50 protein-coding genes, 1 pseudogene and 2 other annotated features (1 of these 53 running past the window's edge) are annotated in these 57,671 nt (G+C 44.0%); of the genes and pseudogenes, 12 read left to right on the forward strand and 39 right to left on the reverse strand.

Annotated features, from left to right (window positions below):
• Positions 1-219: 219 nt before the first annotated feature.
• From SPSYN_RS05495 to SPSYN_RS05515, 5 genes and pseudogenes are all read right to left on the reverse strand, one after another.
• Positions 220-1,995 (reverse strand): DUF262 domain-containing protein, encoded by a 1,776-nt coding sequence (locus SPSYN_RS05495; RefSeq protein WP_161821509.1) that lies wholly within the window; start codon positions 1,993-1,995, stop codon positions 220-222.
• A gap of 105 nt (positions 1,996-2,100) precedes the next feature.
• Positions 2,101-2,319: a hypothetical protein gene (locus SPSYN_RS05500; RefSeq protein ID WP_161821510.1), complete on the reverse strand. Its 219-nt coding sequence runs from the start codon at positions 2,317-2,319 to the stop codon at positions 2,101-2,103.
• Between the two features lie 426 nt (positions 2,320-2,745).
• Entirely contained in the window at positions 2,746-3,780 is a 1,035-nt protein-coding gene (gene mcrC, locus SPSYN_RS05505; protein WP_161821511.1) for a 5-methylcytosine-specific restriction endonuclease system specificity protein McrC, read from the reverse strand.
• Positions 3,773-6,391 carry an AAA family ATPase gene (locus tag SPSYN_RS05510; RefSeq protein ID WP_161821512.1) on the reverse strand — a complete coding sequence of 873 codons (2,619 nt, stop codon included), beginning with the start codon at positions 6,389-6,391 and terminating at the stop codon, positions 3,773-3,775. The genes mcrC and SPSYN_RS05510 overlap by 8 nt, the downstream gene beginning before the upstream one ends.
• An 871-nt stretch (positions 6,392-7,262) precedes the next feature.
• Positions 7,263-7,409 (reverse strand): annotated as a pseudogene (locus SPSYN_RS05515) (recombinase family protein); the annotation flags it as partial.
• A gap of 298 nt (positions 7,410-7,707) precedes the next feature.
• On the opposite strand from SPSYN_RS05515, the gene SPSYN_RS05520 reads away from it, so the two are divergent.
• The 3 genes from SPSYN_RS05520 to SPSYN_RS05530 all read left to right on the forward strand — a co-directional run bounded on the left by SPSYN_RS05520 (position 7,708) and on the right by SPSYN_RS05530 (position 9,680).
• Positions 7,708-8,415 carry an MFS transporter gene (locus tag SPSYN_RS05520; RefSeq protein ID WP_161821513.1) on the forward strand — a complete coding sequence of 236 codons (708 nt, stop codon included), beginning with the start codon at positions 7,708-7,710 and terminating at the stop codon, positions 8,413-8,415.
• 331 nt (positions 8,416-8,746) lie between these two features.
• Positions 8,747-9,493 (forward strand): M15 family metallopeptidase, encoded by a 747-nt coding sequence (locus SPSYN_RS05525; RefSeq protein WP_243152928.1) that lies wholly within the window; start codon positions 8,747-8,749, stop codon positions 9,491-9,493.
• Positions 9,494-9,509: 16 nt separating this feature from the next.
• Positions 9,510-9,680, forward strand: a complete 171-nt coding sequence (locus tag SPSYN_RS05530) for a hypothetical protein (RefSeq protein WP_161821514.1) — start codon at positions 9,510-9,512, stop codon at positions 9,678-9,680.
• A 134-nt stretch (positions 9,681-9,814) separates the two neighbouring features.
• On the opposite strand, the gene SPSYN_RS05535 is transcribed toward SPSYN_RS05530, so the two are convergent.
• From SPSYN_RS05535 to SPSYN_RS05580, 10 genes are all read right to left on the reverse strand, one after another.
• A complete protein-coding gene (locus SPSYN_RS05535; RefSeq protein WP_161821515.1) occupies positions 9,815-11,161 on the reverse strand; it encodes a hypothetical protein in 1,347 nt (448 codons plus the stop codon).
• Positions 11,154-11,699: a sigma-70 family RNA polymerase sigma factor gene (locus tag SPSYN_RS05540; protein ID WP_161821516.1), complete on the reverse strand. Its 546-nt coding sequence runs from the start codon at positions 11,697-11,699 to the stop codon at positions 11,154-11,156. The genes SPSYN_RS05535 and SPSYN_RS05540 overlap by 8 nt, the downstream gene beginning before the upstream one ends.
• A gap of 147 nt (positions 11,700-11,846) precedes the next feature.
• Positions 11,847-12,560 (reverse strand): zinc-ribbon domain-containing protein, encoded by a 714-nt coding sequence (locus SPSYN_RS05545; protein ID WP_161821517.1) that lies wholly within the window; start codon positions 12,558-12,560, stop codon positions 11,847-11,849.
• Between the two features lie 66 nt (positions 12,561-12,626).
• On the reverse strand, positions 12,627-14,528 hold the full coding sequence (locus tag SPSYN_RS05550) for a DUF2207 domain-containing protein (protein WP_161821518.1): 1,902 nt from the start codon (positions 14,526-14,528) through the stop codon (positions 12,627-12,629).
• A 15-nt stretch (positions 14,529-14,543) separates the two neighbouring features.
• Positions 14,544-15,101, reverse strand: a complete 558-nt coding sequence (locus tag SPSYN_RS05555) for a LemA family protein (protein WP_161821519.1) — start codon at positions 15,099-15,101, stop codon at positions 14,544-14,546.
• A gap of 28 nt (positions 15,102-15,129) precedes the next feature.
• The gene (locus SPSYN_RS05560; protein ID WP_161821520.1) at positions 15,130-16,389 is read right to left on the reverse strand and encodes a hypothetical protein; all 1,260 of its coding nucleotides are present in this window, start codon (positions 16,387-16,389) and stop codon (positions 15,130-15,132) included.
• A gap of 125 nt (positions 16,390-16,514) precedes the next feature.
• Positions 16,515-17,210 carry a hypothetical protein gene (locus SPSYN_RS05565; RefSeq protein ID WP_161821521.1) on the reverse strand — a complete coding sequence of 232 codons (696 nt, stop codon included), beginning with the start codon at positions 17,208-17,210 and terminating at the stop codon, positions 16,515-16,517.
• A gap of 16 nt (positions 17,211-17,226) precedes the next feature.
• Positions 17,227-22,533 (reverse strand): zinc-ribbon domain-containing protein, encoded by a 5,307-nt coding sequence (locus SPSYN_RS05570; RefSeq protein ID WP_161821522.1) that lies wholly within the window; start codon positions 22,531-22,533, stop codon positions 17,227-17,229.
• Positions 22,491-23,156, reverse strand: a complete 666-nt coding sequence (locus tag SPSYN_RS05575) for a hypothetical protein (RefSeq protein WP_161821523.1) — start codon at positions 23,154-23,156, stop codon at positions 22,491-22,493. Before SPSYN_RS05575 ends, SPSYN_RS05570 begins: the two co-directional genes overlap by 43 nt.
• A gap of 25 nt (positions 23,157-23,181) precedes the next feature.
• Entirely contained in the window at positions 23,182-23,472 is a 291-nt protein-coding gene (locus SPSYN_RS05580) for a hypothetical protein (RefSeq protein ID WP_161821524.1), read from the reverse strand.
• 435 nt (positions 23,473-23,907) lie between these two features.
• On the opposite strand from SPSYN_RS05580, the gene SPSYN_RS05585 reads away from it, so the two are divergent.
• From SPSYN_RS05585 to arr, 5 genes are all read left to right on the forward strand, one after another.
• Complete coding sequence (locus tag SPSYN_RS05585) at positions 23,908-24,726, forward strand: MerR family transcriptional regulator (RefSeq protein ID WP_161821525.1); 819 nt, start codon at positions 23,908-23,910, stop codon at positions 24,724-24,726.
• Between the two features lie 38 nt (positions 24,727-24,764).
• Positions 24,765-25,361, forward strand: coding sequence for a methyltransferase family protein (locus tag SPSYN_RS05590; RefSeq protein WP_243152929.1), 597 nt, complete (start codon positions 24,765-24,767; stop codon positions 25,359-25,361).
• Between the two features lie 85 nt (positions 25,362-25,446).
• A complete protein-coding gene (locus SPSYN_RS05595) occupies positions 25,447-25,584 on the forward strand; it encodes a DnaJ family domain-containing protein (protein ID WP_161822204.1) in 138 nt (45 codons plus the stop codon).
• A 214-nt stretch (positions 25,585-25,798) separates the two neighbouring features.
• Positions 25,799-26,713, forward strand: coding sequence for an alpha/beta fold hydrolase (locus SPSYN_RS05600; protein ID WP_161821526.1), 915 nt, complete (start codon positions 25,799-25,801; stop codon positions 26,711-26,713).
• A 144-nt stretch (positions 26,714-26,857) separates the two neighbouring features.
• On the forward strand, positions 26,858-27,607 hold the full coding sequence (gene arr, locus SPSYN_RS16440; protein ID WP_161821527.1) for an NAD(+)--rifampin ADP-ribosyltransferase: 750 nt from the start codon (positions 26,858-26,860) through the stop codon (positions 27,605-27,607).
• Positions 27,608-27,912: 305 nt separating this feature from the next.
• Here arr and SPSYN_RS05610 read toward each other — a convergent pair whose 3' ends face one another.
• The 6 genes from SPSYN_RS05610 to SPSYN_RS16450 all read right to left on the reverse strand — a co-directional run bounded on the left by SPSYN_RS05610 (position 27,913) and on the right by SPSYN_RS16450 (position 31,900).
• Entirely contained in the window at positions 27,913-28,311 is a 399-nt protein-coding gene (locus SPSYN_RS05610; RefSeq protein ID WP_161821528.1) for a PepSY-associated TM helix domain-containing protein, read from the reverse strand.
• Between the two features lie 575 nt (positions 28,312-28,886).
• Positions 28,887-29,159 carry a YciI family protein gene (locus SPSYN_RS05615; RefSeq protein WP_202623737.1) on the reverse strand — a complete coding sequence of 91 codons (273 nt, stop codon included), beginning with the start codon at positions 29,157-29,159 and terminating at the stop codon, positions 28,887-28,889.
• 273 nt (positions 29,160-29,432) lie between these two features.
• On the reverse strand, positions 29,433-30,683 hold the full coding sequence (locus SPSYN_RS05620) for a multidrug effflux MFS transporter (protein WP_161822206.1): 1,251 nt from the start codon (positions 30,681-30,683) through the stop codon (positions 29,433-29,435).
• Between the two features lie 141 nt (positions 30,684-30,824).
• A complete protein-coding gene (locus tag SPSYN_RS05625) occupies positions 30,825-31,247 on the reverse strand; it encodes a MarR family winged helix-turn-helix transcriptional regulator (protein WP_161821529.1) in 423 nt (140 codons plus the stop codon).
• Positions 31,247-31,549: a 4Fe-4S dicluster domain-containing protein gene (locus SPSYN_RS16445; RefSeq protein ID WP_161821530.1), complete on the reverse strand. Its 303-nt coding sequence runs from the start codon at positions 31,547-31,549 to the stop codon at positions 31,247-31,249. The genes SPSYN_RS05625 and SPSYN_RS16445 overlap by 1 nt, the downstream gene beginning before the upstream one ends.
• A 78-nt stretch (positions 31,550-31,627) precedes the next feature.
• Positions 31,628-31,900, reverse strand: a complete 273-nt coding sequence (locus SPSYN_RS16450; RefSeq protein WP_423828282.1) for a fibronectin type III domain-containing protein — start codon at positions 31,898-31,900, stop codon at positions 31,628-31,630.
• Positions 31,901-32,283: 383 nt separating this feature from the next.
• Between SPSYN_RS16450 and SPSYN_RS16455 the strand changes: the two genes are divergently transcribed.
• Both SPSYN_RS16455 and SPSYN_RS05640 read left to right on the forward strand, forming a co-directional pair.
• Positions 32,284-32,418: a type IV toxin-antitoxin system AbiEi family antitoxin domain-containing protein gene (locus tag SPSYN_RS16455; protein ID WP_423828283.1), complete on the forward strand. Its 135-nt coding sequence runs from the start codon at positions 32,284-32,286 to the stop codon at positions 32,416-32,418.
• Between the two features lie 201 nt (positions 32,419-32,619).
• A complete protein-coding gene (locus SPSYN_RS05640) occupies positions 32,620-33,111 on the forward strand; it encodes a hypothetical protein (RefSeq protein WP_161821531.1) in 492 nt (163 codons plus the stop codon).
• Between the two features lie 102 nt (positions 33,112-33,213).
• On the opposite strand, the gene SPSYN_RS05645 is transcribed toward SPSYN_RS05640, so the two are convergent.
• A complete protein-coding gene (locus SPSYN_RS05645) occupies positions 33,214-33,627 on the reverse strand; it encodes a hypothetical protein (RefSeq protein WP_161821532.1) in 414 nt (137 codons plus the stop codon).
• A 366-nt stretch (positions 33,628-33,993) separates the two neighbouring features.
• Here SPSYN_RS05645 and SPSYN_RS15930 point away from each other — a divergent pair, with 366 nt between their 5' ends.
• A complete protein-coding gene (locus SPSYN_RS15930; protein WP_243152931.1) occupies positions 33,994-34,377 on the forward strand; it encodes a HipA domain-containing protein in 384 nt (127 codons plus the stop codon).
• A gap of 499 nt (positions 34,378-34,876) precedes the next feature.
• Entirely contained in the window at positions 34,877-35,566 is a 690-nt protein-coding gene (locus SPSYN_RS05655) for an HIRAN domain-containing protein (protein WP_161821533.1), read from the forward strand.
• Positions 35,567-36,248: 682 nt separating this feature from the next.
• On the opposite strand, the gene SPSYN_RS05660 is transcribed toward SPSYN_RS05655, so the two are convergent.
• The 17 genes from SPSYN_RS05660 to SPSYN_RS05740 all read right to left on the reverse strand — a co-directional run bounded on the left by SPSYN_RS05660 (position 36,249) and on the right by SPSYN_RS05740 (position 57,400).
• A complete protein-coding gene (locus SPSYN_RS05660; RefSeq protein ID WP_161821534.1) occupies positions 36,249-37,136 on the reverse strand; it encodes a GIY-YIG nuclease family protein in 888 nt (295 codons plus the stop codon).
• Positions 37,137-37,244: 108 nt separating this feature from the next.
• Positions 37,245-38,909, reverse strand: coding sequence for a DUF4825 domain-containing protein (locus tag SPSYN_RS05665; protein WP_161821535.1), 1,665 nt, complete (start codon positions 38,907-38,909; stop codon positions 37,245-37,247).
• 184 nt (positions 38,910-39,093) lie between these two features.
• Positions 39,094-40,404, reverse strand: a complete 1,311-nt coding sequence (locus SPSYN_RS05670; protein ID WP_161822207.1) for a phenylacetate--CoA ligase family protein — start codon at positions 40,402-40,404, stop codon at positions 39,094-39,096.
• A gap of 197 nt (positions 40,405-40,601) precedes the next feature.
• Positions 40,602-40,859, reverse strand: a binding site (T-box leader).
• Between the two features lie 95 nt (positions 40,860-40,954).
• The gene (locus tag SPSYN_RS05675; RefSeq protein ID WP_202623739.1) at positions 40,955-43,024 is read right to left on the reverse strand and encodes an ATP-dependent DNA helicase; all 2,070 of its coding nucleotides are present in this window, start codon (positions 43,022-43,024) and stop codon (positions 40,955-40,957) included.
• A 761-nt stretch (positions 43,025-43,785) separates the two neighbouring features.
• Positions 43,786-45,036, reverse strand: a complete 1,251-nt coding sequence (locus SPSYN_RS05680) for a serpin family protein (protein ID WP_161821537.1) — start codon at positions 45,034-45,036, stop codon at positions 43,786-43,788.
• A gap of 248 nt (positions 45,037-45,284) precedes the next feature.
• Positions 45,285-45,527 (reverse strand): hypothetical protein, encoded by a 243-nt coding sequence (locus SPSYN_RS05685; protein WP_161821538.1) that lies wholly within the window; start codon positions 45,525-45,527, stop codon positions 45,285-45,287.
• Positions 45,528-45,773: 246 nt separating this feature from the next.
• Positions 45,774-46,598, reverse strand: a complete 825-nt coding sequence (locus tag SPSYN_RS05690; RefSeq protein ID WP_161821539.1) for a copper amine oxidase N-terminal domain-containing protein — start codon at positions 46,596-46,598, stop codon at positions 45,774-45,776.
• A gap of 952 nt (positions 46,599-47,550) precedes the next feature.
• Positions 47,551-48,114: a uracil-DNA glycosylase gene (locus SPSYN_RS05695; RefSeq protein ID WP_161821540.1), complete on the reverse strand. Its 564-nt coding sequence runs from the start codon at positions 48,112-48,114 to the stop codon at positions 47,551-47,553.
• Positions 48,115-48,230: 116 nt separating this feature from the next.
• Positions 48,231-48,932 carry a hypothetical protein gene (locus tag SPSYN_RS05700; protein ID WP_207708549.1) on the reverse strand — a complete coding sequence of 234 codons (702 nt, stop codon included), beginning with the start codon at positions 48,930-48,932 and terminating at the stop codon, positions 48,231-48,233.
• A 2-nt stretch (positions 48,933-48,934) separates the two neighbouring features.
• A complete protein-coding gene (locus SPSYN_RS05705) occupies positions 48,935-49,684 on the reverse strand; it encodes a hypothetical protein (RefSeq protein WP_161821542.1) in 750 nt (249 codons plus the stop codon).
• Positions 49,662-50,564, reverse strand: coding sequence for an ABC transporter ATP-binding protein (locus SPSYN_RS05710; protein WP_161821543.1), 903 nt, complete (start codon positions 50,562-50,564; stop codon positions 49,662-49,664). The genes SPSYN_RS05705 and SPSYN_RS05710 overlap by 23 nt, the downstream gene beginning before the upstream one ends.
• A complete protein-coding gene (locus SPSYN_RS05715) occupies positions 50,561-50,953 on the reverse strand; it encodes a GntR family transcriptional regulator (protein WP_243152932.1) in 393 nt (130 codons plus the stop codon). Before SPSYN_RS05715 ends, SPSYN_RS05710 begins: the two co-directional genes overlap by 4 nt.
• A gap of 527 nt (positions 50,954-51,480) precedes the next feature.
• Entirely contained in the window at positions 51,481-51,978 is a 498-nt protein-coding gene (locus tag SPSYN_RS05720) for an RNA polymerase sigma factor (RefSeq protein WP_161821545.1), read from the reverse strand.
• Positions 51,979-52,196: 218 nt separating this feature from the next.
• A complete protein-coding gene (locus tag SPSYN_RS05725) occupies positions 52,197-54,275 on the reverse strand; it encodes a DUF6449 domain-containing protein (protein WP_161821546.1) in 2,079 nt (692 codons plus the stop codon).
• Positions 54,250-55,149, reverse strand: a complete 900-nt coding sequence (locus SPSYN_RS05730; RefSeq protein WP_161821547.1) for an ABC transporter ATP-binding protein — start codon at positions 55,147-55,149, stop codon at positions 54,250-54,252. The genes SPSYN_RS05725 and SPSYN_RS05730 overlap by 26 nt, the downstream gene beginning before the upstream one ends.
• Complete coding sequence (locus SPSYN_RS05735) at positions 55,136-55,531, reverse strand: GntR family transcriptional regulator (protein ID WP_161821548.1); 396 nt, start codon at positions 55,529-55,531, stop codon at positions 55,136-55,138. Before SPSYN_RS05735 ends, SPSYN_RS05730 begins: the two co-directional genes overlap by 14 nt.
• A gap of 300 nt (positions 55,532-55,831) precedes the next feature.
• Entirely contained in the window at positions 55,832-57,400 is a 1,569-nt protein-coding gene (locus SPSYN_RS05740) for a 2-isopropylmalate synthase (RefSeq protein ID WP_161821549.1), read from the reverse strand.
• Between the two features lie 113 nt (positions 57,401-57,513).
• Positions 57,514-57,671, reverse strand: a binding site (T-box leader); it runs 98 nt beyond the window's last position.

The raw sequence follows: 57,671 nt of genomic DNA on the forward strand, positions 1-57,671 counted from the left end.
GGGCTAAGATCGAGGGTATGAAAAATCTTTTCTAACCGGGTTTCCGGTTGCAGTTTCATAATTTCGTCAAAGGAAAACAGGCACTGTTGTTGAATATACAAGTAACTTCACCTCTGGTTTTTGTCGTTTGTTATTAGGTGCTACTTGTAATATTCGGCAAAACAAGGGGTGAAGTCCTTTTTTGTGGCCTTGAAACCCTTGATTCTATTGGCTTATGGATTATGCAAAACACTTAATTAAGTCTCTTTCCATTGCCCACGGTGAATTCCGATACACCTTTTCATTTGGCGAAGCATTAGGAATTCCTTTTTTATCATCGAAACCCTTGTTTTGGTAATGACTATTCCAATCCGTCAGGCATAGGTTTCCCAAACGGTTGCGGTTAGCCAAAAACTGGTCGTAATTAAAACGCTGGGACCAATAAGGCACAGCTAAGGTGTTATCACCCTTGGGTAATATGTGTTCTATCGTTGATGTCTTTTTACGGGCATAAAATTGATTCCAATCAATAGATAGTGGTTGTTTGGCTAAATAACGTTCGTATTCATATAAGAAGTATTTAATTCCATCCCAATCATAAAAATCACGGTCTCTGTCTGATATAACTGTATTAAGTTGCTTATCAGTGCAGTAATACTGAATCATTTCTTTAAGTTCATTTATACAATCATTGGAACTGCAGGTGTTATTCATTACTTGTGCCGCGATTCTATACGCCCAGCTAAGACCAGTATTGGCGTATTTCTCCAATACAATCAAACGAAATACGAAAACCTCAGCAAGTCGAAGAATTTCACATAATTCGTCAGGTCTATTCCCAAATTGTTGGTACGCAGCCATTAGCAAGGGCATTACAGTAGCAGAACGCCCTATACGCCGTAGGTTTAGCGTTTTCTCTAACAATTCGTCATAATGTGTGGGTGCAAACTGAAAAGCATGAGTGTTTTGAGGGTTTAAAAGATCACGGTAAGCTCTTACAGAATTGCGCAGACTTTCAAGATAATTTTCGACCCCATTAAAAATTTCGATTGACGATTTACCGTTTCTAAGGTTAAGGGTTTTCTTTACCGCCTTATGTATGTCAAATGTTCTGTCTGGTCGATTTTCCTGGTACCATTCGGCGCCAGGATAAATTGCCCAATGGTAACGTAAAAATTGGTCCTCGTCAGCATCCGTCCCTGCATCTACCATAGCCTGCAAGACTTGATGCCAGGTGTCATTAATTTCTCTTGTTAATGTTCTGAGAGCCCGCTCATCATCGCTTACCTTACCACCAATATACATTAAATAGTTCTTAACTTTTTCTAATTGCGTTAGCTGCTTTCCACGTGCATTCATAACTTCGAACATAATACCTACATCTGCCTCATTTTCAACTTCATAATAGACAAAACCTAGTTGACTAGTAATTAGTCCAACTAAATAAAGTAAATGATCAAACCATTGCTGGTTATCCTGTATTTTACTTTTCCTGCTGTTAAGATACTTACGAAACTCCTCTTTAGCGTTTAGTAAATTCCTATGTGCTGGGAGTTCAGGATCAGGGTTTGGTTGATCACAAATAATATGATCAATAAAAAAACGATTAATGCTACTGTTTAGAGAAAGTTTTTGCAAACGTTCGTCGCCAATATACTCCTTTTGTAGGTTGTTCGATGTCTCTTTTGCATCAGGGATGTCTAGTTCGGCTAGTTGCTTAAGTTCCTTTACAATGCAGTTCAGCAAAATAATAAGAGTTGTTAATCGCTGCTGACCATCAACTATGTCGAGAATGTTTATCTTTTGCCCAAGCACATTTGCTGGCTCATGCTGCCCTTTGTGCAGTACAAGTGTTCCCGTATAATGCTTTTTATCTGGTCCCAATCTTTCAAGGTCTTCAATATCGTTCAATAAATCTTGTATTTGTTCTGTTTCCCACGCATATCCTCGCTGATAATCTGGTATCTGAAAGGCTTTATTTTTAAAAATATCTTGAAGGGTTTCTAATATAACCAAACCTTTACCTCCTTTTGTTTAATATTAGCGGCTGTTGACCTAGAACTGTGACTCCTCTTTGGAAAATTGTAAAATTTTATATATATAAATTTTCCGTATAAAATCTTATTTTCCTTTAGTTGCAGCGATTAATTTTGCCATAGCACTCTTACGGAAAACAAGAATGTTTTGACGTTGGGAGCAGGCAGCAGCGCGTCCATCGGCAGTTGCCAGTTGCCCTTCGATTGCCTGGTCAGGAGGTATCGCTGAGCAGGTTGGGTACGAACTAACGCGGTAGGAGCGAGCCGCTTCATGATCACCGGTACAGCCACATCTTACCGGCATTTAAAATGGAACTAGCGTTACAGCCTTTTTGAGGGGGCTAAGTGCTTTTATGCAATGCTTTTTCTGTCGGCAGCTAGTGTTAGAAAAAAGAAGGAAGCCACATATTACCGGTCCCAGCTTTAGGATAGTTCACTAGGGTCGGGCCTGGTAATGTGTGGCTTGATTTACTGTGAGGGGCTGAAAAAGCTATAAACAAAGGGTTTCCCGACATTGGGCTTTTCTCTAGGCTACTTTGCCGGAGGTGAGAATGTTGGGTACCCCTTATTTTTATTGTTTGCGGTAACATATCAACTGCCCTGAAGGTTATATATTTGAGTTAACAGATTAGATAATGGCCATTTTTGAGGGGGTTGAGGAGACAGGATAGATGTATAATTTCTGTTTATTATCCTTTATGTGATAAAACACATGATAAAAATATGATAATTATAATAATAACTTTTCCACTATTACATTCAACTGATTGGATATGTTGGAAAAGTCAGCATTCAAGTCCAAAGTTTTAACGCTAATACGACTGCCACCAATAATATAATCGTTGTCTGGTACAATATCTTCATCAGTTTTGGCATAAAGCAAAAGGCCGCTTACATTTCCCGAATGAGCAAAATCCATGTTTTTTACATAAGTAAATATCTGATACATATTGTGAGAATGGAGTGTCCGGCTGTTGAACAGGCTGTTTGTCTGCATGGTGTGCTCATAGTATTTTGTATCTATAATGAGGGTTTTGCCCTGATATCGAAGAGTTATATCTGATTTCATAGCAGGTAAATATTCAATTTCCCCACCGTCGACATCCCAGTCAATAAGGGCGGCTGAAGCATTAAACTGGGGATAATGCCTGCGGTAATACTCCAACACGAATTTTTCGTAAAGCCTGTGCATACGCTGGTCGTCTACGTAGCGCGCCAGCTTTCGGGAGCCGTCCTGCTCGGTCATGAGCATGCCTTCATTCACCAGATAGCAGATATTTAGCAGCATCTTGTAAGTAGTGTTATTCCTGTGGTATCTGATACCCGACCATTGAATTCTGCTGGGGTCTACTTCATCAACATTGCTAAAATAAAGCATTGCTTTCCTTAAGGCTTTTTTATGCTGCGCTGATACTTCAGGGCAGCGTATCAAAAGCATGGCAGTAGTTTTGAGAATTTTATTCATGTAGCTGTTTTCTGTAAACTCATCATAATCACAGACCAGTTTCTTTTTAAGTAAAGAATTTTGTACAATGGAGGCAGAGACATTGATTTTACCTGCAGGTGAAATAATGGCTTCTGTTTTGTTGATATACTCCCTGCTCAAGCCTCTTTTAATTTGGTTGGCGATACCTTTGGCAAGGATTGCCGCAAATAAATCGGAGGCATATTCGAAATCTTCGGTTGTTACCCGCTTATAGCCCTCTTCATTTAAAACATGAAAAGCATAAGCAAGCATGTAGTATATATTCTGAATTCTAATCATACAAAGCCTCACTCAGCCTTTTTGCCCACTGTTCTATTTTGGATGGTTCATCAAACCAATATTCGCCTAAAAGAGGCAACAATTCATACTTAACAACGGCTTCCAGCCATTCGTCGGTTACCTCACTATTTGTGCACAGATAACCGTGACCAATTCTGAACCCACTGCCAAGGGATTCATCCTTGCTGATAAAGTCATTCAAAGCCTTAATATGCTCAACCAGGACATTAAGCTTGGGATTGTTTGCTTGTTGAATAATTGTTTTAAACCCTTCAGAGTCAAAAGCAGGCTCAAGTTCAAAGAAAGCGAATCTTCTTCTCAAAGCATAATCGATTATGGCAAGGCTGCGGTCGGCAGTATTCATCATGCCGATAATATAAACATTCTTGGGAACGGAAAATAACTCGTTGGAATAAAGCAGGCGCAGTTTTTCACCGCGTTTTTCCTTTTCTATAAGCATCATCAGCTCACCAAAAATCTTGCTTACATTACCGCGGTTGATTTCGTCAATGATAAAGAAATAATCCCGTTCATCGTCATCCTGGGCTATTTTGCAGAACTGGTAAAAAGGCCCGGGTGTAAGCTCAAAACCGTCTTTGGATGGACGGAAGCCCATAATAAAGTCTTCATAACTGTAACTTTGATGAAATTGAACCATCATAACCCGGCTTGTGTCTTTTTGCCCCATTATGGAAAAAGCCAGTCTTTTGGCAGCAAAAGTCTTTCCAACGCCGGGTGCTCCTTGCAGGATAATGTTTTTCTTGGTTTTTAAGAGGTTAACCAATATACTGTAACGTTCGGTATTCATGAAAACTTCACTGAGGAAGTCATCTTCGGTGTAGGGATCGTACACAATTTCTTTTTCTTCGATAAGATCTGCGGAGTCGTCATCAATGAAGAAAGCTTCCAATTTTTGCACATATTCGGTATAAGGAGTAATGTCAGTAAGGGTTTTCATAACGGCTTGCCCAGGATGTTCCCATTCGCCGTTATGAGTCCATTTGATTTTGCGAATATGTCTATACTCATCGCGCCCGGCATCAAAAATATAGTCGGATTCAACTATGCCGCGGCCAATAACTTTACGCATACCTTTTTTGGCATAAACAATGTCGCCAGCTTTAATCTCGTTGGCAAACTGCCATGTGGCAAGGGCTGAGTTCGTATACGAGTATTCCGCACCGTACAGTTCCTTCATTTTGGTTTTCATGGCATCCTTGCTGGGGTATTGTTTCAGGTCTCCCATTTCATCCCATCCAATGCCCATGATTCCTTGAGAATAAAACTCTTCCCATTTGGAAGAATTGCTGCCGGGGGCATAAATCCAGTATCGCCTTGGTGAAGCAGATGGCGTGGCTTCTTCTGTATTCTTTGGTTCCACACGCTTATAGGTGCCATTGATAATGCTATCTATGGTATCAGCCTGTTCGGTAGTTAATTTAAAGTTTGTAGCATTGGGGAAATTAATTATACTTACATTCTTCAGCCGTTCATCTGCCAATAAATCTTCTCTCTTAATAATAGCATCCGTTATTTTATGCGTCAGTTCAATATCCACGACAGGACTTTCTCCTGTATTTATTTTGTCGGAAACAGCATAGGGGTCAGGCTCATCGTTTTCTCTGATTTCCGGGTCACAGAGGATAACTCCTGAAGCAACAATGCCACCCTCAGGGCCTGAAACCCATATATAAGCGCGATCGCCTTTTTTGATCTGGTTTTGGTATTGTTTTACGCTCCATATTATAATATCAAGATCTTTAACGGCACCGATAACATCATAGTATTTGGGATTACCCTGAAAAATCCAACCCAATGTGCCTTTGCTGGCTGAAATGTGATTTTTGTTCTGCTCTTTCAAAGTAGTTATAGTCCACGCTGCGTGGGACAGTTCGGGAAAACTGTGATGCGGGCTGTCGTTCTTTGCAAAAACTTTTTTGCATACAGAAATGAGCTCCAAATAGATTTTTGCGCTTGGAAGCTGCTTCAAGTTAGAAATTTTGGTAATACTCGCGGAATAAGGAGAACCGTCTTGTGTCAGATAACTCCTGTTACGTTCATCAAGGTTTAAGTAGGAAAAGGGTCGTATCCAATATAGTCCCATAGTCAAATTCCACTTAATTCCAAGCTGTCTTCTTACCTTATCATAACAAACTATAAATGTTGACTTGGAGACTTCTGACGGATTGTCTGCATAGTTTATTCCGGCTTCAAACACGTCCCATAGGTTGGAAATATCATCTTCTTTTCGTTCACTTTTATAGGCGAAAAACCAGGCTTTCATATTATTTATTACCGGAATGCCGTCAAATTCTGTCGGCACTGAAGCTTTAACACCAAGTTTACTGCCGATGCCTTTCATCAAGGCAATGCGGTTGTCATTGGATATTCCTTTATTGAAACAGCCAAATACGGTAAACGGGCAAATATCGTCAATCGACATACCGTCCTTTTCTGTAAACGGATATCGCAAACTTAAATCTTCATAAACGCCTTTTAGCAACTCAAGAAGTTGAGGACGATTACTTTTATATGGCAACAGTTTGTCAGCAAACTCCATATAATAAGAAGTCCAGGCAAATTGATATTTTATTTGAATATTTGAATCCATAATCCTTGCACCTCTATTTTATCTATTTACAGGCAATCCGTATTTATGAAACGTCCAATCAATTTTTTCCCGGCTTCGCCCGCGGCCATGTCAGCGCAATAGTTGTATCGTCCGCATACACGCCCTGCGCTAGACTAGTATACGCGCATGGACTTGTGCCACCAGATGGGCGGCGTTGCCGCCCCGGGGAAATGGGCTGCGGCTGCAGCCCCACTACGCTAAAGCGCGCCCTTCCGTTGGGTTGCCGTAGCTTATTGAATTTATTAATGAAAATTAATAATTTTATTTAATTATTATATATTTGAGGTAATGATGCCGGTTATTGAAGATAAAGTATTTACTTTAATATTGAATAATTATATCATTCATGAGGTAGATGGGGTATATATTTGGTTACCTTAAGGTACGGCACGCCTCCACCATTGGAAACCAAAGACACCTTGAAAGCAATTTCAATGGTGTCTTTTTTTACTTTAACACTTTTTCTACAAATTCCTCCACTACTCGTTTACATACAATTGGTCGCCAACCAACAAATCTTTTTGATAATGGAACAAATAATTTATTATCTTATCTTCTGTCAGTGTATCCTGCTTTTTCCTTAAATTTAATTCACGGAGCCTTGCTTCCAACCGCTGCTTTTTTAATTTCCAGGGATTTTATTTTCTCTACAATCGGGCGAACGGTCCCCCCGCCCTCAGCTATAGCTTGGAGTAGGTTTGAGATTTGCGTATCGATATGATTTTTTTCCTTGTTCAAGGATTGAGTTTCATCTTGGTTTCTACTAAGGTTGTCAATGTAATAATCATATACTTTCCATGCCAGTAGAGGAATAATCTCCTCATTAAGCAGTTGCTCATGGAGTTCCTTTAAAGGCTTCGTTGATATAAATAACTACAACGATATAGCCTCTTTTTTCTGCATAATCTTTACAGGCTCTTATCTGAGCGATAATTGATTCGTGACGTTGGTTATCACTTGAGTATCTAGCGTAAATAACTATACGAATAATTTTCATAGCTACCTCCGCCGCTACGCTACTCTTAATGTAAAAGTAACTTTAGCTATACTACCGTGATCTTTGTTACACTGGCATCCAGGATTTTGTCCGCACCCCCTCTGGCCTAATCTTAGGGTAGTATTAACATTGGGTATCCAGAAGTAAGGGAGAATTATGTATTTCTCCTTTGTTATGTAAGTGAACGTCCTAAAATCAAGCAACACATAACGTAATTCAAGTTTTTCTAGTGGCTGATGTGTTAAAAATGTACTCAAAAATGAGCCCTTTTGTGTTAATATCAATAGGGGAAAATAATATGATGAGTAACAGCAAACCTGAAAAATTATGGGGTAAAGATTATATTATCGTTATGATTGCATCTGCCGGAATCAGCTTTTGCAATTATTTTTTCTTTTCCACACTGCCGATCTATGCGCAAAAAATTAGCGGAACTGTCGTTTATGCCGGCCTGATGACCGGCGTTTATACTTTGGCTGCTTTGGCTACACGCCCATTTTCCGGAAATCTTTCCGATAAATTTGGACGAACTAAGTTATTAATATTGGGTGCATTTTTATGTACAATAGCCTGCACCTTATATAACTTTGCAACCATTATCAGCTTACTAATATTCATAAGAATTCTGCATGGTATTGGTTTCGGTATCCATTCAACTTCCGGTGGAGCCGTTGCAGCTGATGTTATTCCAAAATCCCGCATGGCAGAAGGAATTGGGTATTTCGGACTTTATGGTACGATTGCGGCGGCTGTGGCGCCTGGAATTGCCCTTTCTATAATAGAAAACGGAGAAATACAGAAATTTAGAAATCTATTTATTCTTGCAGCGGTGGTCTCTTTTATAAGTTTAATATTTGATTGTTGTATTACATATGAACGCAAAAATAAAAACGCTTTAAACAATGAAATCTTGTCGCCAACTGAGACTGAAAGCTATAATGAAAACCTTCCCAAAACATTTCTTGGCTTTACGTCTATTTTGGGTCTACGATTTTTACTACTATAGCCCTGATCGTTTATTTATCAGATGTTGTTAAAAGAAGCCGGCAAAAATGCACCCCCATTCATTACGTATCGGGAAGATAGCCTTTTAGAGTAAATAGCTATCTAATGCCGGGGTTGACCGACTCTGGTACTGCTGGCCAGAAGTATATTTTCCATGGTTTTAAAGAGTATCTGGCCGTTTTGCGGCTAAGCCAAGAGCTTTGTCACTAAGCCTTTAACTGCTTAATCAAACTCTGAAGTCTTTGGATGGTCGAGTTGATCCTATAGATAATGCCGTTTAAGTAATTCGATAATCGCCTATGATGAAAGTGAAGAATCCGGGTGGTATATGTATGTTTATGATTTCAGATAATAAACACAAGATTTGCTTTAATAAAGGGCAAGTGTTGATTCTTGTGCTTATTACCATAGTTTCCATGTCTCTTGCCGGCTGTAGAGCTAATAATAGTGAAGAAATTTCTCCCAAAGAAAGCCAATATGAGGAGTCCGAAGTACCGATAACGCAGAACAGCCCACCTTTAATTGAGCCGGTAGAACAGGCTAATACTGAACCAAGAGATGAGGATTTGGTCAGAATACTTGATTACATTCCGTCTGTATACATTGAACTGAAGTATGCTACAACCGATAACTTTACAGGTAAGATCATATACGATTTTACTGATGCTTCTCTGCGTTATGGAACAATAAAAAAACTCAAAGCCGTTCAGGAAGAACTGGCTGAGCAAGGATACAGCTTAAAGATATGGGACGCATACCGACCAGTCAGTGCTCAGTTTACATTGTGGGATGTCTGCCCCAATCCTGTATATGTTGCGAATCCCAACACCGGTTATTCAAGTCACAGCAAAGGGAACACGATAGATGTTACTCTGGTGTTATCTGATGGAACAGAAATTATGATGCCTTCATGTTTCGATGACTTTTCCGAAAAGGCAGACAGAGATTACAGCGACGTTTCCGATGAAGCTGCCGCCAATGCGGCATTACTTGAAAATACGATGTCTGCTCATGGTTTTAACTGCTATTCCGGTGAATGGTGGCATTTTTCAGACAGTACAGCGTACACGGTACTATGATTTCAAGGATGGTCGCATGAAAAAGAAAAGTGTCTTTATGATTTCTGGTCTGATCGTTTGTGTTTGCCTTCTTGCGGGTGCAATATATCTGTTTAGCAGAATATTTCCGAAGGCTGAGCCAATTGGATATCCCGATGTCCAGGACATTGTTTCTGTTGCGTTAGGCTCCGGCAAACAGGAAGTGTGAAAAGGTCAAGAAAAGCGCAATATTTTGCCGGAATAACCGGGCCTTTATCAGTTATTTTGCCGCCGGCTCGATATGCGCAGAAGGAGGTTCCCGCATGAGCGGCAACCTCCTTCTTGGCGTCCGTTTGTTTGATGCTATTTTAGGTTGATGGTCCAATTTCCGTTTATTTCGAAATTCGGCCAGGAGACTTCCAAATCCGCCGCATCTATCTGCTTATTGAACTCAAGCGTCATAATAGCGGTGTCACCGTTAAATTCCGAGTCAATCTTCTTGACATCGCTGTTATAAACCTTGAAGGATTTGGTCTTAACGAACTCTTGATTCCCCGTGTTAAGTTTAAAAGTGAGCCTTGCCGAAGTCGGGGAAAGCCGTTCAACACTCTGGACTACTGCCTTCTGAGCAATTAAATCAACTTCGCGGTTGAGGGTTTCCATACCGTTCTTGGGGATATTGATGCTAAGGCTATCCACTTTTTTTTGATAACAGGCCTGAAGAGCAGGTAGATTGACGGCAAGGCTGGTGCCTTGGGGTGCTTCGGTTACAAAAGTAGTAATAGGCATGGTTTTAGCATCCTGGGGTTTTTCAAGTTTATAATTGCTGCCTTTTTCATCCGTCGCATAAATGTCCCCCACCTTTAGCCCCGTACCGGTACTGGTTAAGCGGTTCTTGCCCAAATTCTCCATGGTTAACCTGGATATTTTATTCTTTGATTCCCCAAAGGCCTCGAGCTTCATGTCCTGGTCTTTAAAAGATGCTATCAACTGGACGGCCAGTTTGCCGTCCCGCTCAATGCTGCTGGCCCCAACTGTGACCAAATCAATCTTATTTGCGTTAGGTGCGCTCTCCGTCAACTTTTGGGTTCCATCCAGGCTTTTGGCTTCCTCCAAAGCTATGGTAAAGGTTTTGCCGCCGAGCAGCAGGTTATATTCCTTGGCCGGTATGAAATTGTAGTTCTTTTCTTTATCGTTCAAAAGCAGCAAGAAGTATTTGTTATCCCCCTCCATGGAGTTTCCGCCTGAGGTATATTCGACACCAGAGTTATTTTTGGGTACAACTTTTATACTGTAAATAGCTTCCTCACTCAGGTCCGAGGTCAATTCCATCTCCATCCGGTCGGAGGCCACCATAAAGCTGTCCACTGTCGTTTGGTCATCCAGTTTCAGGCGCTCGGGAAGATAATAGGCCTTGCCGTCAACCATGGTTGAATATACCGGGGTTTTGTTGAAAAATAATTTTATGGCCTGCGATATCTCATCGGCATATACCACATTGACGCAAACAAAACAGGCGCATACCGCCGCTGCGTAAGTCAGACATTTTCTGAGACGTGATTTTTTATTATGCCGGGCAAGTTTCTGAACTGCTTTTCTTTTAATCGATTCCATATCGAAGTCAACTCCTTCCATAAGTTTGTCTATCTCTTTTTCCGCCCGATCATCGTCGAGCCGGTTCAACATCCAGATAATCTTGTCTTCATTCATATTTCAAGCCCTCCTTTATGGCTTTTCTTCCCCTTAAGAGCCTGTTGTCTACGGCCGCTCTGGACAGATTTAAGAACCGGGCAAGGTCATTGATCTTTTCACCTTTAATAAACCTTCTGATAAATATCTCCCGGTCAGGTTCCGCAAAGGTGTTAATTATATTCATCACCTGTTCCAGATCCTGCCTAAGCATTACCTGTTTTTCCAAGTTTACATCATCCTCCATCTGGACATTCGCGATGTCTACAAGGCTGTTGCTGCGTTTCCTGCGTTTATAGGAAAGCGCTTTGTACTTGGTTAGAATAAGCAGCCAGGTTCTGAAGCTGCCTATTTCTTTATCAAATTCGGTAATCTTGATCCAGGCATCAAAAAATACATCGGCAACGCATTCTTCAATATCCTCTTTGCTATGCGATACTGCCAGGATGTTCCAGGCAAGGCAGTATACCATTTTTGTATATTTGCTGATCATGTATTCATAAACTGCTGTATCCCGGTTTTCTATCCCCCGTACAAGCTCAGCCTCCGAGTATTCCAAATATCCCACCTCCTCAAAATCTTTTCATATACTACTACGTGTGAAATATGGAATATCTCTTAAAAAATATTAAAGCAGGTTCGCAAACTAATGAGAACCTGCCCAGGACGATGACAAAAGCCCGCTAAAATAAACAATGGATTAAAATCATTTGTTTAATAGCGGGCAGGAGCAGCGGTAGCATTTGTCATCATTGATGTCGTTTAGAGTGGAGCAGGCATTGCAGAATATGATGTCGTCTTTGGATTTATCGTATTTTTCCAGAGTGCCCAACCCTTTGTGATGACGCACCTGATCACCGATCTCAAAATAATTGAAAATGGTATCGTCATCTTCCTCAAATTTGTTTATGATCTTGCCCCGGTCGGTTTTGAAAACGATCGTGTACAAAGTATATCTCTCTGTGTAGTACTGACCGTTGCTATCTTTGTTGCGCCGGGTCTTTTTCTCGATTTTCTTATCAATGACCACTCCATCCCACTGCTTGATCCTCATTCGACTGATAGTCGCCAATAAAGCGATGGTCAGAAACATGCCCCCAATGCCCAGTCCGATATAAAGGGCCTGAGGATTGTCCATTTCAGAACTTGTTTCTCCATAGATGAAAAAACCAACTATTACAATAACGGCTAAAATTCCGGCAAAGATGAAGGACCAGGCGGTGGCTTGGCGCCGGTAACTGGCAAAAGCCGGGTCATTGATCCGCTCTGAATAGCCAATCCGGTTCTGATTCCCTTCGGTTTGTTCTATACGTGTTTCGTGATCCGTTTGGCTTTCTACTGTCTGGGTTAAAGGATTACCACAGTTAGTACAGAATCTGACGCTTTTGTCAGAATCAGCGCCACATTTCGAACAAATCACATTTTTCCTCCCTATCTCCCTGGTTCCCATTATTTATGGGCTCGTACTCGCCCGCCAGGTGCGGACCTACCGGCCTCCGTAGCTGCCGCCTCCGCCGCCGCCACCTCCGCCGCCGGAGAATCCACCCCCGCCGCCGGAACCGGATGAAGACTTGCTGACTGCCTTTTCAGCAGATTTCAGAGCTCTTTCGAAAGATTCGCCTATCCCATCGAAGGAATTGGTCAGGGCATTCATGCCGGTATGATGGGTTCCATACATCATCCATCCTTGACCGAAGCGATAATCTCCCTCCTGCATATTGGGGAAAACTACTTCCAACTGCTTGATGACTTCTTTGGCTATGCCCAGTGTGACCGCAAAAACCAGATAATGCTCCCAGATGATAAGGCTGGGTATCTCATAGCGCTGCATCTCTGAAAAATGTTCCAGGAATCTTTTGAATGCTGCCCAGCGCACATAGTCTTCCTGACCGGTCACGGAACGTCGTTTGAAAAAGAGTGGCACCACAAAAATAATAATGCCGGCAATCATCATCGCCCAGCCGATGGTTCCTATCCTGGCTGCCAGGACAAAACCAAGCACAAAGAGCGCCACCCCACCCAACACAGTGAAAAGCGTAATATTACCCAAGCTGTCAAAGAAATTGTACTCTTCGCATTTAGCTATAATGTCGGAAGTCCAGCCACTCCACCAGAGATGAAATTTTTTGCCATTCTTTTTAGCGTATTCTTCAATATCGGTCAAATATATATAGTCCTTACCGCCGCCGATATCGTTTTTGAGATAATCGATAAGTTCTGCTTCATGAGGCCTAAGTACTGCTTCTTCCGGTTTTCTTAAGCTGGCTGGTTCCGGTGCCGGCAGAAAACTGAGCAGGAAGGTAGTGACTTCTTTGCTGCCCAGAAGCTTGCGCTGCTGTACGGTGTCCTCCTCGAGAAAGAGGAACTTCCGACGGGCTAAGTCCATGATGGTAGCCGTGATATCATTGGACTTCATGGTTTTGAAATTCCACAGTACACTGAGCTCCGCCGGGCTGTATGATGCGGGCAGATCCCGATAATAATCGCCGTCAAAAACTGTGGGGTGTTTTCGCCCGTATCTGCGCCATAACATAAATACACTGGCTAAAGCCGCTAATATAATGCCAGCGCCAACACCCATTTCCACCCGGGCCATGGCCCGTTCCTTATTGGCCTGCTCAGCCCAGCCCTTTTCCTCGGATAAGATCCTGACCAGAGCCGGTTGAACGTCATAGGCTTCCGCCGGCGCCCCGGCAAACAGACTGACGGGCATGAGAACCCGTCCTTCCATAAATGTATATGGAGGCAGATCATTGACTTGTAACACGACTTCATTGGGGCCGGAAAATTCCACTTCCCCATTTAAGGGTCCGTGCCCCCAGATGCGGATATCTTCCCCTTGCTTGAATTGTTCTGCACCCGGCGGTAAAGTCAGGTTCACCTGTACATAGGAAATCTTATTGCCGTTGGCTTCCCCGATGAATTTGCGATAGAGTTCTGCCGTATCCTGATAGATTTTAACCGCATTGATCACCCGGTAAGAAACGTCGAAGGTGCGGACCTGATCATTTGCGTCGATGCTCCAGTCAATGAGAATGTCCCCGCCTTCTGATTTGGTCAGGTAGGTTCCCGGGGGTCCGTATTCGGTGCCGGGATTAAATTTATATGGCTGGCCGTTTTCACTGACCTGTACTTCGACAATGGGGGTGTTCCCCTGGGGGATCTTCACATAAAAACCGTTCCAATGTCCGGAAAAATCAACCGTGATCCTTTCGGTGACCTGCATGGATGCATCGGGCAGCACCTGGGCATCCACAATGATCTGATCCATGGTCAAGGAGCGATCCGCCAAGGCCGGAGTCGTCATAACGGCCAGGACCAGGAACAAGCCCATTAAGAGGCCGGAAACCGTGGTTGGGAAATGGCGGGGAGACATTTTTCGTATCATACTAGCATCTCCTCTTTAAAACTCCACTTTCACAGCCTGACGCGCATTAGGTTCTCCCTGCAGGTTGAAGTAATCCACCATGGCAAATCCCAGCAGACCTGCTACCAAGTTAGTGGGGAATAACTCGAGCATGGTGTTGAACTTCTGCACGGTGTCATTATAGAATTGGCGGGCAAAAGCGATTTTGCTTTCGGTATCAGTTAGTTCGGCCTGCAGTTGCATGAAATTAGCATTGGCTTTTAGCTCCGGATAAGCCTCAGCTACGGCAAACAAGGAGCGCAGAGCACCGGTCAGCATATTCTCCGCTTGCATCTGCTCTTGGATGTTTTTTGCATTCATAGCCATGTTCCGGGCTTGAGTTACACTTTCCAAAGTCGACTTCTCGTGCTGGGCATATCCTTTGACAGCGCCGACCAGATTGGGAATCAGGTCATAGCGCCGCTTCAACTGTACATCCACCTGAGCCCAGGAATTTTGCACCCTCTGCCTCAGTTGCACCAGTTTGTTATAGACACTGATCAGGAATACGGCTAATAAGATTACGATAACACCCAGAATTGTTAATCCAATCATTTTCCCTTACCTCCTTTTGGCGTTTCGCCTACATAAACATGGAAAAACCCTCGATCTCTCTCGGTTCCTTATTAAACGGCACCCCGGCAGCCTCAATGGCTTCCGTCACCCGGTCAAAATTGTTGATGATCACGCCGCCCATTTGATCCGAAAACCAGATATAGATTGGTTTGCTAACGCTGCGCCCTGTAATCCTTAACCCTCCATAGGAAGCGGTATCTGCCAGTAAAGCTGAGCCTGCTGGCTGGGTCGAAGATGCGCGTCCGCTAATCAAGGATAGAAACGCCAGGGCCAGGAAAAGTCTTCGAAACCATCTCGGGTTTCTCAAGACCACCAGATCAACACCAGTCATCTGGTCAAAGCACATTTCTCTTACACCCTTAAAAGTAATCAGGTACAGGGCCTGCGGTGTAAACTCGATACGGTAGGAAGCATACCAGGCATTGATGTAGAATAGGTAGATAGCAAAGCAAGACATAAGCCACATAAAGAGGGTTATCGGCCACAGACCTGTGACAGCCTGAACTGTTCCGCCATTGATCAAGAAGGGCAGTCCGTAAAAAGGAGTAAAGAGTATCACCCCGGCCAGGTCTCCTGCTACCATACTGCCGGCCGAATAGCCGATGTCATCAGCTTGATTTTTCCGGCGGGGCAGCAATATATAAAGCAGCAAACCTAATACCATGACTATGATGCCAACGGTACGATAAGGATGGTAAAGCCACCCCGGAGCAGTACGGTACGGGCTGTACATAGCTCCCACACTGGCCTGGTAATCATGGTATTTTAAGCGCAGATAAATAGTGCCACTGCCGTTATTGGTACTGATATAGGCTGTTTGGCCGTCACCTTCCTGCAGCCCCCATTGTAGATAAGGGAGCTCATCCGGTTTGAAAAAGACCGGGACCGGTCCCGTCGGCTTCCAGAAGTCATCCTTGTCTTCTTCACTGACGCGGTCACCATAGAGGGAGAGGCCATAGTTCCCTTCGCTGGCCAACTGTACTTGGGCAAAAAAATCAGACCACTGAACGCTATCTACGGCCACCACTTTTCCACCGGTCTTAGCCTGGATATACTCTTCCAGGGGCAAGGCACTGAGTCGTTTCTTCTCCTGGGTGGCCAGACTTCTGACAGAACCCAATTCACCGGCCTGCTCCTGTTCCCAATCTATAGCTGTTGCGCTGATCACAGCCGGTGCCACATAGAAAAACAGGGCCACCCCGACCAGTATGCCTAATACCAGGGCTAATCGCCTCCAAAGTTCCATCGCACTTGCGGTGGCCGTCATGTTTAACTCCTCTCCCCTGCTAATAACTCTGGGTACGGTCATCTTTGATATCCTTATAATTCGGGCACCATTTTATAATAGTGCTGGCTGCTTCAGCTGGATCTATTTTAGTCATAGCAGTCATTTTATACCAAACCATATTCCTCTCCCATATCGATGCCCACTTCCACATCTGTGACCCGAACCGATTCGTTAGGAACGGCCCGCCCGCTGATTCGATCTACTATCCCTGACATTCCATCGGGATAATTAACATAGAAAGTACACTTTAATCCTGGTTCGGACAAATAAGTTGCTGCCCGGGACAAATCAGCCTTAGGCGTACCCTGGGCAGGCACGCCGGGTGCATTCTGTCCGCCGGCATTAGCGGCCGGGCTGCCGTTTTGCTGGGTCACTGGTTGCCCAGGTATGGCATTACCACCCGGATCATCCTTGGAAAGCCACCAATAGACACCTCCGCCAGCCAGGAATAACACCACCAGCACCGAAATCATGATGACCAGTGCATTTTTGCTCCCGGATGGATTAGTTCCCGGAGGAGCATAGCTTCTGCCAGGCATGGGCCCGGGGCCTCCTGCTGGCGGTGCTGATGGAGTATAGGGCGGAGCCGAATTCTGGGGCGGTTGATAGCTCTGCTGCCGGGGCTGTTGATAAGCTGGTGCTGCAGGAGGTGGCGCCACAGGCTGGCTTGGCTTGATCGGCACAGCAGATGCCGCAGGCTTTTCTGTCATGGAATTGATATCAAAGCCGCAATCACCGCAAAACCTGTCTCCTGGTGCAAGCGACGCCCCGCAGCCGGGGCAGAATTTTAATTCACTCATATCGGTTCACTTCCTTTTATATTGCCGTTCCACAGCTGGTACAGAATTTTTTGCCGGGTTTCAATTCCGCCCCGCACTGCCCGCAGAATTTCATGACCGGGGCTTGCCTGGGCGCTGCTTGGACGGGGGCTGTTCCACCGATGGCTTTTTGCAGAGCCTCGATCCATTTCATCAATGTCTGGACCAGTTTTGGCAAAGTAATGGCCTGATGCCTAAAGCGTGCATCTCCTCCTGCCCCGATCTCAAAGGAGAAGAGATGATTGGCAAATGCCGTAGGGGTCATAAACATCCGGGAAAGGCTTTTTTCCTGTCCATTGACCAATGCAGAGGCCTGACAGCTAATGGATCCCAACCAGCTGGTAATAATCTCGGTACCCATGAGACGCGAACGCTCTCCTAAAGTCAGGACATTCTCATCACTGGTCAAAAACCCCAGTTCCTCTACTTTCTTAATGTGCTCGGGTTTCAGGGCGATATTGATCCCCTTGAGTCCGGCGGTGATCTCAAACATGGTGGGCAAAAGCCAGCGTTTGTCCCGACTGGCCAGAGAACGTCTCAGCAATTGTACAAAATCCTGGGTACTGATGGCCAAATCCAAACCACCTCGATAATCCAGCATGCTCTCCAGGTAGGATCGCCGGTAAATGTCAATGCAGTGCAAGGCACAAACCAGGACTTCCATGGGGAGAACCTCAGGGAACACCGGCTGATAGTTGCCGGCAGCTTTGGAGGCATAGATATCTGACCACCACTGTATAAACGATTCTTCATTGTCAAACAGCATCAGCAGAATATTACCGTCACTACCCTTAAAATGGGCCAAAACATCATTATCGTCCAGGGAAAGAAAAGCATGATAGGTTTCTTCAGCCGAATCGGCTCCCCCACTGACATTCTGCTGCACGGTTCTTTCCGCCCGGTTCAGGGCTGCCGGATCTGCCAGGACTTCATCCGGAGTCCTGCCACCACGATTCAGGGGCATATGATCCGGTTCACCCGGCATATCGTCTCTGCCACCCGGCGGTCTTCCACCTGGTGGTTCACCCGGTCCATCTCCGCCTCCGGGTGGTCTTCCCGGTGGTTCACCCGGGACATCTCCGCCAGCTGCGGATTTCGCCGATGCGTCACTGATATCATCTCCAGCCTTTCTGGGCACCTGCACTCCATCGACATCAGCCTGAGGGCCGGCTTTACCAGTTCCCGGAACCCCATCCGCATCAGCCTGAGAAGCGACCTTGCCTCCGCCGCCCTTGGCTATATCGTCACTGCTAGAAGTGGCAGCCTTGCCCCCGCCCCTGGCCATGTCATCAGTGCTGGAAGTGGCTGCTTTGCCGCCGCTTTCGCCCACATCTGTCCAACCTTCAGCCGAAGATTTGGAAACCCTGCCGGCCATATCTCCCGTACTATCACCGACGGTTTTCCCGGCGCCTTTGGTGACATCATCGAATGAATCCGCCACTGATTTCAGACCATAATCCATTCTGGCGCTTTCCACAATCTCCTTGGCCGCCTTATCACTGCCTATATCCACCAATCGCTTGTTAATCTGATCCAGGGATTCCTCGGCCGATTCTTTGCTGATCATACCAAGTGCCTTGCTATACATCTGATTCTTAGCATTGACTTTCAGAATGGCAGTTTCAACAAAATCAGCTGCCTTATTAGTAAAGGCCGGGTATCTTTCCATCATCTCTCCCATAACCTTACTGCCGGCTTCACCGGCCAGCCATCCCATTTCCTCTCCCAGGACATATAATCCAACTGCTTTGGAAACTGCTCGGAAATCTGATTCTCCTTTATCGATCTCATCCTTGATACGATACATCGCTTCTGCTACATTCATAGCTCCATCCAATACAACCCCGGCACCGCCTCCAGTAGCAGTCGTGATCATAATTCTAGCTCCCATGCCCAGCCAGGATGTACTGCCATCCGCCTTTTCGCCGGTTATTACTTCCTTGGCGGTTGCTGCATTGGCTTCTAAAGCCCAGCCCAGGTTTTTAAACCAATCTTCTTCCCAGCGTTGTCCAGTATCGGCAACAGTCTTGCCCAGAATGCGATTATCAATGACCCGGCGGATCTTATCCATTTTCTCCTGATCCAGTTCTTTGCCGGCCAGCATATCATCTTTCAAGCTTTGGATCGCCTTGTCAACATCCCCGGGCCCTCCGGGTTCACCGATGTCATATTTATCTGCTACTTTTTGCATTTGCTCCAGCTTGCGCCAATCTTCCAGGTTCTTGTCTATGGCTTTGCTGGTCGCATCCTCGCGTCTGGCCATCTTCTCCAGCTCAGCAGCCGACAATTTCTTATCATCAGCTACTTGATCCTGCCATTTATTAAAGTCATTGATATAGGAATCCAGATCTTCATTGCGGATCTTGCCGCCGGTCAAGATATTCTCCCATTCCCCGGTTTCAGCATTGTAATCTAAAACGTAATCACGGCCGTCTTTACCGGGCAGGGTGATGGTATCGCCATGCTGTGGTCCTGAAACCGGCGGCATGTCAGGAATCGTGTCCTGTGGAATCTCCCCTTCTCCGGGGTATGTGTCCGGGGGTACATTCCCTGCATCGGGAATATCTTCCTCGGGTATGGGCAATCCTGAACCCGTCTGTCCTTCCGGTGCTGCCGGAGTATCCTGATCTATCCCATGATTCTTCAAGGTATTCATGGGATCTTCCGGCCCAATTACACCGGTGTCCTCAGTAACCGGAATACTCGGTTTTTCCGTCTCCGGTTTGGGGATCTCATCGGTCCATGGCTTGGCTCCGTATTTTTCCACAGTCCGATAATACGGTTCTCCCAAAGGCGGTTTGGTCGGTTTCCAGGTATCGGCCAGATTTCTCCCCCCGATTATGTTACCATACTCATCCATTTCTACTTCAACACTGACTATAACTTCACTATCCGAAGTAAAGGGATTTTTATGTTCTACGGAAGTGACATCAAAAGGACTATCCTTATATGGATTCTCTGACCAGTGTCTCCCGCTCTTATTATATCCATCAGCATTATAGCCGCTCCAGTGATAACCGTCCTTGTCATATCCCTGTTTGTCGTAGCCCCAGGGATCGCGGCCGCTGCGGTTATATCCTTCGAAATCAAAGCCGTCCCTATCATAGCCGTCCCGGTCATAACCGTGCTCATTAAAGCCATTTTTGTCATAGCCGTCTGCATCATAACCTTCTTTGGACTGGCCTTCCCGGTTATAACCGTCCCGATTATAGCCCTCGGCATCGTAACCGTTCTTATCGAAACCTTCACGATCCCAGCCGTTCTCATCAAAACCGTTCCGGTCATAACCTTCCCGATCCCAACCATCTTTGTTGAACCCTTCTTTGTCAAAGCCCTGTTTGTCAAAGCCTTTAGCATCAAAACCCTGGCGGTTATAGCCGTTTATATCATAGCCTTCCGGGTCGAAACCATTGCGCCCGTAACCCTCCCGGTCATAGCCTTCTGTATCGAATCCGGCTTTGTTGAAGCCTTCCCGGTCCAGTCCTACCCTATCAAAGCCCTGACGATCGAATCCTTCCTGGTCAAATCCAGCCTTGTCAAATCCTTCTCTATCAAAACCTTGTGCATTAAACCCGGCTTTATCGAATCCTTCTTTGTTGAACCCTTCGCGATCATAACCAGTTTTATCAAAGCCGGCCTTGTCGAAACCTTCCCGATCATAACCTTCGGCATTGAATCCGTTTTTGTCAAAGCCCTCCTGGTCAAAACCTGCTTTATTAAAGCCCTCCCGGTTGAAGCCTGCTTTGTCATAGCCCTCTTTGTTGAAACCTTCTTTGTCATAACCTGACTGGTTAAAGCCCTGCCGGTCATAACCTTCAGCATCGAACCCGGCTTTATTGAATCCTTCACGGTCAAAGCCTTGCTGGTTATAGCCCTGCCGGTTAAAGCCTTCGGCATCATAACCGGCCTTATCAAATCCTTCTTTATCAAAACCTTGCGCATTGAAACCGGCCTTATCGAAGCCCTCCTTATCAAAACCAGCTTTGTCGAAACCTTCTGCATCAAAGCCATTGGCATCAAAACCATCTCGATCAAAACCTTGGGCGTTAAATCCATCCCGGTTGAAACCATCTTTGTCAAAGCCTTCAGCATCAAAGCCTTCAGCATTGTAGCCCGCCTCATTGAAACCGTCATGGTTATAGCCGTCACGATCATATCCTGCCTGATTAAACCCTTCCCGGTCATAACCATCAGCATCAAATCCGTTTTGGTCATAGATTCCATCAGCCTCGGCTGCGGTGGCCGGTTCTGCACCTGGTACCTCTGCTTCTCCTTCTCTGGCATCGATAGCCTGCGACTTAATTTGATCAGCTTTTATCTCCAGATCAGCATGGGCCTCCAGGGAACTGGCGTCACGAAGAACTTCTGAGTCTTCAATGTCCGTATACAGGCGTTCAGTTTGGTCAGCAATTGGAGCTCCTTCACTACCTCCCGAAGCGGCAAAGTGCTCTCCCCCTGCTTCTCCTTCCCGGGCACTAAAAGCCTGCGGTTTCATTTGTCCGGCTTCCATCTCCCGGTCGGCATTGCCTTTCACAAACAGGGCTGCTTCGTCTTCCGTTTCAATGAATACCCCTTTATCACCACTTGCTCCTGTAGCGGGACTTTCAAACATATCATCGGTATCAATACGGATAACCGGTTCTCCTCCTGCTTCCCGGATATCGATAGCTTGTTCATTCATATCTATAGTGTCGATAAATATCTCCGGTTCAGGATCACTGATCAGGGGTTCAGGCTGCACGAACGGGCCGGCCGCTGCCTCGTTCTCAATAAATATCCCCGGTTCGCCGGATGCGCCTGCAGCAGGGCTTTCAAACATAGCGTCGGTGTCGATATGGATGACCGGTTCTCCTCCTGCTTCCCTGACATCAATGGCCTGCTGCTTCATGTCAGCGGTATCAATAAATATCTCCGGTCCCGGCTCACTGATGGAAGGCTCCGGCTGCACGAAAAGTTCAGCTTCGCGCTCTGTCTCGATATAGGTGCCCTGATCAGCCGGAGCTCCCTGTATCGCGCTGCCATGGTACATATCCGCAGTATCGGTCAGGATCTCTTCTCTGCGCCGGCGTCCAAACTGGCTGGTAGCCTGGGCCATCCCCGGTGCTCCTGAGCCGGTTCCAGGGCTCCCGCCAGCTCCGGGCGAAGATCCTCCGCCAGTGGGATACATGGGCGTTCCACCCGCGGGCGGGATAAACCCTCCGCCGCCCAGGCCGCCTAAAGCACCTAAGACTGTCGCGATCAACCCGGGTACGACCACACCTGTCACCGCTTCAGTGGTATTGGATGGTCCGGGGATATTACCCACTGAACCGACTCCGGCCGGACTGTCACTGTGCCCAATCGGATAAGATCCAGGCGTCCCTGCATCTCCGGGAGCAGTTCCTCCCAGCCAATAAGGAGTATGGCTCCGCAGAGGGTAGTCATGGCAATACTGAAGGCTAATCGTTCCCCTGACATCTGCTTGATGGTATATACGGTAGGTCTGAGTGCCCATAGGACACCGGTAACACCAAAGGCTACCGCGGTCTTCCAGCCAAAAGCCAGGGAAAAGATCAGTCCGCTCAGGGCATAGACGAAGGTAGCTGAATACCCCAGGGCAAAGGTAGATATGGCCCATTCCAGGGTGTAACCCCGCTGTCCCGCCTGGGATAAGGCCCAGACCATAACCGCCAGCAAAGCTATGCCGACTGTGCCGTAGAGAAGTCCCAGCATGGTGATAAGGATAACGGTACTTGCTCCGATCTGGCCGGTTTTCAACATATCCAGACCAGTCTGCAGGAAAAACAGTGTAAATGACAATCCGGATACCATTACTGAATAAGGCCAGGGTATTTTAGTCATTTGGGTTTTTATTACTTCCCCGGGGTTGATCATCATGTTGAGTGCTGTTTTCCAGCGAGGTATATCCATAGGTGCCGCTGTGTTCATGGCGTATTTATCCCTCCGTTATTATTTATGGTAATTCGAACTGAACGCTAAATTTTTCACCTAATTCCATGGCTAGCAGGCAGGATAGCTGATTAAGATTGGTGTGAGGTGCAAAACTACCCGTGTATATACCGTCAGCTATGACTTCGAATTCTCCTGCTGTCAGATAAATAGATTGCAACTGGCTGGCTTCTATTACCACACAGCCATCATCAGTGCTATCCTGAGGTGTCAAAACCAATCGGCCCTGGCCAATAGTGAGATAATAAGACCGGGTTCTAAAAAAACCCGTTTTCAACTTAACTTCAAAAGTCATCCAAACCACCTCACTTAAATTGTATCAAGCATCACGCCCAAAATAATGAGCTGCACTCCAATTGGCATTGCTAGTTTGTTGGCATGATTCATGCCAAGGCAGAGGGAATCTTCCAGCATTTATGTAGAATACGGCATGTCGGGATATTGGAGATTTTTCCAAGGAGGTTATACAATGGCATGTAGATTTAAAAATTGTGATTTTCTGAGGCTATTTTTTGTTACACAAATATTGTAAATACAGGATTACATGAATGTAGAAATATTGATTTAAAAGGCATCAAAATATATAAACAATATCCCAAAAGTCAAGCCGCGGCTGAATTAGTTGAAGTCTTGCGTTATTTAATAGCATGTAAGCATGGTAAGTCATTCAAAATAATTTGACCCGGCCCTTAGGGCCGGGTTTATACTTGACTTAGAAGGGGGGATGGCAGTGGAAAACCGTATTAAGATCGGCGATTTTGTTAAGCTGACCGGTAGCACATTAAAAACAGTAAACTATTACCATAAAACCGGTTTGCTGCCTGCACCGCAGCGTACTGACGGGGGATACCGCTTGTACGGGCTGGAAGAGCTGAACCGGATGCGGTTGATTAAACATTTAAAATCCCTGGGCATGGATTTAAAACAGATCAAGGAAATAATCGGAGGCTCGAATAATCAGAGAACGTCAGGGGAAGTCTTGCAGTCCTTGCGCAGCGAATTACTTAGCGAGAAACAAACCCTGGAAGAACGGATAGTTAAAATTGATACTATTCTAAGTAATAATGCTCCTTTACTGGATGAAGACTGTTTCGAGTCCGCCTCCTTTCAAATGATCACCGAGATACTGGGGGCGGATCAAATTGAGAGATATTCGAATACCTGCCCGGAAATTTATAATCAGCACCGCAGGTTGTCCGGTATCCTGGATGATTTCCAGTGGTGTGATGATTTCCGGGAGGGTTTTCGTATCCTGGCCGAATATTTTAAAAACCACCCCCAACAATATGAACTGGCATTGGAGTCAGGTCAGCGTTGGGCGGAAATTTCCCACCTTGATGAAGATGATCCCCGAATCGAGGCTTTCGCTCGTGAATCGGTGGCTCTGGTAAACAGCATGCCTCCAGTAAAAGAACTGTATCGCATGCAACCAGCGATGAATCGGCCTCTGGAAAGCCTATATCAGGAAAAGGTCGCCGGAGTACTGACCTCTGCTCAAATCAAGTATCAACAGCTTTTTAAAAAGCTTCTCTTAACCGATGACGAGTAAGTGGGTTCTCAAAAATAATTAGTCAGGAGGCATATATTATGGGGGACAATAATAATTTGCCAGCATCTAAAGCCTATTCGGTACCGGTGATAATCATGGTCGTGGCGGCCCTGCTGTTATTTCTTCCTGCGGGTTCCATCGAGTTTTGGCAAGGATGGATTTGGCTGGCAATAATTTCTGCAATGACATTTTTTATTACTGCTTTTTTCATTAAACGAAATCCGGGACTATTAAACCGGCGCATGAACGTCAAAGAAAAAGAACCGCAGCCTGGTATCGTCAAAATCTTGTCTTTTTTGTCTTTACTCATCTACATTGTTCCCGGATTCGATTACCGGTATCACTGGTCGGCAGTTCCGGTGTGGGTTGTAATAGCCGCCAATGCTTTGGTTTTATTTGGATATATATTCATTTTCATGGCCTTCAAGGAAAACAGCTATGCTTCACCTGTTATACAGGTGGAGCAGGATCAACAGGTTATTCAGACCGGTCCTTACGCCGCTGTTCGCCATCCCATGTATACGGGACTTTTATTAATGCAACTGTGCACTCCGCTGGCCCTTGGTTCATATTGGGCATTGATATTCGCAGTGCTTTTCATACCTGTGATCATATTCAGGATCAAAAAGGAGTAAGAAGTTATGCTGCGGGATCTGCCCGCTTATAGAGATTATTTATATAAGACGCCTTATCGCTTGATTCCGGCTATTTGGTGAACGGATTGAAAATCCATTTGAATCGATAGAACTGCGCATGGTTCATAAGATACTTAAAGATGCTGGGTATGTTCCGAATTGGATCGAGCTGAATAATTCAGGCGTGAGAACCTATATTGCACAAATGTATCTTAGTAGCTGATAGATGAATTGGCAAAAGGCAAATCTATGGATAAAATGCTTCGAGGGAAATAATGAAACTCCGATATTACTCTCCCTACTTTAATTATAATACAAAGAAAATAGAAAATGCAGTCTTATAATACTTGATATATGCCAGTATACTGAATATAAGTAATGCAACTCTGGTAATAATTTACTTATCAAGACTTATTAATAAAAAGGCGAGAGCTATTATGGATATAGTACAAAAACATGATGAGCAAGAAGTTTTTAATGTTGGGCCATCAAAAATCAGAATGGTTTACCAGCGTTTTGGCGACTCCGCTTTACCGCCAGTATTCCTGATTATGGGTGGTGGAGCGCAGATGATTAACTGGCCTGAAGGATTCTGTATGGAATTAGCGAGCCGCGGCCTGCATCCAATACGGTTTGACAACAGGGACACTGGACTTTCTACACATTTTACGGATGCGCCTGTTCCAGACTTTTCTGCGGTGCAATCCGGAGATTTTTCTACAGTGGCTTATACACTTTCTGATATGGCAGCAGATACAGTGGGACTGATGGATGCTCTCGGATATGATAGTGTACACCTTGTTGGTGCATCGATGGGCGGAATGATTGCTCAAACAGTTGCTATAGAGTATCCGGAAAGGGTTCGTTCACTGACATCTATGATGTCCACTACTGGAAATAACACAGTAGGGCAGCCAGACTGGACAGCATTGGCCAATTTGGGCGCACCACAAATTGATGACCGGCAAGGCTATATAGAGTGGCAAATTCGATCACTCAAAGCGATCGGGTCTCCAAAGTATCCGTTAGACGAGGTTTATGCTGCCGAAATTGCAGGACGTGCATGGGATCGTGACCATGATCCGTTAGGTATGTTGCGGCAGGCTGTGGCAGTTCTGAAATCTGGTGATCGTACAGAAAAGCTTCGCTCTTTACAGGTACCTGCGCTTATAATTCATGGTGAAAGTGATAAGATGGTTGATGTCAGTGGGGGACGTGCCACAGCCGCAGCCATTCCAAATGCCGAGTTGGTAATCTTTGAAGGAATGGGACATGGTCTGCCAAAGCAATTATGGGCAGAGTTCGCTACTCGAATTGCTGATCTTATACATCGAGTGGAATCCTCCCGGTAAATGCGTCAATATAAAAGAGCCGATCAGGCAGGAAATTCGATATTTGGATAGGTGATTGATGAATTGGCAAAAGGCAAATCTATGGATAAAATGCTTCGAGGGAAATAATACAATGTGATTTCATTAGATTGGAGATAATATTAGATGAATATAAAATTTGATCCCAATAACATTGTTATTAAACTCTGTATGATGGGGATGAGTTTAGAAGATAGTGGGAACGTAGAAGAAGCAAGCACGATGTTTCATAAAGCATGGAATGAAGCAACAGATGATTATGAAAAATTTATTGCAGCTTATCATTTAGCTCGTCAACAAAAGAATATTGCAGACAAATTGAAATGGATGGAAACATCTTTACAGTGTGCGTTAAAGATAAATGATGATAATGTAAAGAGTGCATACGCAACGTTATATGCAAACATTGCCCAATGCTATGAGGAGTTGCATGACTCTGATAATGCAAAAAGAAATTATGAATTATCTGAATTATATAAAGGTGCGCCTTCTGATAAAGGTCCGTTTTATCATGGGACTAAGGCAGATTTAAAGGTTGGTGATTTACTGACAGCGGGTGGAGTTTCAAATTACGAGCCTGAGCTTCAAATGAATCATATTTATTTCACAGCTAATCCCAATGGTGCAGGACTTGCAGCGGCATTAGCAAAAGGAGAAGGAAGAGAACGGGTTTATATAGTAGAACCAACAGGTGAATTTGAAAACGACCCTAATGTTACTGACAAAAAATTTCCAGGTAACTTAACACGTTCTTATCGCTCAAAAGAACCTTTAAGAATTATTGGTGAGGAAACGGAGTGGACAAAACTGACAACTGCGGATCTAAGCAAATGGCGTAAAAATTTAGCAAAAAGTAAGGGCGAAATTATCAACTAAATTCCACGTCTTGGCAGAGTTCTGGTTATTGTCAACATTGTACCTCAAAAACAGAGGGGTGCAAGATATCCTGATTACCTGTAAAGATGGGCTTTCCGGGTTTTCTGAGGCCATAAACACACATTCCCTTTATTTACCGGTATGACGAATGTACTTTAGCTTAAGACCACTAAATCTTGCGAGCAATATTCTCATAAAATAAAACCGGCCGGAAAGATGCCGGACTCGGGCTAAAATATATCATATAAATATGATGTATTATCAAAGCAAGGTGTTCAGGGGATTAATTTATAACTCTTGAGTAGTTATTTATTCCACTGTACTTTTAAAGCCCTAACTGACAGTACCATCCCTGTTACAGTTATTATGATTAACCCAACAGCAACAATACTAAGTAATAGTGATACATCAGCATTTCCTATCCTTCCAGCATGAAGATTTCTAACAAATCTCATTATGCTGCTTCCCTGACCGGATGGTTTAAAATGCCTAGCAGGAGGCAACATCACTTCCCTTTCAATGTCCTCAACCACCAGGTCTTGCCCTATAACGGGCTCCTCACGCATTACTCGTTGTTCCGGCGCTGGTTTATCGATACCCATAAGATGGGGTTCAAGCATTAGAAGTCCCGTGATAGCCTCAATTAGTATCAAAAAAGAGGTCAATAAACCAATCCATAAATGAAGCTGTCGAATTTTTCTCATAAACTATTCCCCCAGTACAATTCTTTACTCGCTTTTAGTATATAAAGAGAATCCTTTGCTCCCTTTTCCCCCAGTTTCATGATAGCGCCTTTTCCGTATTTCTTTTCAATTTCCCCAGTGCCTTTTCCAGTGCTGATTCTATGCTGTTTTCTTGTAATTTAGCCTTAGTTAAAATAACCCCCTCCAAACAATTGTTGGTTTATAGTATAACCCAACTTTCGCACCTTAATAATAAGGCTTAAGCCTCGTCATACTTAACGGCTTTCACGCATCTTCATTTTCTCAACCACTGCCATGTGATGTTCCCTATTTTCTGTGGATCAGACGGCGTAAAATGCCGAGCATGACATCATCTGCCGGTATTTCACAAGTCTGATCGGTGTTATGAGTTGTAAAGGTGACTGTTGTGTTTGACTTGTACCCTGATTTTAAATCTTGTATACATCAACTTAAGGTTGGATCACATCTGCTATTAATTTTGCTCATAAAAAAAAGCCTGCCTTATGGCAAACCCGTATTTATTAGTAATAGTTAAGACTCTTTTTTAGTTTAGTGTTCTGGAACAATCCAGTGTTTTAATCAAGCATGTTATCGCCCCAATCCTTGATCTGATATTCCTTGACTGCGCCTTCCAAGTAAAATGGATCGTTCTTAGCGAATTCCTCTGCTGCGTCCCGACTACGGAAAAGCGCCATATTTCCCCCTCCCGGATCGGTGAAAGGACCAACTCCTACAATTTCGCCGCGGGAAATGAACTGGTCCAAAAATACTTTATGGCGAGGATAGATGGCCATGATCTCGTCGCGGGTCTTTCCTGCGCTGATGCCAATAACTGCAAACAACATCATTTCAACCCCCTTTTCAACTAACCTTTCCGTCCCTTTTTCCCGATAAATAAATTTAGCATAAATGAGTGACACAGTTAAATTTCAGACCGTTAGCATGGCAAATAGCTGTGGACAGATATAGTAAAACAACCCAATAAATATAGATTATCCTCTAAAAGAACCTTACTATCTTGAACCAAAGTTTATAGATATTGGTGTAGAAACATAACAATGATTAATCATTAGACTAGATCTTTATAATTGTAACTGATAAAGCAGGGGGAATGTTTTTTGTCAGAAACTCAATTTATCTTTTAATCCTACGCACGGTATATTGGATTTCAAAAATAGGATCCAGCTGACCAGTGTAAGCGCAGAAAAAATTGTAATCAATACGCCCAGACCTACTACTATATTTCCCCACGGCACAGAAGCTATTGTCATTCCGGTGGTTCCAAATACCGTGAACAATGTATTTATTAATGAAGACGCTGATCCAATGTCACTTTTCTGCTGCTCCAATAGTAAATTGGTACTGAACGGCCTGGTTATAGCAACAGATAATGACATCAGAACAAACGACAGTAAAAATAATATCGGAGCCACGGTTCCAATTGTCATTACCAGAACCCCACTTAAAGTTGATATTCCAAAAAATAGTAGTGTAAATACCTTCTTATCCATAGCGCTTAAGAACCGAACATATATGAATGGCCCGAAAAGCGTAAGTAAAGCATTGGCCGCAAAGAAATAACTGTAACTTTGAGCACTAAGGCCAAAGTAATCCTCATAAATATAGGCTGAAGTTGCAATATAGCCCATAAACGGTATCGCACTTAAGGAAAATATTACTGCAGGTATAATAAATCCTCTATTTTTCGCAACAATTAACAAGCGCCCGATGGAGCCTGCCAATGTGCCTTTATACCTTTCTTCCTCTTTCAAGGTTTCCTGATATAATATGGATAATACTAGGCTTATTATGCTTATAACAGCCAGAGTCCAAAAAGTGCCTCTCCAATTAGTAAAGCGTAAAATCAATGATCCAACTACCGGAGCCAGCATTGGGGCAAGTCCGGAAACAGCTTGGCAAACAGCCAATATCGACTCTCTTCTTTTGCCTGAGAACGAGTCCTTAATGATAGCTATGGAAACGGATGTGATACCGCCCGCCCCTATCCCCTGAAGAGATCTGGCTAAAATCAGGAAATATATATTACTAGAAAGTGCACAAACGATACTACACATCATATATACAATGCTTCCCATTATAAGAACAGGCTTACGGCCATACCTGTCACTCAGTGGACCCCAGAACAGCATTCCAACAGCGTAAAAAATGAAGAATGCGCTTAATGTCAAATTAGTTATTGCCGAGCTACTTCCAAAATATGTATTCATCTGGGGCAATGCAGGCAAGTACAAATCAGTAGAAAGCGGTATAAACATATTCATTAAGGCGATAAAAGCGATAAGTCCTTTATTCCCCAAATACACTTGGCTGGTGTCTGCTGTCAGGTTACTTTCAGCATCTATTTCATACATAGCGATTTGGGTTTCAGCTTCTAGCATAGGTATAGATTTGATCTCTTCATTTTTTTGTTGCATAATAATTACTCCTGCTATAGTTTATGTAGCTCGCTACATAAACACCCCAAAATATCGGAGTCTTTTAACTCCACCCGATTACTCTTGAATATTTGCATAGACTGATTTTAATAATGATTTTAATTCCTGGATCTGAACCTCTGTAAGTCCTTGCAGTAGTTTTTGTTCAGTTGTCTTTCTAAAGTCATCCATTGCCTTATAAATAGAAGCCTCATTTTCCGTAAGATAAATATTTTTAATCCGCTTATCCTTTGAGTCAAATTCGCTTGTTATCAATCCCTTACTCTCCAAGCGCTTCAAAATCCCAATGACGGTAGGATGAGTTACCTCAAAATAGTCTTCAATATCCTTCTGTGAGGTTTTTTCCCCCATACGTTCACGCAGATAAATTAGAATTCGTGCTTGGGATAATGTTAAATTATACTGTTTTAGATGTTGGTTAGCTTCCTTTTCGATGCAATCAGAAATAAGTTTTACCAATGGAAATATATCGTCAAACATTAGCATCCTCCAACAATATAATGTAGCACGCTACAATTATATTGCAGAACAATAAAATCGTCAACCTTCAATACAAACCAAAGACACTCCAAAGAGAGTCTTAAAGGTATCTCTCGCGGGATCATGAACGCGATAGATGAAATACGCTCTTTTTCCAGGTCGCGGTGTGAGATTATGGTGTTCTGCGGGCATGCTTTAACGCATTTCAGGCATCCTATGCACTGTTCACCCTTGAAAGCATTTTTGCACACCCCCGCCTTAAAATCGTTGAAAGATTGGCCAGGGGTGTGCATTTGTATCATTTTGTTTCATTTATTCTGCTTAAACTTAATAATTAATAAGCGGTACCAGTATACAACGAAGCAAAATAAGGAAGTTAACTATTGCGTAACGATGGGGAATGGTTGAGCATTAACCCAAGCTGACTCGCCTGCGCTGCTAAACGCCTGGATTCTGAAGTAATATGGCGTGAAGCGCGGTATGATGGTTAGGAAGATGGTGGTGTTGGTATCAACTATACTGGTCACCAGGTTGTTTGTAAAGGTTGCGTTGGTAGCTCCCTGAATTCTGTAGCCGCTCTCATTGTCGGAATTATCTTTCCAGGTCAACGTGACCATGTCGTAGGGGCCAACTGCCAGTCGTTCAGCTACCACATCGGATGGTGCTGCGGGTGCAGTGAACAGATTTATGTTTGCCGTGTTCGATTAAGCAAATTATTTTGGTATAGATAACAATTGCAGATTGTTCAATATGATAATATGGCTCGGTTTTAGCTAAATAAAAATGAGATTCCACAATGCTATTGAACTAGATGAAAAATATGTAGACGTAGGAGTAAAAAGATATACCGAGTATGTAGGCTTTTATGATGAAGTTTTTCTATTAAGGGATGGAGAGAAAAATACCCTATGCAGCTTTGAAAAACAAACATAATACTTTGATTTACCGATAAAATTGTTTGAACAATAAGTTAAAATATGGTTAAATGCACTTAAAAGACTGCGCTGCAAAACGAATGCAGGCCGGGAGGTGCAGAATGGTAGTAATTCACATATTGAGAAAGGAGTTTCAAAGACGAGGAGGAATCCTAAAAACTACGGAGCTTAATGAACTAGGGCTTTCAAGCCGCCAGATAAAAAGGCTTTTAGATGATGGAGTTGATAATCATTAGACATAGACCATTGTCAGATCTACAGAGTAATGAAACGGCATGGCTAGCTTAAGGCAGTGCTTAAGAACAGGGCAGTGAGCGACAAGACAGCAATAGCCTCAAAAACATTGACATAACCTACAAAGAGCTAGCTAGTAATTCAGATTCATATTTAAAAAACAATTCTATAACGAAGAACAGTATTAGGGAGGCATCGTTGCAGTGAAGAAATTCAATAACTATTTGGTCTGCATAATCGCACCTTTATTTGCGTTTACATTTTTTTTCGGGATACCCTCATTGGTTTATTTCAACGAAGTAAATTCTGGCGAACAGATATCTTCATCGTCTTCTTCCAGCGCAATAAAGTCTGCTGAACAATGTGTGTATGATTTTTTTGAAGCAGTTCAAAAAAATGATTATGATACTTTGAAGAAAGTATCCACAGACAAAAGGATGAGCGAAGATATACGAAGAAATACTCTCAAGATGCAACATGAAGATGGATTGCTTCCAGAAAAACCACCAACTATACTATCTAGTGAGAAGCGTGGCGAAGACATGGTTATCGTTAAAGTTAGTTATGTTTTGGATGGTGAAGAGCGCAAAATGATCTACCCCGTGATATTGGTTAACAACGAATGGGTAATAGATCTTTCTAATGCTCTGCCAGAGGGGGCAGTTGTTCTGTCAGATAATGTAAGCATAAAATAAGCCCCGCCTTGCAAACATGGTGGGGCAGGATATAAACTACTTTTAGCTAGGCTGTCGTAATCATCGTCCTAAGATCCGTCAATTCATACCGATTATCGCCTATTACCGGTTATCGATGTTCAGGCATTGTTCGATAAGATTCCTGATTTTTATTACCTCGTCAAATGAGGTGGCCAAAAGGAAATCAGTTATATTGATATTGCATTCATACTTGCCTTCTTTTAACCGTATATAAATGGAAAATCTCACTTTGTCACCGATGGCGTCATCACTGACCAGATTGCTGTAAAATACCCATTGGGTGGCTGTGGGCTTAGGTTCGGGCGCATTGGCTAAATCGCTCCGGATAAGTTCCTTTAATCGACTGATCATAGCGTTATAATCGGTCGGCATGATCATTCTTCCGCCATATTCGCTGGGTGCGCCAAAAATCGCCTCAATAACATCATCGGCCTCGTCGGATATGTACCAAACCGTCCTGCTGTGTTCATAGGTTTCATCAAATAGCTTTTTCATTGTCTTACCCTCCTCCAATTCTCTTATTATGCTTGTTTGCCTCTAACAAATTCATAAGTTTTTCAATTGCAAAGAAACCGCTTTACAAAGACAAACTGCTGTCCCGATCGAGTGCTACATTAAAAGCAAGAATAATGTTACGCAAACCAAATTTGGTGGGGTTTTACCATATTTGTTATGTTTTACCCGGTATTTAAGGGTATTTAAAGTTTGTCTATAGGAGCTAAGAAGGGTATTAATTGCTGAAATTTAACAGTTTCTATGCTATACTGATTTGCATAAACTTTCTAAACTAATATAATAACATGTTTATTGTTAAATGGTATACTGGTATGGGAGTTACTTTTATGTTTGGGTTGAAACTATATGATTAAAGACTTTAGTTCCTGGAAAGAGTACGAAGGTGCCTCTGAAGGTAGTGGCCGAAGCGAAAAAATTTGGTTGGTTAATCCTGCTAACGGGGATATTGGGCTGTTTAAATTCCCTAAAACAGAGCATACCACCGAGCATTTATCGGAAAAGATTGCCGCCGATATCGCCACACTTATCAAAGTTGAATGTATGAAAGTGGAACTGGGTAAATATGATACAAGGTTGGGTTCCTTAAGTTATCGAATAAACAGGGATGATGAAAATTTAATCGAGGGAATACAACTAATTAACAAATATTATCCTCTTTATAACGAAGAAACTTTGTACGATAGTGGAAGAGATGAATATTATTCATTAGAAATGATTTTCACTCTCTAAAGGAATATAATCTTCAAAAGGATTTTCTTGTAATTCCCATATTCGATTTTCTTATAGGAAATACCGATAGACACCAAAGTAATTGGGCAATTCTTCAAAGGGGTAAAAACATTAAATTATGTCCCGTATATGATAATGGATCTTCTCTCTGTTGCTATATTTCAGAATCACAGATAGATAGTTATCTAGGGAATGACAGGCTTCGTTTTCAATCACTGGTTGATTCAAAGTCCAAATCGAGGATTAGGGTAAATAAAAAAATAAAAAAAGAACCGACCCATTTAGAAGTACTTAATTTTTTGCGAGTTAACCATTATCAAGACGTAATTGACATCGTTAAAACAATAAAGAATAAAGTTAATGAGCATAATATAGATAGCATATTGGATAAATATTGTAATTACATGAGTTCCAAAAGAAGAATTTTAATTAAAAAATTTCTTCTAGAAAAGGTTAGATTAATGGCAGGACTATTCAATCTGTGAAAGGAGGAATAAACGTGTCAACTAAGGATGGAAAAGATTTTATTTATTTGATTTGGAAAGAACCCGGCACCAGGCGGAACTATATTGTTGGGCAACTTTCTAAAAACAGTCAATATGAATTCTCTTATGGACACGAGGTAAAAGAAGCCATCCAAAAAGGGTTTGAACTGCTGATACCTTTTGAGGATATTAATAAAGTTTATAAAAGTGACACGTTATTTCCCGCCTTTACCAGTAGGCTGCCTGATAAAAAAAGAAGGGGTATTGAAAAAATTCTTTCAAAATACGGCCTTCAAGAATACGATGAGTATAAATTGCTAAAAAAAAGTGGTGCAAAATTACCAATTGATAACCTGGAATTCATAGATCCGATATTTAAAGATAGCGGTAATATCAAGAGAATTTTTTATATTGCTGGTGAAGGCGAGGATTGCAACAAAGCCCTTTATTTAGAGGTTGGGCATAATTTGAAACTCGAATTGGAGCCTAAGAACCAACACGATAAGTATGCTATTAAGATAGTTGATTCAAGGGGAAACCATGTAGGTTATATGCCGAGGTACTACAGTGAAAGCTTGACAAGTATCCTTAAAAAAGGAGCTCGGTATAAGTGTACTGTATTGGAAGTTAATAAAGACAATGAATGTGTAAAAGTGGAGTTGGAACTTTACACCAAAGCCGGAAAGGTTAAGAAAATTAGTTAATCTAGAATTAATTTATTAAAGAGCACTCCAACTATATTAAGTACTCTTTTTGGTATAAACGCGTGTAGCGGATATGAAATAGAAGCAAGCTGTACCTGAGTCAGCAAGCTCCCTGTTGTCGGGTAAAGTGTGTCTGGCACTTACGAGTTATTCTCACGGGTCGCTATCCACATCTTGCCCAGTATAATAAGAGCAAAAACAACGCATGAGGTTTTGACTATTCAGGTATATCCGCCGTAAAAATGGTGGGATTAAGGCCATGGAGCGCTGTAATTTTAAGAAAAGACTAGGAAAGTTTTCGACTGTGCATACATCGACAAGCGGCCCGCCTCCACCATACATAACGGTACTAAAGCGAGTGTCTGACAACTCGCTTTTTTTTGGGTAATTTGGTTACGATGTGGGAAGATTAGCTTGCCGCAAACTCTTTGGTATTAAGGGTTTGCGGCTTTGATGTTTTTGTTACCAACCTGTTACCGTCTTAAATAGATATTTGTCCCGGCCACGTATGCGAACAGTGTAGCGGTCTCCTGAAACCCAGCTTTCAGAGCGGCTGCCGTGCGGACTTCCAGTTCCCGGTCGATGCTGTATTGCCGGCCGTCTTCCCAGGTGAGGAATCTGCCAGTACAAGATGTGGTGTTAGATGTAATATATAGAATAGCCGGACATTGTTAAATTAAAATTAACTTATTAGATCTAAGATATTACCAACTAGTTGTTTAATTGACCTAGATGCTAGCTCATAATTTCTTTTAAATTTTTCTCTTGAGACATTGCTATTACAAATTGGGGCAGCACCAAATTTCAAGGCGAACATGCCAATAAGCAATGATTCAATTTGGTCAACTTCGCTAAGAGACGTCGAAAATATTCTAATATTAAATGAATACTTTTTTGATTGGTAATAGTTATGATAAAACCATTCCAGGCATTGCTTACCCTCAATTAATTTTAAACGATTATCAACCGTAAAATGGTGTAATAACCTCTCGGCTAAATTCTTTGCCTTTCCAATATAAAATACTTCGTTAAAGTTATAAGGGTATGGAATAGACGTATTATCAAATTGGTATATGTATATACCCGACTCAAAACCTTCACATTTCTTAGCCCAAAAATCCCTCTGTTTTAAATCAGATTGCTTGTAGGTGATTATATTCCTTATGATTCTATGCTTTATGCTTGGGACATTGGTTATTTGCCCAGCTTGTGTGTTATCTGGCTTAACAAAAGTTTGCTCCTTTAATGCAACACGTGGGGAATTGATTTCTAAAGAAATAGCTGAACCACCGTAATAATTAATTGCTTTAGTGACAATATCACGAAGTTTGGTTTCAGAAAAATCCCTTATGTTGACCCAACCCCTGGAATCAGCTAGTTTCGAATAATCAGGTAGGTCAACACCATAAACATAGCCATTTCCCGTATGGGAAAACTCACGGGCAATTTCTTTTCTATGGACATCCTTGTATTTCAGTTTGTAACTACACCTGCCGTAAGAATCAATCTTCTCTTCCAATTCTGAAAATGATTTCATGATCTGTCTTTTCTGTGACTGAGAAAGATACATGAAAATATCCCCTTTAATTAAACCATGTTAGTGCTTGTATCGGTGGTAATTTCCTCACTTTGATAATTCATTGGCTTACGGGTCTGAAAATCCGGGAAATTATTTTTTTTAAAGGTTTGAGATGAGCCGTGGCTCACTGCCCATAATTTTATATTTAGCTTCCTTGACGACAGTTCCGTCTGCCCTGGTTTTCTTAAAAACAACCAGGTCGTGGCCGTCACTTGTTTTACTTTGAGAGGTTTCGTAAATATATCTCACGCCATCTTCAATTTGCTCTCTACTACCAATCCAGTACGGGCAGCTATTTAGAAACGAATCATACTTAGTTAACTCTGAGAATAGCTTATTCGAAGCCTCCACGTTAATGTAAACTAGTTGTTTGGCCACATGACCTGCGTTCACCTCCGCAGACCGGCCAATACCGGTTAAATATTTCGCCGCCTGCTCTTCCTGCTGCCTGATCAAGTCGGCATAGTACTTTTCACTAGCCAGCACTTGTGCATGCAGTTTGGCGGGAAACATCTTCTTAACGGAATCGGTATAACCGGCCCCGTCCACCGGCTCTTTATATTCACATATGGAGTAGATTCCCTGTTCATTTCTAGAAAAGGTCATCACGGTTGGGATTGCCCCGCTGCCGCTTATTTTGGTAAATACCCCGTTTTCAAAGCCGAACCACCCCACACTGGCAACGGTATATGCCTTAACCGTTCCATCCCGCTCTTCTGTGTCTAAAATGATATGGCCCTCAGTGATACACTCCCCGTCAAGGTAGCCTTTACCCTGGTCCTTGATGGCAGCACTGACCGCCTGCTCAAGATTCCCGGGCTCCGCAGCTTGTCTTTGTACGCCAATTACAATACCGGGCGCAGGCTGAACTTGATACATCGAATCAGCGCACCTAATGGTGACGAGCTTTTCACCCGCATTGTTCCCCTGGGGATCAAATATTGTTACAGTTACCTTAGTGTTCTCAGCGCCATTTATTTGCCCGTCCTTACTAACTGGTGACCAGTAAACCGAATTGCCATAAGAAAGCTCAACTGTTTTAGCACCACCGGACAGTTGACCGGTAGATGAGTCCCATTTAAACAACACCCCATTATCCGCTGCATAACGAACCTTCCCCACAGGATTCCGGTATTCCGCCGCAATACGTATGCCCGGGGTACTGGACATGGCCGGTGTATATTGCTCCGGGAAAACCAACAGTTTAAAGGCCAGCTGGTTTAAAAAATCACTGAACACCTTGATATCCCTGGAGTATTCCCATGGGTCTTGCTGGTAGCTTTGTTGAACCCCGGTTCTCGTATACTGGTATTTTAACTGATTGTTTGCTTCGGCGGTGTCACTGGCTATATTAAAGGAAATTTGCTCCACATTTTTAATCAGCGCAAAAATTATCACCGCATTATCGTGGAGGGTTACATCTATTAGATCTGTGTATGTACCAGCGTTGCTAATATCATAATTAACCGTTAAACCATAGGGTTTATGTTCCGTGGCCAGTGATATCCCTTTCTTATACTCACCCAGGGGCAGTTTACTTAAAAGGTTGCCAATATTACCGGCATCCCCGATATACTGAGATCTATGGGCAAATAAATCACCCGGGTGATATTCTGAATACGTATTGGCCCCTATGTCATGGCGGCCATTACCGTCACCGATTACGTTAGTTAATAAAATACCGCCCAGTATCAAAATACACAGCATCCCGGTTATTAAGATAACGCTCCTTTTGCCTGTAAAAAAACCTGACCCCTTAGTCATTTTTAACCCACCTCCCTAACATATTTTAACACAAAATATCATGGGCTTCCCACCGCATCATCGAAATCACTCACCACAGGTTAACCGACCGGCAGCTCGCCTGCGATGAGTGGAGAGAGGGAACCTTAATCCAAAGGTTCCCTCTTAACGAGCTCAAATTCTCTTGACCACTTCCCCGGCTGTCTTAGATCTCCCGCCGGTCCACAATGCGCTTGGCTTTGCCTTCACTGCGCGGAATGGTCCGCGGCTCCACCAGCTTAATGCGAGCTGAAATGCCCAGCACACTGTTGATGCGCGAATACAACCGCCGCTCCAGATTCTCCAGCTTGCGCACCTCATCGTTAAACATTTCCGCAGACAGCTCAACCCATATTTCCATTTCGTCCAGAGTACCCTTCCGGTCCACCACCAGCTGGTAATGGGGCTCGGTTTCCCCGAACTCCAGCAGCACGCTTTCAATTTGCGTTGGGAACACATTGACCCCCCGGATAACCAGCATGTCGTCACTGCGCCCGGTTACCCGCTGCATCCGCACGTGGGTACGCCCACACGGGCAGGGTTCCGGATTAAGGACGGTGATATCCCTGGTTCTGTAGCGTATCACCGGGAATGCTTCCTTGGTTAAGGAAGTAAGCACCAGTTCTCCCGGTGTACCATAGGGGACCGGTTCTTCCGTCTCGGGATCAATAATTTCAGCAATGAAATGATCCTCGTTAATATGCATGCCGTGTTTGTCCTGGCATTCCATAGCTACCCCCGGCCCCATCACTTCACTGAGCCCATAAATATCCAGCGCGATAATATCAAGCTTTTGCTCCAGTTGTTCCCGCATGCGTTCCGACCAGGGTTCAGCCCCGAAGATTCCCGCTCTTAAAGGTAACTTGGTGAAGTCGATCCCCCGGTTAATGCCTTCTTCAGCCAGGTATAAGGCATAAGAAGGCGTGCAGGCCAGCATGGTGGAACCGAAATCTTGCATGAGCATGAGCTGCCTGCTGGTGTTACCGCCTGAAGCAGGCACAACCGTAGCTCCGAGGCACTCGACACCGTAGTGGGCGCCCAGACCGCCGGTAAACAGGCCGTAGCCGTAACCCACCTGCACAATATCCTTTTCGGAGCCCCCGGCCATCACCAGCGCCCTGGCAATTAAGTTTGCCCAGGTATCGATATCGTTTTTGGTGTAGCCCACAACGATTGGTTTACCGGTGGTACCCGAGGAGGCGTGCAGCCGCACCACTTGCTCCCTTGGTACGGCAAAAAGCCCGTAAGGGTAATTATCCCGCAAATCGGTCTTTACAGTAAAAGGCAGTTTGCGCAAATCATCCAGTGAATGTATATTTTCCGGGGTAATGCCCCTTTCCTTAAATGCCTGCTGATAAAAAGGTACATTTTCATAAGTTCTGGCCACAGTGGCCTTTAGTCTGGTTAACTGCAGATCCGCCAGTTGATCGCGAGACATGGTTTCGTATTCAGGATTCCAGTACAACACGTTTATCATTCTCCTTTTCACTATTTTAGCCATCCGGGCATCATTACATTAATTTATTTAATAAAAAGGCCACAGCTTCCGTTAGGGACGAAAGCTGTGGCCTTCCGCGGTACCACCCCTATTGGTTATGTAAAATAACCCACTCTAAGAGTATGGCTCTAACCTCCTGCTAACAGGCGTACCAAATAAAAAACTTTTCATCCTCAATAAGGGACGAAAAGTTGTTCGCGGTACCACCCTTGTTGGCCCAAAGGACCCACTCATTAGCAGAGTACTAGTAATATTATTCATACTCCCTTCCTTTTAACGGTGGAAGTTTCCGTCCGAGCCTACTTGCAATTTGTTTCAACCCGGCAGTTCGGGGGAGAACTTCAACGAATCATACTTTAGAAGCGTTCGCAGTCTATGACGCTTCCTCCCTGTAAAGCTGTGTTACGCTTACTTTGCCCCTTCATTACTTTTAGCAGGAACATTTTGATGATATTTTATCATATTCTTACCAAAGGTCAACAGATTTTTTTTGTTACCTGTCACCCCATTTTTTGGCGTTTCTCACTTCTTACGTCCAGGGATTTGCCGACATTGAGTTTTTTTTCTCCAATAGAACTTGCAACGAACTCTTAGAGCTGCCCTCTTCCTTCCCGCTGCCGCTCCTGTCCGGCTTAAGATCCGCTATCCTGTGCACCACCCGGGCCCCTTCCGGTAAAGCACCCAGCGCAACCCGCTCCCAGGGCATACCCAGCACCGGCTCCAATACTGCTATCGCACCCCGGTCATCACTAGTGCGGATTAGCCTGCCGCAGCCCTGTTTCAATTTTAAGCCCATTTCCGGATAATCCACCAACGAAACCGGATCAAGCTCCTGTTCCAACACCTGACGCCTGCGGGCTTCGATCAGGGGGTCCCGTGGCGGGAATGGCAGCTGCCAAATCACCAGTAGTGACAGCGGTTCACCGGGCACGTCAATACCCTCCCAAAATCCCGACCCAACTAGTACCGATGATGTATCTTCCCGAAATTTTCGGATCAGGTAGCCACGTTCCCCGCTATCCTCCCAAAGAAATGGAAAGGACAGCCGGTACTCTTGCAAAGCCTTTCTAATTCTGCGCACTTCGGATGGAGCATTGGTCAGTACCAGGGCCCGGCCTGACCAAAGGCGCAGTAAAGCCACCAAGCGCCCCAGGGCTAAAGGAAACCGGGATATTTGCCGCTGCTCCGGGAATCGCCTGGGCAAGTACACCTGCACCTGTTGATCATAATTAAATGAACTGGCCACGGAAGAGGTGGACGACTTTAACACTCCCACCGTGCGGGCAAAGTAACTAAAGTCCCCGGCTGTACTCAGGGTGGCGGAGGAAAACACAACGGGCAGCCCCTTAGCAAAGAGGTGTTTGTTCAGTAGTTCGCCAAGATCACGGGGCACCACCCAAAAGCTTCCATCGCCCCGCTCAACCCAAACAATAACATCCTTACCCTCCTTACGACCAAACCGGCGCAAAGCCATAATTGACCGTTCCACCCTGGCCTCATAGGACTGCAAGCGGGTATCGGAAAGGGACTGCAGTTGCAGCTCTTGCTCGTTTTGCAGCTCAAAATACAAGGCCTCCAGGGCACGCTGCATGGTATGAGCCGCCTTCAGCAGCTGGTCACTTATCCGGACGATAAACCGGTCGGATCGCTCATCCTCAATGGTAGAGTTATGTAAAATGTTAAAGAAACGGGCAGTGGCCGCATCAGTTGCCACAACAGCCGCCAGCAAGGATGTCCTGGCCCCCTGGATCTTTTCCAGGGCTAAGAGCATGCTGTTAATATCCTCCTCGTCAACCTGCCGGCCTGCCCGCATGGCGGCGGGGAGCACAACCTTGTGACCCTCATCAAAGATCACGGCTGCATAATCAGGCAACAGGGGCAGCTTGCCATCGGCAATTCTTTCTTCCCTCGTCCACAGGTCATCAAAAAAAATCCCGTGGTCGCAGACGATCAAATCCAGGGCTGCCCGGTAATGCTCCCTGGCCTTGACAGGCTTGCAGTACCCCCGGGCAGGACATGTATCACAGGACATATCCTCATCCCAGGCCACCTGCGCCCAGACACGGTCCGGTACCTGGGGCAGCTCGGAGCGCTCTCCCCGGCCGGTCTCCCCGGCCCAGCTAAGCACTTTATCCAGCGTTTTATCCGGCTGTTCCCAAAGCGGGTTATTAAGCTGGTCAACCTTGGCATCGCAAATATACTGCCGTGGATCCTTAGCCATCCGGGCGTCGATATCCAAGCCGAGCAAGCTCGATAGCTTTTCGATATCGCCCCCCGGCCCGGCCAGCTGTTCCTGTAGGACCGTTGAAGCACAGGCAATCACCGCAGGCCTTCCTTTAAACCTGGCATAAGCAACTGCAGTCAGCAGATAAGCAAAAGTCTTACCGGTGCCCAAGCCCGCCTCGGCAAAATGTACTTTTCCCTTGCACACGGCATCCGCCAGCTGAAAAGCGGTAAAGATCTGTTCCTCACGGATTTCATACCCGTGCTCCGGCAGCACATCGTAAAACACATCGCCAATCCACCGGGCCAGCTTGGCCCGGAAATCATCTTTCCCCCGGTACGCAAAGGGTACCTGGGGTCTTGCCGGGGAAGACATACTGATCACCGCTTTCGACAATTTACTATTAGTGTAGCGTATTTACCAAAGGATTTGTTTATTATTTTTAACATTATTACCATAAATCATAACCCGGCCTTACCAATAAATACACCGAATATAGCCAATTAGTTCTCTATCAATACATAAACTGGCGGGTATCCTTGTGCTCGCGTTGGCACTACGGTATTTTTTAAACAAGTGGTCGGCCTTATACAAAAAGTCTTCCTAGAAAACCTAAGAACAAAAGAACGAAAGTAACTATCATTACAAATCTACCGATAACCAAATTATATTTCTTATACAGCATATACCCAATAAACATCGGGGTTAAATAGCTTATAAAAATGGATATTTGTTGGGGTATATTACTAATGGTTAGAATGTTTAAAATAAATGCATATGATAAATAGGCAATAAAAAGGCCTCCCAAATTCATAAGAATGCTATATAGCCTTTCTTTCAATTTGCTAATCTCCTTTTTACTACAGCAAGATGATTTATATAAATCCATTTGGCCAGAGCATTTCCTGAAGCCTTAAGTAAACATAGTTGTGTTTTTTTGACTTTGTTCAAAAAGCATATAACCTAGAAAGATATTTAATAATAAAGTGATTATTAAAGAATACCTAATCTTATTCAAGCTAATATCACCTTCACATACAAAAAAATAATTGTCAACCTGGCATTCTCCCCCAACACTTCTCAATTGCAAAGTAATAACCATATTTCTAGGTTGTGTAAATGAAAGCAGATGGGTATTAATTAGGCAGCACTTGAACGGTCCCCATAAATAATATGGTTCCCGTTAGCTCATCCCTGATGGCAAAGAAGAACGGGCGGTCTATAACCATATTGACTATCTGCGGTATCCCTTTGCATAGTAATTCTACGGAAGTTGCCGCGGCAGCCTCCGAGCCTTCCTCGTTTACCTCAATAAAGGTTTTATGTTTGACATCACCGATATAGACTACCGGAACCGGCGGTATTGGGCACATATTGCCGAAATCGGCCTGTTCGCTGTCAAAAGCAACTTGCATCCCCAGGGTTTTTAACGTGTCCTTGAGGTTCACTGCATATTCGTATTTAAAACGCGGCAAAACAAGCTGCACCGTAGTTTCCGTAAATTGAGGCATCCACTTTTCCCAATTAGCGGCGTCGAGATTCCGGTAGAACTCCGCAAGACCGGATTCCTGTTCCGGAAGAAAAACGTACATACTGACCCTTTGGTTACCATAGGGAATCCGCACGCTCCGGAAGTTGTCACCCTGGTAGTAACCGTATTGACCCGTCCGGGACATCATGAGCAGTTTTACTTGCGTACCGTCCGGCAGATTAAATAAGCCTGCCTTGGTTTCCGATGGGTCAAACTTATCCGCCCAACTTCCTTTAAAATAAATAGCGTTAATTAAAAATAAAGCATCGTTAGCCTCAATGCGCTCAACAATATTGTCGATCTTGCCGCCGGTATTCTTTTTAACCCAGTTATTAATGGCCTTCGCAGCGCTGGGATGGGAAAAATCCAGGGTATTAACTTCAGCGGCATAATAATCCCTGTTTCTCCCAATAAACTCAGGTTTAAAGTCAATGTCTTCACTGGCCCAGAGCGAATTGGCAACGGTGAGCTGCACCCCGGGGTCGGGATTTTCCAGTATGGTCTTCAGTTCGGCATTAGCCCGGTTCACCTCTTCCAGGCTCATTCCTTGCAATTCCAAGACTTTGGCCATTGCTTCTTTAGTTGCGCCGTCCGCTCCGTTATAAGTCATCGCCAGCGCCATAGACACGCTTGCAGGCGAAACAAAGATATTTTGTCCGGGGTCTCCTTGCGCCAGTTCATGGAAAAGCTTAAAGCCAAATCCCGTATTTGCAGCCACCAGTCGCGGGTCCACCGACTCAGCGGGCGCCGGTTTTTTCACGACTACCGGCGTGGAGCTTGCACACCCCACGGTGAATAAGCCTACAATCAAAAGGTGTATTATCGAAAATAAAATCCAAGGCCGCAATTTTATCACAACCAATTTCCCCTCCTTCCTAATCTTCTCTATAACTAAGACGTAAAAGTTTACAAACGTTTTCCTTTCCTGATTAACTTATCCAAATAATATCGGCCTTGTCAACCTGCCAGGTATTGTCCTTATAGATAATTGTAGTTACAACACCAATAGTTCCATTGCCGGGTCGGTATTTTGAACCCTCGATTTGAACTTTGGTGTCAGATTTAACCTGACTAACTTGGCCGTAAGTCATGCATTTTGCAGTTCTAAAATTCAGGGGGAGTTGAATCTCCCCCTGAATTAAGAACTTGCTTCAATATCAATTTTTTAATACTTAAAAGGATTCCATCTAGTGTCAGACTCTTCTCATCAAACAATCCTTTTTGCTTTAAGTCATCAAAAGAAGCTTCTATAACTGTGACCTTGCATTTTTTGAAATAATCTAAAATGGTAGTTTTGTCTTGAGCACTTATATTAAGGCCGGTCATATCAATAGCGATGTATTCCATATCTGAATTTAGTCCTGCATCAAAGCGGCATAAAGGAATCAAAAGCCAGAGTGTATATTTGAGGCAAGTTTTGCTCGGCCTTTACTTCTTTCATTCCCTGGTTGTATCCTGAGAAAACAAATAACATTATTATTGCAATGCCTATCATCCAAGAGGACGTTTTTTCATAGTTCAACCCCCCGAAGTAGTAGTGGGTGTAAGGGAATGTGCTATCTGGAGGATATATTTGCCCCGCCTGGATAGTTGTTATTTAGTAGTGAGATTTTGGTAATTGCGTTCCAGCATTGCTTTTAAGGACGCCTCCAAGTCCCCACCTTCCTCCATAACAGTTCCCGTCCAAAGGATGCCTATAAGCGATGTTTTGCCGCCCTTCCGGGATATAACCAGTTGCGGGCTGCCCATGCTGCAGGTTTCCATAAGCCATCCGGCTTCATCAACCTGCATACCACCGGCCAGAACCACTTTACTCAAATCATCCGGCAAAAGGCGGTATTCCAGTGCGTAAACATAAATGGGCGTATCCGCCAACTGCTCAAACTTCTTAACCAATGCCAGGCGGGTTATTTTACTATCGATGATCTTTACACTGCTTGATTCAAAACCCCGATAATGAGCAATGTCGTTCTTGATAAACTCCCATGCGATACTATGCACATCATCCGGTGCTGCTGCCTCCAATTCCGGTTGGCCTGCTTGATTTATTTGCACCGTTCGGCTCACGGCATCCCATTCTACTTCTGCGCCAAACGCTTCAGAAACAAACCTCAGCGGAACCATAGTTCTTCCCTGAATAACTTTAGCCAGAGCATCTAAGCGGATAACTTCTTCGTTAAGAAAACCATGCGTTGCTAATGTTTGCAGGCGTATTCTGGTTTGTCCTTTAGTAGCAATGATAGTTTCAGTCGTTGCATCATAATTTACCATAGCACCTAAAGCTTCAAAAACAGTACGAAGGGGCACCAGTACCCGATCGTTTTCAACAACCGGTTGGACATCAAACTGAAGTTGCTTACCGTTTAAAATTACCGTAATTGGTTGAGCCGCCATTACACTACTAGGTAAAGTAGCCATTAATAATATTCCACTAACAAAATTACTAACCACTTTCTTAGCAAATGAAAAACCTCCCTTTTAAATTTACTGGTAAGACGGTAGAAACCAATATTTGGTTCCACTATACTCACTCTTTACCATAGCTTTTTGGGCTTGTGTAGCTATACCGGTGCTTGTTATACCCATTGGCAATTTTAGCATTAAAAAGAAGGGTTTGGGGTAAAGCAGAAGAACTCAAAGTTAAATAAAGGGGTTGGTCCGGCATAAATGCGTTAATCGATTTTTTGTACAGTTTGGGATTTATATTGCTGGCTGCAGGTTTACTTTTTTTAAGTGCTTTTTTGCTGCGCTACCTTTGGAATACAACCATACCGGAGTTATTTAACTTAAAGCCGGTAACCTATTGGCAAGCTTTCCAACTTCTACTTATAGCTGGTTTACTATTTGGTGGTCCGAACTTAATAAATTGATGCAAAGTGCATCACAACCGCTGGATAAGAACCTCCACCCGCTCCTGCACCCTGGGCCGCACGAACAAGCCCCACAAAAGAATAAACTTACCGAATGAGGTTCGGGCATGTCGACTCACCATTTTAAGCTTGCTCCTCTGGATAGCACTGGCAAATTCATGTCGAACTACCGATGATAGCCCTGGTCACATAAAGTTTTGGCCTGTATAAATCGTCATTTGACTGACTTTAAGGAGAAAATTAGATATGGATACTGTGCATTATATTTTAAGATTTCTAATCATTTTCTTAATAATGATAATTATCATAAGAATTTTTATGATCGCAGCTAACTATATTGGCAAACAGGTCGTAAATTTTTTCAAGACCTATTATTTAAAAAAAGAAGGTACAGGTAAAATCGCTAAAAAGTATAATATCCAAATTTTACTTTGCACGACTGTTCCTGTTAAGTATCTCTGTTTCTAATAATTGAGTATCCTATGATATTTTTCGGTATATCATAATTGAAGTGCTACAAGTCTCCAATCTTCTAAAAAATATTTTTTCAAGTTGGGTCTTCTTCGTACAGCTAATGGATGGTATGAGACCACTATACTTAACAGATTATCTTTATGAATTTTGCCTCTCAGATTTTTAACTTCGGCAGATGGATCTCTAAAATAATATTGGGTTGCGACATTTCCCAGGGTCATGACGATTTTAGGCTGCATCATATCAATTTGTTCCCATAAATACCCCAAACATTGCATTCTAGCCTTATGCTTATCGTAAGAACGAATAGGCCTGCACTTTAATATATAGCTAACATATAATTGACCCGGTTGTATTCCGGCTTCATATGCCGCCAATTGCAAGGTTTCTCTGGTGCCACATAGAAAAGGTTCGCCAAATTTGTTTTCCCTTGCCCCAGGATTATCTAGAATAACAAAAACCGGCGATGATGGATTACCTTCTCCCCAAATTACGCGAGTTCCATGAAATGATAACTCGCATTTTTGGCAATCAAGTACAACGTGGGGTGGTATATCCTCCGGCAATATTTTGGGTAATGGTTTGATCAATAGATATACAGCCCCTTTTTAACTTATATTAAAATAGGGTTTTAAAAAGGGCTATATTTTATTCGTTTTGGAAGCAGTAATGCTCATTGGCATCTAAGCCTATCCCGAAATTTGGACTACTCGTTCAAAAAATGAATATCGTGTTCCGTGCTTTCGTCCGTATCAATCTGGAGGTCTTCCGGTATCCGCAGATAGAAAACCATATCACCAAAGAAGTGGTCCATTCTATCCATAGAATAACCCCTGCCGGTAAACTGAGCCATGGTGAAGTCATGACAGAACCGGGCCGCTTCCAGATGAATCCTTTCCGGCTGAAGTATTTCTAACTGATTGCCTTGCAGCCGAATATCCGGCGGATTAGCCAGCGTTAAACGGTTTGATGATTTGGGGGCGTAACTGAATACCTCCAGCTTGCCGTCGCGGACATCTTTTCTCTCCATGACAATGGGAGTAGAATACCGTTCATAATCCGGGGCTGTTATTTTCAGGCGTTCTTCCTGATAGTCAAAACTCCACCGGGCAATGATCTCCGCGCCTTCGTAATCGTCCAACCGGCCTTCATTGAACGCATCGTAAAACGCATTGATCTGGGAGTCATGATAAGAATACTGTCCCGGCCCGTTCTCAATAACTTCGAACGGCTCCGGCGTACTAGGTTCCGCAATCGCGTAAAACACAGGGACGGTGACAAATAAAAGTGCTATATAGAAGCCGACCACCAGGCGAGCCTTACCCGGCGAAATGCGGACTTTGCTGAAGGCAGAAAACGCAAAGATAATCAGCAGAAGGATCAATAGGTTTATAAACGAAGCCACCAATGTCATTTCCTGACCTCCATTCTATTGAAAAACAGAATTACACATCCAAAAACGATGGCCGATACAAGAACAACCTTTAGGGCGAAAAGCGCGTGGGAACCTTCTGTGGAAAAAAACTCAATAGCGCTGTTTAGTGTCCTGGCCTGGCCGGTACTTCTGGCCTCCACAAACAATGTGCCAAAAAACAGGCCCGGTAGCAGCACGACAAAAGCAGGGTGCCGTTGCGTCAGCATGCCGATGAAATACCCAATGATGCTGAGAAGCGCCGCATAGAGAGTGGCGGCGAAGATGCCGCTTAGTAAAGCCGGCGGCGCAATCCAAAAGGCGGGACCGGTATCTACCCCGCCATGGGAAAGGAGCATTACCACACGCAACAGTAGTCCGCATAATGTGGCAGTAACCCCGGCGATGACGGCGGCGGTGAGTAGAAAGGCCAGGCTGGAAAGGTGACTGCTCAGTCGGTTTGAAACAAAGGTAAAATCCGTTTTGAATCCGTTATTAGCCATACTGATTCCGATACTAAAGGCCCAGATTAAAGTAAAGATGATGATCACATCGCCGGTGAAATATTTTATAGTGTAAGACATGCCCTGGCTGCCACCCCCCGAGCTGCCCACGCCATTAAGGGAGAAGAAAAACGCCAGCAACTGCACCGCAATCAAGGCGAAGAACAGGCCCGCATGGGCTTTTATCTTATAGTGATACTGTGTTTTCGCCACGGCAAGTACGCTAGTTTCGGTCAAAGACATCATCGATCCCTCCTTTGTTCCGCGCTGTCAGGTACATACAAAGATCGTCGGCGGCCACCGGTGAAATCGCCACGCCTTCGAGGCGGGCCTTATGCAGTTCCTCTTCTGCAAATTGGTTGCGGACAGCTATATACACGCTGTCCTTTCCCAGCTTTTTCCGGTGCAAGACCTCGGCTTTTTCAGCCATCTTCGCAATAGTTTCCTCTTTGCCCTGCAGTCCGACGGCGTATTCTTTCAACTCATCGATAGGCATATGCAGGCATTTTTCGCCGTCCTTGATCAGTAGAAGATCATCTAAAATGTCGTTGATTTCATTCAATAAGTGACTAGATAGAATTACGGTGCGCGGACACTGCATAAAGTCTTTTAACAGTGCACGGTAAAAATCTTTCCGTACCGCCGCGTCCATACCGATGGTGGGCTCATCAAAGATGGTCAGCGGACAGTGGGCGGCAAGACCGAGAATCACATTAAAGGCGCTGCGCATACCTTTGGAAAGCTTACTGTGATATTGCCCGGGATGCAGATTGAAGTATGTAAACAGCCCCACGGCTAATTTATGATCCCAATGCGCATAGAAGCGGCCTGCGGATTCCAGAATTTCGCCGAGATTCATTGATGCCGGCAAGACCATGTTTTCATCCACAAAAATCATGTTGGCGGAAACCTTGATATTGTTGAATGGGTTTTCCGAGAAAACCTGAATACTGCCTGCATTAGGGAGAAGGTATCCGGCAATCAACTTCAAAAGTGTGGTTTTTCCGGCGCCGTTTCGTCCGATTAACCCCGTGATTTTATTAGGTGCCAGTGTGAAAGACAGGTTTTTGACCGCCGTGGTTCGCCCGAATGTTTTTGTCAGCCCGCTGCAATCAACGACATTCATTGTGATCCCTCCTCCTCCGTTACCTGAAGTTCTGCCGCTATTAGCATGTTAATTAGATCGTCCCTACCGACATCCAGGCGCTTTGCTTCGGCGACCAGCTCCAACACCAGTTGCTTTAGATTGCGTTCTATTCGCTTGCTGCGTATGGCCGCTCTGGCATGGCAAGATACAAACATGCCAAGCCCCCTTTTTTTATACAAGAGTTTTTCGCCGGCCAAAATGTTCAACCCTTTGGCAGCGGTGGCCGGGTTGACGTTAAACATGTCCGCCAATTGGTACTGGGAATATATTTTTTCATCGCTCGCAATGTTGCCGTTTAGAATCTCCATTTCCAGCCATTCTGCAATCTGTACATAAATCGGCTTTAGACTGTTTGTATCCAGCAGCAAACGATCACCTCCCCGCCACCTGCCGGTAGTATAGTGCATTACTCTTGTAATGTACTATACTACAATTTTTGTTTTGATGTCAATAAAAAGCAGCTGATAATCATCCTATCTCTCTCCTAAAAGATCGCGGTTTGACGAGCAGCATCTTCTACTAATGTTTTAGGACAATGGCGTTCTTGCGCATGAAAGATGTATACATTGCTTCGTCTATGAGTATTCGTCGTTCGGCTTGTAGGATATCTTTGCTTTGGTTGATGTACATAAAGTTTAAGTAACGATTCCCGGGAGACTTCCTCGGCATCGTGTTGATGCCTTGGAGTGAGCCGGCGAGTTCATACAGCTTGGTCCCAACTAAGCTGGAATAATTCCCGTATGCTGCTCTTCTTTAAATTAAAAAATCCCTTATTCCCACAAAGGAAAAGGGATTTCTATATCTGAGCTAAAACGTCATATTTAAACCAAGTGACTCAATTAGAACACTCATTTGCTTTCTTTTTCCCTTCATAATTAGAACTTACGTAACTGCTTTAACCTACCTCGCTGCAGAATGTTTTTTTGATAGCTCGTTTTGCCCCCGGGTGCGGGGCTAATTGTATTTGCAATTCCCACCGTCCCGTATTTAACAGCCGGGTTACCGCTGTTTTTTCTATACCGGTCATCTCTGCTATCTCGACATAGCCCAGCCCCAATACTTCTCGCAAAACCAATACCAGCCTTACTTTAAGCGGCAGCGTTAAAAGGGCATTTTGGACATTGTTTGAACTATTGTCTTTGGTTGGCGGGCTACTTTTAGTTTTAGATAAGTTTTTACTCAGGCTGGATGTGGGTTTATTTATGTATATCAAACACAGGCTTTTTAAAGCTGTGTTTAAATTTATATTGCCGTTTAATGCGTTAAAAACGTCCCTTATTAGATCTTGGGTTTTCCTGTGACTGCCGGTTAATCTGTAGCCTGTGTTGTAGAGTAAATTTACTATTTGATCGGAAGAATCACTCCACTTAGACATTTCTCTCAGTTTGGGCATGGCCCCTTCTCCTTCTCGGTTAAAATTCGGTTTAACATGTGGCATCAAGTCAAATATTCCTCGGGCATTCTGCCCCTTACACTTCTTAACTGCAAAGCAACACTAACTACCACGTGGTTGGGGCGGGCGGGGCTTAAACCCCGCCCGTTGGGCTCCAAATGGGACAAACCTCTGCGAGGTATGTCCCATTACCGCTTTTGGCTTAACTGCCGTGATAGTTAATCTTTAAAATGTTCTTTTATAAAATCAGGAACATTATGGGCCGCAAAACTGCCGTAAGCAAAATTCCTTTTATCTCCTCCATAAAAACCAATAATATAGCCTTCAGTATTTTGGCTGAAAAAATCATCTAAAAACCATTGATCACGGTATTCCCTCAGGCAAGTTTCAATTTGGCTTTTATCTCTGATTTCAAACCGTTCAATATTATTAGCATTTGAATTTCCGGTTTCCATAACATATCCCGTTTTTCTTTTTTCTTCCCATTGCTCCCGGCTTTCTATCTTCTCTACAACTACATAAGCTATTTCTTCAGGAAGAATTCTCGCTTTTTGGTAATAACCTTTCTCCTTAAGCCATTTTTCCAACAGGGCATCAGATTTACTCCAAGTAGCATTGATTTGCTGATCACCATTATGTTGTTGAACAATTTCAGCCAGCCTTGGATAATTGTTTAACTTATTATTGGCAATCAACATGCTTACATTGGCCCAGGGCACTTTTTGCTCGGTCATCTGTTCATAAGTTTTATTCAGGACATCTTGTTGCATTACTTCGATCGCTTCTTTTATTTCAACCGGATTTAAGATAACCGCTTCTTTATATGTGTCGGTACGCATATTCGGGCGCAAGGTGATTTTCTCCACGTCGGCAGGATTGACTTGCAGAACATCATAATGAGCTTGCTTATATTCTTTTGCTTCATAAATAGGTTTTAAATACCTGGCATACTCGTCATAAGTAATTTCATAACCTCTGGTCATTGTACTTCCATCACTTAATTGATAAATAAGAATGGCACTTCTTTTTGGCTTTTGGCTCTTGGTCAAATAATTAGAATTTTTGTCTTGCACAAGTTTTTGGTGCAGCTGATAAATGTTCTGTACATTGTTTGGCTCGGAGAAGAAACCCATTTGATATTTCTCTAAATTGGTATAATAATAGAAACTATCACTGAAATAAACTTGTTGGACCTCCGCAAGCGGCGGCAGCCTCTTTTCATAGCCCGTCAGATCAAACCTGATGCCCAGGATTAAAACCAGCATGATAGCGCCAAAAACTGCATAGCCTTTAAAATTCTTTACTTCTCTAAAGAACCCCAGGGATTTTTTCAACATTATTTCAGCAACCACATAGCCGGTTAGGGAACCAATTAAATAGCCAAAGACAACCCAGGCAGTAGTCTGCTGAGTTTCCTTAAAATAAAGCCCTCCCAGCAGCATAGTACAAAAAGTAACACCGTATTTAAAGATATTATGCAACTTAGCAAAAGCAATGGATTGGTTGGCGTTTTCTAAATTCCTCAGCTTATAAAGATATTCGGCCAGGAATAGCAGAGCCAGGCAGATTACCAAATAAACCACTATTTCGCCACCGCCCATCTGCCGCTCATTCAGGGGATTAAAACCATGCAAAACCCTTGGAATCGGGGAAAGCCTTTCCAATTGATAATCCAAATTAAACTTAAAACCATAAACAAAAAAGTCAAGATTGGAGGTAAGCAAAATAGTTATGCCCGCCGGGAAAGCTAAAAGAATGTATGTTAAAACACCTTGCACTGCCGAAATGCCAACGAGCATGCCAACAAAGACGCAGGTTAAGAAGATGGTTAAGTTCATTAGGGTAGTAATACCCATCCAACTGAAAACATCGTAAATACTGTAGTAATTACCCAGGTCAAGCAACAGGTTTAAGGTAATTGCAATAATGCCGGTAATCAATACCGGTAAGATTAACAATACAACCCCGACTAGAATATGGCTTCTGTAAATAATGCTTCTTGGCACCGGAAGACTGTGCAACGAATCGGCTGAAATCTGGACCTGCAAATAGCGGAATATTAGCATGGCTAATACAACCGGTACTGACAAAATTAAAATACTTTGTATTTCCTGGTTGTTAAGCAAAAATAAATCCTTCAACGCACTTTTGTTGATATATTCATTGCTAAGTATCATGATTATATTTATTGGGATCACAAAAGCTAAAGCCAGAGTGTAGAAAACCGCTACCCAGCTGTATTTCCTGAAATCATTCAATAAAAATCCTTCATTAAAAAATGATGTTTTTAATTTCATAGCCAATCCCCCCCATCTCGTAAATAAATATTTCTTCTAGTGTTAGAGGTAAAATATCTAATAGCACAGGTTGGTATTGGTAACTATCTTTAATAATTTCTTCTTTTTTCCCTCTTATAATAAACAGTAGGACACTACCTCTTTTTTCCTGGTATAAGACATGCTTATTGCCAAATATACTTGCCGGCAGATCACCTTGGAAAGCAACTTGAATTTTATGTATGTCTGATTTCAAAGCATCCAAATCCTTCTCCACAACCGACCTGCCTTGATGCAAAATACCTACACAATCGCATAGATCTTCAAGCTCTCTTAAATTGTGGGAGGATATTAATACGGTCATTTCCCTAGCGGCTGTATCTTGAATAATTAAATTTTTGACTTTCTGCCTCATAACAGGGTCCAAACCGTCCAATGGCTCATCTAAAAGCAAAAAATCAGGTGTAATAGATAAAGCAAGCCAAAAAGCAGCCTGCCTCTGCATACCTTTGGACATTTGCTGTATTTTTTTATGCTCATCAAGCCGAAAAGCATCCTTTAATTTTTGGTATCGTTCCTCATTCCAGTTGGCATAAATTCTTTGATAAAATTTAGCCATATCTTGAACAGTATATTGTGAGAAAAAATATAACGAATCAGGAATAAAGACGGTTCTAGATTTGATGGCTATATTTTCAAAAACCTTTTGGTTATCAATCAAAACCTCTCCCAGGTCCTGGCGATAAACTCCGGCCAATATTTTTAATAAGGTTGTTTTCCCGGCGCCATTTGAACCCACCAGGCCATAAATGGAACCTTTTTTAACTTTAATGCTAACATCGGTCAGCGCCGCCGAATCAGCAAAATTTTTGCTGATGTTTTTAGCTTCGATCACTTTTTGCTCCCCCCTTAATCATAACGTCAACCTCGGAGACGATTTTAATAATTTCTTCTTTTGTCATGCCTAAATAAATAACTTCAGACAGAATTTTAACCAGTTCCTCCCTTAACCTGGGTAATTTCTCATCGTTGCCGTCGCGGCCAACCCGGGCCACAAAATTTCCCTTACCCGGCAGGGAATAGATATAACCTTGACTCTCCAGTTCTCTGTAAGCCTTTTGAATGGTGTTGGGATTAATTGTTAGCCGGCTGGAAAGTACCCGCACCGAAGGTAGCTGTTCATCGGTCTTTAAAACTTCACTTATGATCAACTCTTTTAATTTATCTACTAGTTGTTCATAGATAGGCTGCCTGCTTCTTAAATCAAGTTCAAACATTAAAACCCTCCCTTCCGTTCCATCTGTACCATTAGTGTTAGTACAGTTATTATATAAATAAATCCACCGCTTGTAAATAGCGGTAGATTATAATTGTTATTTCTATCCTTGCATAGCTCCGGTTCTGGATAAAGGCTCATGAACACCTTCTTTCCTGGTAGTAATTCAACAGAAGTGATTCAGCATAAAAAGCAATTAATAATTTTTCTAAAAAAGTGCTAAAAGCGAAGAGGACAGATTTGTTGACCTGCACTTTATCAACAGCCCGCCCCCTTACATAATGTATTTTTATATTTTAAACTATTGCCTGTTAATCACAGGCACCTCATCTGAAATTACAGCGCTAACCTGCCCGTAGCTTTGGTTGGCAATTTTTTTCACCTTCACCAGCGCATTAACGTAAGCTCTGGCGCTGGCTTCGATGATATCGGTGCTGATGCCCCTGCCCACGATCAGTCCTCCATCTGAAGCACGCACCTTAACCGTGGCCTCGCCCAGAGCCTTTTTATCCCGGCTGACGGACTGCAAAGTATAATCTTCCAGCGTCACCGGCTCACCCACCAGGCGGTCGACGGCTCTGAACACGGCATCCACCGGGCCGTTGCCGCAGGCGGCATCTGTCACTGCCTCACCGTCCAGCTCCAGGGTCACTGTGGCCGTTGCCCTGGCCGCCCCGGCAGTGGTTACGGAAATCTGCTGAATGCTGATCTCGTTGTCTTCTACAATATTGCCCCCCACCAAAGCATGTAAATCCTGGTCAAAAATCTCCCCTTTTTGATCGGCCAGCTGCAGAAAGCTTTGATACAGGGTTTCCAACCGTTCCGCCTCCACCTGGTAGCCCAGTTCAGCCAGCCGGTACTTGAAGGCATGCCTGCCTGAACGGGCGCTGAGCACAATCCTGTTCTTGGGCACCCCCACCACTTCCGGGTTGATTATTTCATAAGTAGTTCTTTCTTTTAATACACCGTCCTGGTGAATACCGGAGGCGTGCATAAAGGCGTTGGACCCCACAATGGCCTTATGGGCAGGCACCGGCACGCCGGTGATCCTGGACACCAGCCTGCTGGTGGCGGAAATTTCGCGGGTATGCACTCCGGTTTCGATCCCGTAACGGCTGCGTTGGGTATAGATGGCCATGATTACTTCTTCCAGAGAAGTGTTGCCGGCCCGCTCCCCGATGCCGTTGATGGTACCCTCCACCTGGCCCGCTCCGGCCATAATCCCGGCCAGGGAATTGGCGGTGGCCATGCCCAGGTCATTATGGCAGTGGATGCTGAGCACCGCCCGGTCGATATTGGGGACATGCTCCCGGACATATGTCACCATTTCACCATATTCCCAGGGGGTGGCGTAGCCCACGGTATCCGGGATATTCACCACCGTCGCCCCGGCTTCAATCACCTGCTCCAGCACCCGGGCCAAAAAGGGCAGGTCGCTGCGAAAGGCATCCTCGGCATAAAACTCCACATCACCTACGTATTTTTTGGCATGTTTTACGGCCGCCACAGCCGTTTCCACCACCTGGTCGGGGGATAGTTTCAGCTTTTGCGCCATATGGACCGGGGATACCGCTATGCCGGTGTGAATCCTGGGGTACTCGGCCTCCCGCAACGCTTCGGCACAGCTATCTATGTCACCCTCCACCGCCCGGGACAGGCCGCAGACAATCACACCCTGCAGTTCTCTGGCCAGCGTGCGCACTGAAGCCAAATCCCCGGGCGAAGAAGCCGGAAAACCGGCCTCGATTACATCCACGCCCAATTTCACCAGCTGCCTGGCTATCTCAATTTTTTCCTGCACATTTAAGGTTATACCCAGTGACTGTTCTCCATCCCTGAGGGTGGTATCGAATATATAGAGCTTGCGCATTAATTATCTCCTCCTCGATTAAATTGGTTTTGTTGACTAACGCCGTAAGGTCACTAAGGTCGGGTTCCATCGCATACCACCCCCTTGTAAAAATTAAAAACCCTTCGCCTCTACAATGAGACGAAGGGTTAATCTCCGTGGTACCACTCAAATTAACGGCACTGGGCCGTTCACTCAAAGGATACGGGACGCCATACATCCGATATCCCCTTCCTTTTAACGGCGGAAGACTCCGTCCGGACCTACTTTCCCAAAGGATTTCGACCGGCTA

Origin of the sequence: Sporotomaculum syntrophicum (assembly GCF_009932395.1) — a bacterium.
Lineage (GTDB): Bacteria > Bacillota > Desulfotomaculia > Desulfotomaculales > Desulfallaceae > Sporotomaculum > Sporotomaculum syntrophicum.

Coding starts and splice junctions, on each gene's coding strand:
- SPSYN_RS16455 (WP_423828283.1), top strand. CDS start 32,284: ATGGTAGTAATTCACATATTGAGAAAGGAGTTTCAAAGACGAGGAGGA.
- SPSYN_RS05580 (WP_161821524.1), bottom strand. CDS start 23,472: ATGACTTTTGAAGTTAAGTTGAAAACGGGTTTTTTTAGAACCCGGTCT.
- SPSYN_RS05670 (WP_161822207.1), bottom strand. CDS start 40,404: ATGATAAACGTGTTGTACTGGAATCCTGAATACGAAACCATGTCTCGC.
- SPSYN_RS05525 (WP_243152928.1), top strand. CDS start 8,747: ATGTTTATGATTTCAGATAATAAACACAAGATTTGCTTTAATAAAGGG.
- SPSYN_RS05740 (WP_161821549.1), bottom strand. CDS start 57,400: ATGCGCAAGCTCTATATATTCGATACCACCCTCAGGGATGGAGAACAG.
- SPSYN_RS05615 (WP_202623737.1), bottom strand. CDS start 29,159: ATGATGTTGTTTGCAGTTATTGGCATCAGCGCAGGAAAGACCCGCGAC.
- mcrC (WP_161821511.1), bottom strand. CDS start 3,780: ATGATTAGAATTCAGAATATATACTACATGCTTGCTTATGCTTTTCAT.
- SPSYN_RS05620 (WP_161822206.1), bottom strand. CDS start 30,683: ATGTATGAAATAGATGCTGAAAGTAACCTGACAGCAGACACCAGCCAA.
- SPSYN_RS05510 (WP_161821512.1), bottom strand. CDS start 6,391: ATGGATTCAAATATTCAAATAAAATATCAATTTGCCTGGACTTCTTAT.
- SPSYN_RS05500 (WP_161821510.1), bottom strand. CDS start 2,319: ATGCCGGTAAGATGTGGCTGTACCGGTGATCATGAAGCGGCTCGCTCC.
- SPSYN_RS05625 (WP_161821529.1), bottom strand. CDS start 31,247: ATGTTTGACGATATATTTCCATTGGTAAAACTTATTTCTGATTGCATC.
- SPSYN_RS05555 (WP_161821519.1), bottom strand. CDS start 15,101: ATGATTGGATTAACAATTCTGGGTGTTATCGTAATCTTATTAGCCGTA.
- SPSYN_RS16445 (WP_161821530.1), bottom strand. CDS start 31,549: ATGATACAAATGCACACCCCTGGCCAATCTTTCAACGATTTTAAGGCG.
- SPSYN_RS05550 (WP_161821518.1), bottom strand. CDS start 14,528: ATGATACGAAAAATGTCTCCCCGCCATTTCCCAACCACGGTTTCCGGC.
- SPSYN_RS05610 (WP_161821528.1), bottom strand. CDS start 28,311: ATGAGAAAAATTCGACAGCTTCATTTATGGATTGGTTTATTGACCTCT.
- SPSYN_RS05735 (WP_161821548.1), bottom strand. CDS start 55,531: ATGTTTGAACTTGATTTAAGAAGCAGGCAGCCTATCTATGAACAACTA.
- SPSYN_RS05675 (WP_202623739.1), bottom strand. CDS start 43,024: ATGTCTTCCCCGGCAAGACCCCAGGTACCCTTTGCGTACCGGGGGAAA.
- SPSYN_RS05530 (WP_161821514.1), top strand. CDS start 9,510: ATGAAAAAGAAAAGTGTCTTTATGATTTCTGGTCTGATCGTTTGTGTT.
- SPSYN_RS05660 (WP_161821534.1), bottom strand. CDS start 37,136: ATGTATCTTTCTCAGTCACAGAAAAGACAGATCATGAAATCATTTTCA.
- SPSYN_RS05710 (WP_161821543.1), bottom strand. CDS start 50,564: ATGAATGTCGTTGATTGCAGCGGGCTGACAAAAACATTCGGGCGAACC.
- SPSYN_RS05565 (WP_161821521.1), bottom strand. CDS start 17,210: ATGAGTGAATTAAAATTCTGCCCCGGCTGCGGGGCGTCGCTTGCACCA.
- SPSYN_RS05560 (WP_161821520.1), bottom strand. CDS start 16,389: ATGACGGCCACCGCAAGTGCGATGGAACTTTGGAGGCGATTAGCCCTG.
- SPSYN_RS05685 (WP_161821538.1), bottom strand. CDS start 45,527: ATGGAATACATCGCTATTGATATGACCGGCCTTAATATAAGTGCTCAA.
- SPSYN_RS05575 (WP_161821523.1), bottom strand. CDS start 23,156: ATGAACACAGCGGCACCTATGGATATACCTCGCTGGAAAACAGCACTC.
- SPSYN_RS05665 (WP_161821535.1), bottom strand. CDS start 38,909: ATGACTAAGGGGTCAGGTTTTTTTACAGGCAAAAGGAGCGTTATCTTA.
- SPSYN_RS05645 (WP_161821532.1), bottom strand. CDS start 33,627: ATGAAAAAGCTATTTGATGAAACCTATGAACACAGCAGGACGGTTTGG.
- SPSYN_RS05690 (WP_161821539.1), bottom strand. CDS start 46,598: ATGGCTACTTTACCTAGTAGTGTAATGGCGGCTCAACCAATTACGGTA.
- SPSYN_RS05590 (WP_243152929.1), top strand. CDS start 24,765: ATGGGGGACAATAATAATTTGCCAGCATCTAAAGCCTATTCGGTACCG.
- SPSYN_RS05720 (WP_161821545.1), bottom strand. CDS start 51,978: ATGCCCAAACTGAGAGAAATGTCTAAGTGGAGTGATTCTTCCGATCAA.
- SPSYN_RS05725 (WP_161821546.1), bottom strand. CDS start 54,275: ATGAAATTAAAAACATCATTTTTTAATGAAGGATTTTTATTGAATGAT.
- arr (WP_161821527.1), top strand. CDS start 26,858: ATGAATATAAAATTTGATCCCAATAACATTGTTATTAAACTCTGTATG.
- SPSYN_RS05600 (WP_161821526.1), top strand. CDS start 25,799: ATGGATATAGTACAAAAACATGATGAGCAAGAAGTTTTTAATGTTGGG.
- SPSYN_RS05705 (WP_161821542.1), bottom strand. CDS start 49,684: ATGATGTCTTTGACCGAAACTAGCGTACTTGCCGTGGCGAAAACACAG.
- SPSYN_RS05520 (WP_161821513.1), top strand. CDS start 7,708: ATGATGAGTAACAGCAAACCTGAAAAATTATGGGGTAAAGATTATATT.
- SPSYN_RS15930 (WP_243152931.1), top strand. CDS start 33,994: ATGATTAAAGACTTTAGTTCCTGGAAAGAGTACGAAGGTGCCTCTGAA.
- SPSYN_RS05535 (WP_161821515.1), bottom strand. CDS start 11,161: ATGAATGAAGACAAGATTATCTGGATGTTGAACCGGCTCGACGATGAT.